Below are 46057 nucleotides of genomic sequence, written 5' to 3'. Positions count from 1 at the left end.
AAGCACCAAATTACTGAGGAGCCGTGTGAAGGGAAACTTTCATGCACGGTTTTGAAGACCAACGGGGTTGGTGACAACCTCGTTGAGTTTAATACAAGAGCTTTAGTTGGAGTAATCCAGCAATGGTAAGTTGGCTCATTGATTAAAGAATCTCAGTCCCTTTAGGGACTGAGAGTGTCAAATATCCGTTATCCAGATTCCTTGTAGAGACGTAGCACTGCTACGTCTCTACATTGGGTTATTTTGGATTTCGTCTAACTTGGCACGCACTGCCTGGATATCCTGCCACATCAACCATTTCGGCGCACCTTGTTCCTTGGAAGGGTTACGCAGCAAGTAAGAAGGATGAAAAATTGGCATACATAAACGCCCTTGCCACTCCAACCACTGCCCGCGAATTTTCGTAATCCCCCGCTTATCGCCAGTGATACTTTTGACAGCAGTTGCACCTGTTAACAGAATTATTTTGGGGTCAACTAGGCGAATTTGTTCTAATAAGTAGGGTAGACAAGCCGCCACTTCTACAGGAGTGGGAACTCTATTTTCTGGTGGGCGACATTTGTTGATATTGGTAATGTATACATCCTGCTCGGTAGTCAGATTCACAGATGCCAGAATTTTCTCCAACAACTGCCCCGATCTACCCACAAATGGTAAACCCGTTTCATCTTCATTTTGACCTGGCGCTTCCCCTATAACCATAATTGGGGCTTTGAGATTGCCGCGTCCGACAACAGCATGAGTCCGAGTGTCTCCCAATGGACAACGGTGGCAGCGATCGCAATCCTGTGTCAATTCCGTTATGCCAGAATAAGTTCCCGGAGCGATCGCAATTTTCGCGTCTGTGGGAATCAGTTCACGTTGGTTAAAGGTTGAGTCGTCGAAGAGGCTGAGTTGGTTTTGGCTGCTCATGAAAATCAAGATTTTGGCATCAGCGCCAGCTGTCTTATCTGAGTTAAATACCGCTCAGGTTGGAGATATATCAGAGTAAATAGACTTTTGCTGAATACTGATAATTTATACAAATCTGATTGTATCAGTTAATTTGAGACAAAATTCAGTCATCATAAAAGCAGTGCCGTCCTAAGATGCTGGGGGAAACCATGTCACATACCCCACTTTTCGCCGATCGCACCCATGCGGGTGAGGAGTTGGCGCGAGTGATTCATGATGTTTTGACTCAGCAAACTATTGATTCTGGGGTAAAGCCTGTACCAATTGTTTATGCTTTGCCAAGAGGTGGTGTACCAGTTGCAGCACCAATAGCACGTCTTTTGGATTGTCCACTGACAATTATTGTGGCGAAAAAGATTAGCTATCCAGAAAACCCAGAGTTAGCAATTGGTGCAGTCACTACTTCGGGAAATGTTCTTTGGACTGATCAAAAGCTATTTCGGCCTAAAAATGAGGCGCGATCGCGGGAAGTGGCTTTAAATAAAGCGCTTGACCAAGCTAAGTCTCTTGAGGCTCAATTAATTCCTGCTTGTCCACAGTTGAATGCAAAGGATGCGACGCTGATCTTAGTTGATGATGGCATTGCTACAGGTATGACAATAGCGGTAGCGGCAACTGCCATGAAAGCGCTTTCTCCAGCCGCAGTTTGGCTATGTACTCCAGTAGCGCCACAAAAATTGCTACCTTGGTTAGAGCAGTGGGGCGATCGCACAATTGTTCTGCAAACACCGGAACCCTTCCGCAGTGTCAGTAATTTTTACCGGGAATTTCCCCAAGTAGATACATTAGAAGTTCTCGTATATCTCCAGCAGCAAAAGACAATTGGGGGAATTGACAATAAATAACACGATTTGCCGACAAGCGAGCCTGTCTTTAGACCTGAGTAGAGGCAAATGGCAGTTTTAACTGCCTTGAATATTTAGCCGTGGTGTGGGTCTTCAATATATTTTTTGATAATTTCACTACTAACATTTCCGGCGCTGCTAACAAAATAACTTCTAGACCATAAGCTAGGCAACTTAAGCAACTCAGGGAACTCTTTTCTTAAATAGTAACTCGAACGACCTTTGAAAGCCTTTACAACTAAATGCGGAGCATCAGTAGGCGTAACACCTATAAATAGGTGAATGTGATCTGATGCTACTTCTAAGGCTAGAATATCCCAGCCTTTCTCATTTGCCAGGCAGTAGAATATTTCTTTGGCTCGTCTAGCAATATCACCAATCAATACTTTTTTACGACGCTTCGGACACCAAACATAATGTAGGTTAAGCAAATACTTATGATGATTCCCACTTTTATACTCAGATAATTTCAACATAATATTGTGTTGTTTTCTTTGCAAATATCAACATTTTTCTATTCTAATATGGTATTGTTGATATAACAATAGAAAACGACACATAGGTTTAAGTGTTTGGTTGCCAACAAGTATTAATAAATCCAGACAAAGGTCTTGAAGCTATTCTAGAATTTGTATGTCGAGAATCAGCGAAATTGAGTAACTGTGGAACATATTACGCAAGGCAACTGTATTTTAAGACGGGTAAAATACCTAGTAAATTTGATTTGCATAAGTTACTAAAAAGTAACCCACATTTTCAAGCGATGTACTCTCACGTTGCCCAACAATGTTTAACAACTGTCGCCGAGCCTTTTAAGTCTTATCTAGGATTGTTAAAAGCAGTAAGCGCTGGTTCTATAGACCAACGTCCAAGACTTCCAAGCTATCGCAAGGGTGGTTTAGCTTTGGCTACTTTGCCTCGTGCTGACGTGAAATTAAAAAATGGTTTATTGCGCTTCCCCCTCGGTAGCAAAGTTAAGATATGGTTTGGGTTAGATGCGTTTTATTTGCCAATGCCATCAAACTTAAAATTTTCAGATATTAGAGAAATACGTATATTGCCTCGCAATCAATGCTTTTACGCTGAGTTTGTTTATAAAATGCTTGATACTCAGAAACCAATAGTCAATAAGGACAATGTTTTAGGTATCGACCCCGGTATTAATAATTGGCTAACTTGCGTCTCGAACGTAGGAACTAGTTTTATTATTGATGGCAAGCATTTGAAGTCACTGAACCAAAACTACAATAGGCGGATATCAACATTCAAAGAAAATAAGCCCCAAGGTTTTTGGTCTAAACAACTAGCACATATAACCGAAAAACGAAATCGCCAAGTGCGCGACGGTGTAAACAAGGCAGCCCGTAAAGTGATTAAGCATTGTCTAGAAAATCAAATTGGCACACTAGTTTTTGGATGGAACAAAGGACAGAGGCAAGAAATAAATCTCGGTGCTAAAACTAATCAGAAATTTGTACAAATTCCTACAGCTAGACTCAAAGACAGGATTGCTCAATTGTGTGATTATTATAGGATTAATTTTGTAGATACAGAAGAAAGCTACACATCCAGGTCTTCGTTTTTAGATGGTGATTTGCTACCTACGATCGGTGCGAAACCCGTTCGCGCTTGCGTCTCCGAAGGAGAAGGGTGGCAGCCATCTGGAAAAAGAGTTAATCGTGGATTATATCGAACAGCCAAAGGCTATAAAATCAACGCTGATTGTCATGGTGCGGCGAACATTATCCGCAAAGTAGCGATGAAATTAGGACTAGTTCTTAATGGAATCAGTAGGGTGTCTTTGTCAGCACCATTGAAACTTCGTTTGTGGAGTCTTCAAGAATCCCTGTCCCTTTAGGGCTGGGAGTGTCAATTGTGCGAATAATTTTAAATTTGGAATTATTTCCCTATCTTACTTTTTAACTATTTGGAGATGTTTCCTGCTGGTATTGCATAGCTTTAGCATAATCACCCAAGGCGTAGCAAGCAGCTTTCAGACGAGCTAGAGCTTCTTGTTCACTACGGCGGTCTTTCATATTCCTAGCTAACAGCAAACGTTCTTCATAATATGTAATTGCTTTGTTATAGTCACCCAAAGCTTCACAAGCAACTCCTAAACTACCTAAAGACTGTTCCTGGCTACGCTTGTCTTGAGTTTCTTTGGCTAATTGTAACCGATCTTCATAATACTTAATGGCTTTGGCATAATCACCTAAGGCATAACAAGCATTACCCAAATTTTTTAGCACCTGAGAAGCACTGCGAACATTTTTTAAAGAGCGTGATAGTACTACACACTGCTCATAATAAGCGATCGCTTTTGGATAATTGTCCAAAGCATACCAAGCATTACCCAAATTCTTGAGTACCTGTTCCTCGCCCCAATTATCTTTGAGTTCCCGCACAATTTCTAGGCTTTGCTGCTGATACTCAATTGCCTGTGTAAAGTTGCCTAAAGCTTTATACACTAATCCCAAATTATTCAGTGCTGCAACTTGACTGCGTTTGTCTTGCAATTGCTGGGTTATTTTCAAACACTTTTCTAGAAACTCAACTGCTTTTTGATGGTCATTCAGGTGACGGTAAGCATTGCCTAAATGGGAAAGTGCTTGCATCTGCAATGCTAAATCTGAAGTGTGTTCACTCAAAGACAAACACTGTTGGGAGTAGGAGATAGCACCTTTGTAGTCTCCAGCGCTATAAGTTACCAATCCTAAAAAAGAAAGTACCTGTGCCTGCTTTTGCAAATCCCCAACTGCCTGAAACAGCCCCAAGGATTGTTGCAAAGACTTCATCGCCACTATTAATTCACCAGCTTGCTGCTGTTGAATTCCTTGCCGTAGTAGCTTAGATGCTTCCGATAAATTGTCGTCATTTTCCTGTGGAGGTAGTATTTCTCCTTGCCAACCAGAGTCAAAATCATGGGTAATTGTATTATGCTTCACTGGTTTTAGGTATGTTATGGGTCATTCTAGGGGAACTGTATTTTTCGAGATGTTATTTATTCCATTCGCCTTTAGACATCAACTGCTTCCTGTGAAGTCTGGTGTTAAATCTAGTATTCCCATAACCAGAATGTATCTTTCATCAGGCTGGTTTACCACAGCATAGGTTTAGCAGGAGTTAATCACCTATTTAGAGGAATTTTTGGATTCCAGACTTGTTGAAATTCCCACTTTGGAAATTATCAACAACAGACCTCTCGCAGATATTCCCAGCACAGCATGGTTTGTTCTTGTCCTTCAACAATAGACTTCTTGCATAAATCAAAAAATGAACCCCACCCCGCCTTTGACTTACGTCAAATTCTCCCCTAAGAGCCTGCTCTTAGAGGGGCTGGGGGTGGGGTGTTAGGGACTTTTCCAAGAGGTCTAATGATGTCGGAAACGAGTTCAAACAAGAGTGTTTACCTATGGAAATTCCAAGAGCGATCGCATTTCAGGGCTATTTCGTTCTAGAGATAAGTGTTTGCTGGAGTCAAGATAAGTAATATTAATACTTAATCCCCCCTTTCCTCCTGAAATAGCGGGGCTATGTCCCCTATTTCTGAGAGTACTTGGAAGGATATTCAAGAGATAAATGTCAGTAATCTACAAGTATTAATTATTTATTCAATTTAAACGCACCTGCTAAAAGTTAGGTATTGCTTAAACCAACAGGTACAGAGACATTTGCTACAGAGCGATTATTTAGGATAGGCTGGCGGGTTTTTAAGTCAAATTTGAAGCCATGTGGCAAAATATGCAGCTTTGCTCCGCAAATCGCCAAAGACTCATCCTTCAAAATTTCGTCCAAATTGTTATACGTAACTTCTGAATCATCAACAATTGTGACAGCACCTTCACCAATTACTTCAATTTGGTTATCTGTCACTACCATAGCGGTATTCTCGTCAATACCAAATCCCAAAACAGCAGGTTCTAGTATTAAAGCTGAAATTAAGCGTCCCAAACGTCCACGCTGGGAAAAATGCTGGTCAATTACCACCCCTGGTAAAAATCCCATACCTGGTCCCATTTCGACAGTTTCAATCCGAGGATGTGTCTGCGAATCACCTTCCACGATCATTTTATCTGGCATCACGGCAGCACCCGCGCTTGTGCCTCCGATAACTATACCTTCAGCGAAGCGTTTGTGAATAGCTGCATCAATTTCGGTATCCTTGAGGATGCTGGTAATACGAGCTTGGTCTCCTCCAGTAAAAAATACTCCAGTTGCTTTATTAATTGCTTCCAATGCGGTAGATGAAGATGCATCTTCACGGGTTTCTGTATCCAGAATCCGAACATTCTCGGCTCCCAGGCGCTCAAATACTCTTATATAATTTTCTCCCACTTCTTTTGGTAATTCTGTGGCCGCCGTGATAATTACAATGCATGCCTTCGTTCCCCCAGCGCGTCGCATAAAGTCCCGCAAAATTATGCAATCTCCCTCCTTGTCTTCAGCTCCTCCAATAATTACCAGCTGCCGTTTGGGATTACTTTCCACCATGATGTCTCCTGATTTGAGTTAATAAATTTCACTAAACCATGACAATTACAACTATCAAATCATCCCTTTGGTAGATTACTTGATTGAAGGTAGGATTAAAGTTGGTTTGCGATCGCCATCAAACCAAAAGATTTTTCCGAAAAATTACAGAAAAAACTATCCTCAAAATTAATTTACCCATACTTAATAAAATCCACAGCGTCAACTACCTCTAGAGATATTTTCTAGAGGCATTATTGACTATCTTGGTAATTGCCGATTGGAAATTTATCCGGCGATCGCAAGTAATTGGTATAAACTGTAGCTGGCTGTAATTAGATGTCTAGTGACAATTCCTAATGAATGCGACTTCTGTAAAGCAAGTTAGTTAAGAAAAAACGTGCTTGTTCTAGTGGGAGATGCCTGGGTTTGCCTTGGTAGACAATTTGATACTCATTTATGTCTGGCCCATCACCATGCCCAGAGATCAGCTTTAGGTGAAAAGCTTCCTCAGCAAGTTCTCGAATTTCGTCTCTTAGAGCAGCTTCTGTGCTATTCATACTTTGCTGTCTTTTCAATCAATACCCTAGATTCACTTATACATATTATTTGGTAAGTGTTGCACCTTTCAAAGGTTATATCTTTGACTAATCATGAGGATGAATTGACTGTTATTTATTCTTTGCTAAAGAAGGAAAGTTTAATTATGCCTTGAGATAGTTGAAAATATTTACTAATAGAGTTAGTCTGGGTTCGTAATTAGAGCAATGCCTTTGCGATCACTCTCCAAAATTAATCTAAATCAATCTACAATCAATAAGTCTGAGTAACTATAACTCAGCATTTAAATTTCAGGGTGTTTAGCCAAAGGTTCGTAATCAATGGTTCTGCAAAAAAGCAGTGATTTAGTCCGCATTAATGCTAGAAGAACGGATGTATTCGATATTTTCAACTTCAAGCATTATATTGGGCCTAACCCTTATTTAGATACAGGGGCGCTAGTATTTGACTTGGCTCTAGTTGACTCTAGAAAGCCTTTGCCCATTGAAGATTATATTGCAAGCATTGGCGTAGGAGCGGAGCGGCTTGTCCAGAGACATGGCTATGCAGACTTGGCCAGCCAAACCTACGAATCTCATGCCCATCTATTTGCCCAAGTTGTATCCGAAGTCGCAAAGCTGGATATGGATTTGCACCTTAACCATTGGAGTGTCAAGCCATATCCAAATTGCACGCGGATTAGTGTCCAATCACTACATGAACGCACAACTAAAGAGGTAGTTTATTTTGTTTGGGATTGGTTTGAAGCCATTACCCAAGACGAAGACTTTAACTTTGATGAGCGGTTAGTAAAGCTGCAAAATAAATTCCGCGCATCTGTCTATGGTGGTCCGACAGTTTACGCCCTATTGCGAACAGCCTACGAGAAAGGTATTCCTGCCTTTTATTTGTGGGAAGAAGGATTGATGCAATACGGTTTGGGAAAAAAACACGTCCGGGGAGTAGCAACAACATTTAACTGTGATAGCCATCTAGATTCGGAGTTCACCACCCGTAAAGATGACTGCAAGGCATTTTTGAAAACCTTGGGTTTCCCAGTGCCTGAAGGTGATATCGTCTTTTCCGAAAAGGAAGCCTTAGCCGCAGCCAGAGAAATTGGCTACCCAGTGGCAGTTAAGCCAGTGGTAGGTCACAAAGGAATTGGGGTCACGGCTGACGTGCAGGACTCAAAAGAACTGGTATCTGCTTATAATAGGGCACTGACAGCGATTCCCGAAGATCAGCTAACCCGGATAATTGTTGAGAAAAGTATTTCTGGATCAGATTTTCGCTTATTGTGTGTTAATGGTAGATTTGTTGCTGCCACAGAACGCCGTCCAGCATCGGTTGTTGGTGATGGCTACTTAACACTTGCAGAGTTAATCCGCCTAGAGAATCGCAAACCTGCACGTTTAGACACGCCAACCTCGCCGATGAGTAAAATTCAGATAGATGAAGCGATGCAACTCTACCTAGAGGAACAGCGCTTATCATTAGACAGTGTGATTGAGAAGGAACGCACTGTTTATCTGCGTAAAGTCGCCAATCTTTCAGCCGGAGGTATAAGCATTGATGCAACCCCGACAGTTCATGATGACAATATTATCTTGGCGCAAGATATTGCCCAACATTTCCAGCTGACTTGCCTTGGGATTGATGTGATTACCAAAAGTCTTTCAGAATCTTGGAAGTCTAGTAATTTTGCTATCCTAGAAATCAATGCTGCACCAGGCGTTTTAATGCATCTTAAACCTTCTGTTGGTGAAAGCGTTGATGTACCTTCTCATATTATAGAAACCTTTTTTGAGTCGGGTACAGATGGCAGAATACCGATTATTACTTTTAATAAAATCTCAGTTGAAGAACTGCAAGCAACGATTGACCATATCCATTTGCAACATCCCAACTGGACAATAGGTGCTATTTGTCGTGATGCAGTTTTTGTGAATCGCTCGAAAAAAGTATTAAGCAAAAATTACAACAGCAACGTCCAAACTTTGCTGCGTCATCCCAAACTTGATTTGCTGATTGCCGAGTATGCGGAAGACATCCTAAATGAAGAGGGTATGTTTTACCAGAGTAGTAATATCGTAGTTTTGGATAATCCCACCGAAACTGAGATGATGCTGGTGCGGGATGTCTTCGATGGTTCGACTGTGGTGATTAGAAAAGGCAATGACATTTCTATTCGTCGCCAAGGCTTGATTGAAGATTATACTTTGGCTGAAGATGAACCATTTACACGGGTTTATTTGAAAGAAACTGGAGCGATTTTGTGAGCTAAGTAAAAAAAGCTACACACGGTAGGGGCAATTCATGTAGCTTTAGCTGACCGCAGGGTATTGCCCCTACCTATCAAGATACCGATTGACTGCTATTGTTACCATTGTTTGATTTATTAAAGTTATAAAAAAACAAGCTAAAGCGAATCATCGTAGAGAAGACGGTTGAAACAGGAATGCTCATAGCTTTAGTGCTAGGAAGTGTCAAAAAATCTGGTAATGTGATGCATATTGCTTTTGATGACTGATAACATTGATTGCTATCTTCAACCAATCGATATAAGTCTGTTCTCTTCGGATCACCAACTCCAGCACCAGCCTTTGCATCACCTGCTCACGGTTGGCAGACTCATCATTGAGTGATGGCAAATCGATGGTTTCACATTCAGCAAGCTTTTTGCTTCGAGCCGCGACTTGTTGCTCTAGTAGGTGAATGGTGGTTTCATTCGACAACTGATCTGCAAAATGCAATTGGAGTAGCAAAGGTTCTCGGATAGTCGTTAAGGGCTGATGAGTTCCAAGCCATCGGGCGAATTCGGCTTTCCCTGGCTCCGTCACATTGTAGACTTTGCGGTTGGGGCGATCGCGCCCAATCTCAATCCTACAGGTAATCCAGCCTTGCTCAACTAGCTTATCAAGAGTTCTGTAAATTTGTGCCTGGTCTGCTGGCCACAAATGGGCAATACATTGATCAAAGCAGCTCGTTTTCAGGTCGTAGCCCGTCATTTCTTGCTGCTGAAGAAGACCTAGAATTACGTATGCTAGGGACATGAAGACTGTTTTTCCATAATTGACATTTTCTCGATCGCTTCTACACTATGTACTTCTTATAAGTTTATGCTAATATATGAGTAATCCAATATAAGATATAACGGTTATAAAAAGATATGTTGATTATAATGCTTCTTAGCAAGGAAACCAAATACATGAACTGAGGTTGGGCAAATGGCTAATAGTGCTATTTGTACAAGACAGTCAGGAAGTGGCGATGTAATCTTGAGTGTCGCTCCCGTACCCTTATGGGGAAGCAAGCTATGTGGAGTATCTTGTTGGCGCAGCCTCTCGTAGAGAACAGAAGGGAAATGATAAAGTTTTGAGCAGAGCGCCAAGTCTTCTAGCGAGCATCTACGCCACCATTGGATATGCTATTTATCGCTAGCGGATCACTCAATAAACCAGTTATTCGCTACAGTTTATTGGTGATGAATACCGACGCAGAAATTATTTAAGCGATCGAAGACTATTGTAATGAGAGGATGGATAACATTGACTTCTAACATACTTTTACAAAGAATACGTCAACATCAATATCTGCGTGATTTACGAAACAAATTACTCCACCTTCACAAGATGTTGCTGGAGACAGAACGCGTTGCCTACGAACAGGTTAGTGGACGAGTATCAAGCGGAGAACTACTTCAGCTTGTCATCGCTCATGAACAATTTGCTTGGCTACATCGCATTTCTGAGGTGGTTGTGCAAGTTGATGAAATGCTCGAAGCAGATGAACCGATATTGCTGGACGATTTCCAAAAGTTGATTGCTGATGTCCGCACGCTGATTATACCGTTAGAGACGGGTAATACCTTCGAGAGAAAGTATTACAACGCTCTCCAGCGCGAACCTGGTGCGGTGTTGGCACATGCGGAGATATCAAAATTTCTCACATCTGAGGTTTAAGGATCAATACGCTTGGTGTTAGTGATATTTTGCCCCGAAAGATCCCCCAACCCCCCTTAAAAAGGGGGACTAATTCCCTCCTTTTTAAGGGGGGTTAGGGAGGATCAAGCCTTTTAAGCCAAGCGTATTGGTTTAAAGGGAACTTAGAGCGATTTTGAATTGCTCACCCGACAATAACGAACTATTGGCTGTAGTCTACGCATTTGAAAGCTGCTGTAATACCTGACTTTTCACGGTAAGTTCTCTTGTATCAGATAAGGTGGTCATGAATAAATAATATACAAGAGAAGCTTTGCTCCGGCATAGCCCAACCCAGGCATCGCTAGCCACCCTGATCACAATGACTACTGTAATATTTGTACATGGCACTGGCATTAGAGAACCAGAATACAACGAAACTTTTCAGATAATTGAGCAAAAGATTCACGCCCAACGTCCTGACATCCAAGTTACTCGCTGCCTTTGGGGTGCATTAGGTGCAAGGTTCAATGATAATCGGGCATCAGTACCCTTGAAAGATGCGACACTGGCTTTATTTCAAGGAGAAGAAGACGCAGATATTATACTAGCCTGAACAATTTGGCATTCCTCTACAAATCACAGGGAAGGTACAGCGATGCCGAACCTTTGTACATCGAAGCTTTGGCGATGACAAAACGCCTGCTGGGGGATGAACACCCAGATGTGGCAAGTAGCCTGAACAATTTGGCAGCACTCTACGATTCACAGGGAAGGTACAGCGATGCCGAACCTTTCTACATCCAAGCTGTGGCGATCGCTGAAAAACAGTTGGGAGCAAATCATCCCAATACAATAACCTTCCGTAAAAATCTGGAATACTTGCGGCGGAATGATCAGCCTTGATTCAGGAGAATGGTTGCTTTTGTCTCCCGTTGGTTTCAGTAATTTAGGTAATCTGCACCGGCTGCATTACCCGCTTGGGATTTAAATCTTAGTCTAATAAGTAGGCAACATAATTAATTACACAATGTCATTGCGATCGCACCAAACCAAAATAATGCGATCGCAGCCCTTGCGATCGCTTTGCTCTGCTCGGAATTACTGTAAATATTTTTGTTTATCTACTTAATGAGCCTCTGAACTCCGTTAACGAGGCTTTTATCTCCGTTAACGAGGCTTTTATCTCCGTTAACGAGTATTTTATCTCCGTCAACGAGTATTTTATCTCCGTCAACGAGTATTTTATCTCCGTCAACGAGGCTTTTATCTCCGTCAACGAGTATTTTATCTCCGTCAACGAGTATTTTATCTCCGTCAACGAGTATTTTATCTCCGTTAACGAGTATTTTATCTCCGTTAACGAGTATTTTATCTCCGTTAACGAGTATTTTATCTCCGTTAACGAGTCTTGGATATTATGTCCGGTTGATTAGTGAGTATTTTATTATTAAAAATAGATAGAGCGATCGCCTCAAATTTGCGACCGCTATAATATCATCTGCGGTTAAACACAAGTCAATTGCGATCGGAGTGTGGCAATCTCAAACCTTACCATTGCGATCGCCACACCTGCCCAGGAGATTTATTTCCCCCGTCTCTGTTGTTTCACTGCATAGCCGTAGGGCAAAGGCCAGTTTGGTTCCTCATCCAAATGGTAACGCGCACGAATCGACCAATATGGATCGCGGAGCATTTCTCGACCGATGAGAACTAAATCTGCACACCCACGAGTAATTATTTGGTTGGCATACTCAGCCTCAGTTATCATCCCCACAGCCCCAGTCCTAATCCCAGCCTCCTCTCGGATTTTGGCAGCAAAAGGCACCTGATAACCTGTCTGCACGGGAATCCTGGCATGAGGTACTAAGCCTCCGGTGGAAACATCGATCAAATCAACGCCTAATAGCTTTAGTTCGCCAGACAATATGACTGACTGCTTGAGATCCCAACCTCCCTCTACCCAGTCGGTAGCAGAGATACGCACAAAAAGCGGCATCCCGCTTGGTAAAATCTCTCGCATTCTTTTTGTCACCTCCAGCAATAAACGCATTCGGTTTTCCAACGAACCACCGTAACGATCTGTTCGTTGATTACTTAGCGGCGAAAGAAAAGAATGCAGTAGGTATCCATGAGCCGAGTGGATTTCGATAATCTGAAAGCCCGCTTGAACGGCACGCCCGGCTGTGGCAACGAAGGCTTGAATCACCTCTTCAATCCCATCCTCATCCAGGGGTATGGGAACGGGGCCGCCCTCTTGAAACGGAATTGGGCTTGGCCCGACTACAGGCCAAGCCCCTTGTTCAGGTGTCAGAGGTGTACCACCCAGCCAGGGAAGATTGCAGCTCGCCTTCCGGCCAGCATGGGCTAATTGAATCCCGGCGATCGCACCCTGTTGGCCAAGGAAGCGGACAATCCTAGCTAGTGGTTCAATGTGTTCATCATCCCAAAGACCAAGATCGCCGGGGGTGATTCGTCCTTGGGGTGTGACGGCTGTCGCTTCGACTACAATCAGGCGAGTACCTCCAACAGCCCGACTCCCCAAATGGACGAAGTGCCAATCGTTTGCGAATCCATTCTCTGCGGAGTATTGACACATTGGGGACATCACTATGCGATCGGGCAGAGTGATATCTCGAATTGTCAGTGGACTAAACAAGTCTACTTCCGGTACATCCGAATCGTGCAGACTTGTTGAGTGACAACCAGGAGAATCTATAAATTCTAATTCCGTCTGGGCTGGGGATGATGGCAAAGTTGTTAATTTCTCTGTAGTCATGCTGTTACTTTTCCGTGCTTTGTGGATTAACACCCAGTATCCGAGTTAGCTCGTCAAAATCGATTTTAGATAAAGAGTTTCAGATATTGGGTGTCTGATTTTTTGTCGCTTCCCAAACGATTTTTAACTAATCCCCATAATTCACCATCCCTCTATAGAGTGGAGAATTACGGCGAACAAAGAAACCTCACCCTGGTTCTGCTACGCAAAACCTGTCCCTCTCCTTATTAAGGTGTACACACAAATTGAATTACCCCCCTTAATCCCACCTTTCTAAGGTGGGAAACAGGAAATTTAGTTCCCTCCCCTTTGCAAGGGGAGGGTTAGGGTGGGGTAAAACCTTGGTTAATCAGCTATTTCAGACTTGTGTGTACACCGTAGCCCTCTGAAAAAGAAGAATAAGTTGCATATCGCCTGACTATAGCCCTGCAAACCACTCATAGCCACGATCCTCCCAATAGCCTTTAATCGGTAACAAATTGCTGACGAATGTAATTTGAGTTACCCACTTGCTTTGCTTATAGCCCAGTTTAATTGGAGATGCTAGGCGGATGGGCGCACCATTATCAGCCGATAAAGGTTGTCCATTCTTTTGATAAGCCATCAGAGTTTGGGGATGTACAACAGAGGCAATATCCCAGCTTTCATAGTAGCCATCAGCAGATTTGAAGTAGACATAGCGGACGTTTGACTTCGGCTGTACCAGGGCTACTAAGTCTCGTAATCGCACACCTCCCCATTGAACGATCGCAGCCCAGCCTTCAACACAGACATGGCGAATTACCGTTGAAGTCAAGGGAAGTTTTTGAATATCTGCCATGCTCAATTGCATCGTCTTACTAACTTCACCATCAATCGTCAAGCGAAACTGCGCCGGATCAATTTGCGGGGTGAAGTCAAAGGTATTAATCAGCAATTTGTCTGCTTCTATGGCACTGACAGGAAATTCTGGTATGGGTTTTTGACTTAGCAAGAGTGCTTCAAGACGTTCGTTTAGTGGCTCAGATATTTGCCGCACATTATCTGAGAACAAATTTGTCCCACAGCCACCTAAAAGAAAACCTACCCCTGAAAGTCCAGATAGTTGCAGTAACCGACGACGGGATAGGGTGCGTTTGGGAAGAATCAGACTCATATTACCTCTACACGAACATAGACTTAATTAGACGGATGCTTCCTACCTTCAGCGCAAGTAAGGAATGAGTAATTGTAAACAGTATGACAGTGGGAACAGTGATAAAGTGAACAGTGCGTAAATTTTGCCAATTACCAAACAGCCCAGAAAGCCAATGTAGTTGAGCAGGTTTGTACATTGATAGACCACTCAAGATTGCCAGCAGTAGCACTGGAATGATCGCAGTATAAACTACTCGATGCCATGCGTAATTCTTGCGCTTGGGGTTCTGGCTAACTTGCAATGCTTTTAAGTCACCGCGATCGGCAAAGCGACGCTGCCAACGACGAGTTACAAAAATATAAACTCCATACCAAAGTAAGTTCAGCGAAAACAGCCACATAGCAGTAAAATGCCAGTTTCTGCCACCCCCTAGCCAACCTCCTAGCAACAGAAAATCGGGAAAATGCCAACCTGCACGCCCTCCAAATACCGGATTAGCATTATAGATTTGTAGTCCGCTACCGATCATCAAGATCAGACTGATGATATTAATCCAGTGAAAGGTCTTTGATAGAAAAGTCTGACTTGGTGTTGAGCGACCTTTGCGTTTTGATGAAGTCATACCAATTTTGGATTTTAGATTTTGGATTTTTATATTGTTCCCTGTTAGACTTTCGGATTGGGTATTCTAATCCAAAATCTAAGATTGGCACGTCTCACAGAGATTGAGTGGGAAAGAACGGAGCCAGCCAAAGTTGTATCTGGACATCCCAACCGAGAAGAATAGCAATTGCTGTGGAGACGATCGCTACGCCACCAATTCGCTGCAACATTGCACTATGGGAGCGGAGATTCAGGATTCGTTTGCTAAGTACTCGCCCACCATAGGCGATCGCCAAGAGAGGCAAACCTGCTCCGATTCCATAAGCAACAAGTAGCCAAAATGCACCTGCGACTTGATGATTAACTGCTGCTAGTACTAAAATTCCCCCCAAAACCGGACCAGCACAGGGAGTCCATAAAAGCCCCAACTGAGTCCCTAGCCAAAACTCTCCCATGAGTCCGATTCGTGGACGTTGTTTAGTCCACTTGCCAACTGGAATGTAAGTAAATATTCGGTAACTCCAGGTGGGAAAAATCGCGAGTAATCCTAAAAATAAAAGGAGTGCGATCGCAAAGTTACGTAATAAATTAGCCAAGCCTGTAAACCAGCTTGCTGTTACACCTAGTAAACTACCTGCCAGTGCAAAACCAGTGATTAATCCCCCTAACAGTGCTACTGGTCCGTAAGTATGCGATTGGAGCGATCGGCCTAATAGCACAGGCAAAATCGGTAAAACACAGGGTGAAAGCACATTCAGAACTCCTCCCAGAAACGCCAGACTGATTGATAGAGTAGAAGTCGTCATAATTCTTCTACCCCAATAGCTGGCGGATAGTTTGCTCTATTTTTTCATATTCCCCTTCACCAATATGGTCATATTGCAATAAGCCCTGGCGATCGGCCAAAAACATATGAGGCCAATACTGATTGTCGTAAGCCTTCCAAGTTTTATATTCGTTATCAACCGGAACCGGATAAGTAATTTTGTGTTGCTGTAATGCCTTTTTTATGTTGTTTGGATCTCGCTCAAAGGCAAACTCTGGTGTGTGGATGCCAATCACCTTGAGTCCCTGAGACTCATACTGCCGATGCCATTTAGTGATGTAGGGCAGGGTACGCTGGCAGTTAATACAAGCAAAAGTCCAAAACTGGATTAGGACAACACTACCTTTGAGGTCAGCGATCGACAAAGGTGTAGAGTTAAGCCACTGACTGATACCCTGAAACTCTGGTAAACTCTTGCCTGCTGGAGGTTTCGCTGCAATAGTTTCTGAGCCTTGCGTATTGTTAGGATTTTCAGAAGAGGCATTCACTTTTCTGAAGTTGGAAAATGTTGTGGCTGCACCAATTCCGACAACCCCTAACCCAAGGTAAAAAAGTAATTGACGCCGGCGAAGCAGGTTGTGATTCATTAGAATTTCTCCTGTTGAGGTTAAAGCGCCAAAGTATAGGGATTGGAATCAGGTTTTTTCTGGAACCAGTCCCTAGTACTCAGTAGAAGAAAAGTGAGATGCAAAGCTAGTTGTGACTAGGGTTTGGTGGAAGCGGGCGATTGCTTCATAGCACCACCGGCTTTATCTTTGCCCATCGCACCACCGGCTTTATCTTTGCCCATCGCACCACCGGCTTTATCTTTGCCCATCGCACCACCGGCTTTATCTTTGCCCATCGCATCGCCGGCTTTATCTTTGCTCATCGCAGGAGTGGCTTCAGGAGCAACTTGATTGTTGGTTGCAGGAGTGCCAGAGCAAGCAGTGAGACTGGTAGTTAAAATCAGACCAGCAATTAAAGAAAGTGTTTTCCAGTTCATAGTCTTCTTTCGTCCTTTGGATTGTTTTTTTTGTATTGATTCAGAGGAAACTAAGCTACAGGCAGATTCATCAACGCTATTGAGGTCAAGAGGATGCCTTCTTGGAGAAGACTCTATCAGACTTTTGCTACTGCGTAGCTTGCCGATCGCATTTACGTTGCAATGAAATAACCCCTTTGCTTCTAACACAACTTTGAATAATAGTAGTAATAGCGATCGCAACTCTTGTTAACCGTTATTTTTGATACTCCTGATGTTTGAGTTATCTCGAACATCCAAAGTATCTCTGTTAGGACTGAAGCTGATCTGAAACTAAGCCATGATTTTCATAAACTTATCCCTTGAGAAAATTCAGTTGATTCTCAGCATTTTCTCAGACAATCATGGTAGCTCAAAGCCACAACCTAATTTAGGTATTCTCCCAGCAAAACCTGACTTTTCTTAGTACAGAACACCAGAAAAAGGGTATAGAATAGACCTCTTGCAAAACTCCCTAACACCCCACCCCCAACCCCTCCCCGCAAGCGGGGAGGGGAGACAAAGCGTAGCTTTGGCGGGGTGGGGTTCTTATTTTTGATTTATGCAAGAGGTCTAATTTAATCATTTGTAGGTTGGGTAGAACGAACGCGAACAGCGTCCCGTAGGGAAGTGAAACCCAACATCAGGTCTGAATATTTCCGAACCCCTTTTAGGGTGACATATACTTAGTGAATAACTTATGCGCTTTGAATGCTTCTGATACTAATCTATGGGTGACAGAGGAACAAAGCGGCTTTTAAGCAACTGTTGGGAATATTTCAGCAAATCTGATTATCAATAGACATCTCCAGAAATTAAATATGCGTTACCCAGAAGCCTTGTAGAGACCTAGCACTGCTACGTCTCTACTTTTTTTTCGGAGATGTCTAATGTCAGTGCTAACTAGCAATTAGGGTGAGTAACTATTACCCACCCTAGTACTCTAACTTGCTACTGCCTCAGCAGGGGCTACTTCAACAGCAGCTACAGGTAAGTAAACACTAACTTTTTTACGTGTCTTGCCCTTTCTCTCAAACGTTACAACACCGTCGATTAAGGCAAACAGAGTATCATCGCTACCAATACCGACATTGTTACCAGGGTGAAATTTGGTACCGCGCTGACGCACGAGAATGTTTCCTGCACGTACAACTTGACCGCCATAACGCTTGACACCCAAACGTTGGGCATTAGAATCACGACCGTTGCGTGTACTACCTGTTCCTTTCTTATGAGCCATGATTTCCTCTTGTGTATCTACTTTTTTTATTATTCAGCTGCGGTTTCAACTTCTTCGGCAGAAGCGTCATCTACAACGGGCATTTCTTCCTCCGTTGGTCCTTGGGCAGCAAACACTGCACCGTTAAGGGTGATAGTGTCAATCATAAGTCTGGTAATTTCCTGACGATGCCCCCGTTTTTTGCGGGTTTTCTTTTTGGGCTTCATTTTGTATACCAGAACTTTACGACCTCTGTAATGTCGCATTACAGTCCCTTCTACAGTCGCACCTGTGACTAATGGCTGTCCAATAGTGACTTCGCCATCGTGCTGCACCAATAACACGGAGTCTATTGTAACTTTTTCATCTGGTTCGTTCGTAAGCAGTTCAATGTCGTAAAACCGCCCTGGCTCTACTCGTATTTGTTTGCCGCCAGTTTCAATAATTGCGTAGGTCATGGAATTGTCCTTGAGGTTGCCGTACAGGTAGCTAGTTTTTGTCTCGTGTAGAGACGCTTTTACCAGCTTTTGTAATATGTCTACCTGATCCGAGCAGGAATTAGACAGACAATCTAACATACTATTTTATTAATAGGTGTCAAGTCAAGCTCTAACAGGATTTTTAGATTTGGCATTGGCATCTGGTCAGCCTGAAGATGAAAAATTAGCTAATTTACTACTTTGCGATCGCACATTTTCCACTATCGCCAAGGAATTAGCCAACAGTCCTTATGGCAATCATCCACCAGCACGAATGTAAATTGTATTTACAAGTCAGAATAAATACTTTTTAACTAAAAATTGCTACTATCTAAGGGCTGAATTTTACAAAATAGTAATAGCACTATTAGGCTACAAGTTATATTTTCTTATCAAAATCAACACATTTTTCCTCTTTGTTTTAAGATGAAACTTATAGATGCTTAATCTAGAAATTATTTAGAGAAGTTAGTGAATCCCCAGGAGTTAATTTACCACATTCAAACCTGATATTTCAAACAGGAGATGGATTGTCATGACACAGGAAAATGCTGCTCGACTTTTTCAAGCCGTAAAACAAGATCAAGCATTACAGGAAAGACTCAAAGTAACAGCTGATCCAGAAGCCTTCATCAAGATTGCTCAAGAGCGTGGCTATGATTTCACTGTCAAAGAATTGGACAGTGAGATCAGCAAATTGTCTGAAGAAGATTTAGCCACCATTGTCAATCCAGGATGGGGAACTAGACGCCACATTAATCCTAGATAATTCCTGCTCTAGGAAACCGAAAGTATAGGAACAACTGAATTGACAAGTTTTGCTCCTAAAGGGATATGATCGCATGATCTCCTTTAGGGGCATTCCTATTAAACGCAAGGCTATAACCAATCCTCGGTTATCTTTGTGCTGTGGAAGTATCTATGCAATATCTGAAGAAAGTTAACTCATGAGTTAGGATGAGTATATTTTAATCAGGTGATATGAAAAGAATAGAAGTTGAGCAAAGAACTATTTTAATTGGTTTGGCAGGTAGCCACGGCTATGGTTTAAATCGTCCTGATTCAGATTTTGATTATCGGGGAGTATTTATCGCACCCAAAAGGTACTACTTGGGATTTGATCGGATAGAACAAAAAGATGATGGTTGGGATGAACCAGGAATATTTCCATTCGTGGATGGCAACAAAGACACAGTTATATATGAACTAAGAAAAATCCTCCATTTATTAGCGGGCGCGAATCCCAATGTTTTAGAATTGCTCTGGTTAAATAAGTATCCTTTTTTAAGCTCAATCGGACAGCATTTAATTAATCATAAACAGTTATTTCTGAGCAAGAAGGTAAAACATACTTACACTGGTTATGCCTTTGCCCAAATCAAAAAGATGGAAACTCATCGTAAATGGTTGTTAAAGCCACCACAAAAAAAACCAATACCATCTGACTTCGCCATAGAAGACGAAGCACCCCTGGGCAAAGATGAGCTAAATGCTTTTCTGGAATATCTTTATAACTTAATCAGAGGACGGATTGAGTTTTTGGAAGAAGCGGAACAATTATACCAATTGCTGACGGCAGATATTGATTTTAAAGGAGTCTTAAAACAATATACTTTACCCGATGAAACTTTGGAATATACCCAAAATTTAACCAATAGCCGTAAAGATTTTATCCGCCTGCTTCAGAAAAGCCAAAGCTATCAAATAGCTTTAAGAGAATGGAAGGCTTACTTATCTTGGCAGGAGAATAGAAATCCGGCTAGGGCAGAAATGGAAAGAAAGTCGGGTTTTGATCTTAAACATGGAATGCACTGCATTAGATTGTTACGCAGTGGAGTAGAAATATTGCGGCAAGGTAAAGTGATTGTAGATAGGAGAATAGCTGGCGATGTTGAGGATTTAAAAGCTATTTTAAAGGGTGAGTATTCTTACGAGCAGGTGATGAAAATGGCAGAAGATTTGGTTGCCGAAATGGAAATTGTTTACGAACAATCTGCGCTACCTCACAAACCTGATTTGGAGCAAATTAATGAGTTATGTATGGAATTGGTGGAAATGCAGAATTGGTAAATGAAAAAGGAGAGACGCGATTAATCGCGTCTGTACATGAGTTAGGAGTTTATAATTAATTTCTCACTTCTTTACTCATAACTCATAACTAATTTTATAGAGTGTACATTAAGTCAGCAAAGCCATAGAGGCTGATGATAAGCAATAGTGATGCTGTTAGTTGGGTAATTCGCTTCTGGGGTGAGGGCGCGATCGCTTCCCGCACTAAGATAGAAATAGATGCCCCAACTACTAAGCTCAAGCCTAAAATTAAATATGGTCTGTCGGGTAAAATACTGGCTATTGCCAGCATTGCGATCGCTAATAAGAGCATCAATAATTCTACAAATCTGGGCGGGTTATATTGACTAGATAGAATAAAGCTGTTGAACCAAAAAGACCAAAATCTCATAATCACTTTTGAGTGCTAAATGTTGAGTTAGACTCTGCCAATTTTAGATTTTGAATTGAAGGAAAAATCCAAAATCCAAAATCTAAAATCCAAAATTAATTAACCCCTAGCCCCTAATTTTTGACCTGTGCCGTTTTTTTGTGCAGTATCACTTTCTGGGAGTTCGACGCCAAAGACGCGGCTAAAAGCTTTGGCGACTTTGTAGCCAGAATCAATCGATTCTAAAGGATCTTTCCGCAGTCTGTGACGCAAACATAGCGTAATTACGCGCTGGATATCATCAATTGTAACTTCAGTGCGTCCTTCATAAGCTGTTAAGGCTTTGGCGGCGCGGTTACTAACAATGTCACCCCGCAAACCATCTACATCCAGTTCTGAGCAGACTTCAGAAATTTTTACCCGCAAATCATAATCAATTTTCACTTCTGGCAAAAGCTGTTGAGCATTGACAATTTGCTCTTGTAATGCTTCTTGCTCGGTTTTGTACTTTTCGAGAAATACTGGAGGATTTTGGTCAAAATCTGCCCGTTGTTCCACGATTTGCACCCGCAAGACTGGTTCTTTTACTGTGTGAATTTCTGCGTGCATCCCAAAGCGATCAAGCAGTTGGGGGCGTAGTTCGCCTTCTTCTGGATTTCCAGAACCCACAAGAACAAAACGCGCTGGGTGACGGATAGAAATACCTTCTCGTTCTACAGTGTTCCATCCACTGGCAGCTGAGTCGAGTAGCACGTCTACGAGGTGGTCATCTAGCAAGTTGACTTCATCCACATAGAGAATGCCTCGGTTAGCCTTGGCCAGCAGTCCCGGTTCAAAGGCTTTGACACCTTCAGATAAAGCTTTCTCAATGTCGATTGTCCCACAAACTCGGTCTTCTGTAGCTCCTAGCGGTAGGTCTACCATTTGGACTTTTTTCTGAGTTACAGGAATTTGGGCCCCTTGTTCTAACAGTTGGCGAACTTCATCGCTCATCAAGTCGGGGTCGCTAGGATCACTACTGAAGGGATCATTGGCAACCACAGAAATTTCTGGCAGCAGATCAGTCAGCGCCCGGATAGTTGTGGATTTCCCGGTGCCGCGATCGCCCATGATCATTACACCACCAATTTTGGGGTCAATCACGTTCAATAGCAGCGCCAGTTTCATTTCTTCCTGGCCCACAATTGCCGTAAAAGGAAATACTACGCGACGCGCACTTGCCGTGGATTGAGCAGTTGAACTCACTAAATTACCTTAACAATATTTTTCTTATTACAGTTTTCTATTGTGACACAGATAGGGTGTGGAATAGTTTAGTAAATTTAAAGGTATTATTTAGCACATAATTTTATGTATACATACTAACTTAATTTTTGTATTGGAAAGCGATTATCTTCCTTATAGAAAACTAGTAATAGGAAGATTAACTGATGGTATTATTCTAAATAATCCTAAGAGATTTTATGAAAAATTAAAATACATATAAAGGTATGAAAGAAAAATATAGAGATGAGAAAAAAGCCTTTTCACTTAGAGTTTTAGACCTTTTCGCCGGTTGTGGAGGGTTATCTTTAGGCTTTCAAAATGTTGGATTTAATATTGTAGCGGCATTTGATAATTGGAAACCAGCTATAGATGTTTATCAAAAAAACTTTAGCCATGAAATTTTTGATTACGATCTTAGAAATTTAAGAAGAAACTATCAAATTTTTAGCGAAATGCGTCCTGAAATTATTATTGGTGGACCTCCATGCCAAGACTTTTCTAGTGCTGGTAAACGTGATGAAGATTTAGGAAGAGGGGATTTAAGTATTGTATTTTCTGAGATAGTTACAAGTGTTCTTCCTCAGTGGTTTGTCATAGAAAACGTAGAACTATTTCGTAAAACCAATAAATATAAAGAGGTTAGACAAATGTTGAAAGCTGCTGGATATGGTTTAAGCGAAATAATTTTGGATGCTAGTCTGTGCGGTGTACCTCAAAAGCGAAAAAGATTTTTTTGCTTTGGAGAGTTACAAGGAAAAGACGAAAGTCTAGAACCTTACCTGAAAAAAAGGTTAGCAGATAAACCAATGACCATTAGAGATTATCTAGAAAATAAATTAGGAATTCAATATTACTACAGACATCCAAGAAGTTACCAAAGAAGAGGAATTTTTAGTATTGATGAACCCAGCCCAACAGTAAGAGGAGTTAATCGCCCTATTCCTAAAACCTATAAAAAACACCCTAAAGATCCAGTTTCAGTTACAGAAAACTTGCGCCCATTGACTACAATTGAAAGAAGCTACTTGCAGACTTTCCCAGAAAGATTTATTTTTGAAGGCACAAAAACAGACCTGGAACAGATGATCGGAAACGCTGTCCCAGTCAAGCTTGCAGAATATGTTGCTCAAAGTATCCTTGAATATATGAAAGATAATTTCAAGAGTCTATTGGGCACTAATAACCACTAACTGCGTCAAGCATCTTATAACTTTGCTAGGTCTGCTTTAGTTTTTATGGTGCAAAAGTTCCATAAGCAGGGAACGAACAACTACCAGCTGATTAATCCTGTAGTCAGCATAAATACTTGTAGACTATATGGTTAATAGATTCAATTATAAAAGCAAGCAATAAGGTGTGTGGGTAGCTAATGCATCATTCAAATCTATGAAATTATCTTTTATTGTTCAAAGTTGGCGGCGTAGATGTACAGCAGCTTGTCGTCAGACATCGCTCAAGTATCTTTTTCCAATTCTCATTTTAATATCTTTTGTTACGGTATTGCTGGTAGACAGTTTCACCCCTGCGATCGCACAGTTACCCCGTCAGGAAATTCGCGGGGTTTGGATGACCACCAATGATTTTGACACCCTCAAGGATCGCGCTAAAGTCCAGGATGCGGTGAGTCAACTGCGGCAGATGAACTTCAATACAATCTATCCTGTGGTGTGGAATTCTGGCTATGTGATGTATCCCAGTGCGATCGCACAACGAGCAGGTATTCAACCTTTTGTCTACAAAGGTTTAGATGGACATGATATTCTCGCAGACCTCATTAACCAAGCCCATCGCAAAGGATTGCTAGTAATTCCTTGGTTTGAGTTTGGTTTCATGACTCCCCCAACCTCAGAACTGGCACTGAATTATCCAGATTGGTTTACACAAAAGCGGGATGGTAGCCAAACTTCGATTAGTGCAGGGGGTGAGGTGATGTGGCTGAATCCGTTCCATCCCCAAGTGCAACAGTTCATTACCAATCTTGTGCTAGAAACTGTCACCCAATATGATGCCGATGGCATTCAGTTTGACGACCACATGAGTTTGCCCTACGAATTTGGCTACGATCAATATACAGTTGCCTTGTACACCCAAGAAACCAATAATGCTCCCCCAACTAATCCCCAAGATGTGGCATGGGTACAGTGGCGGGCAGATAAAATTACGGCCTTCATGGTACAACTTAACCAAGCTGTGAAGCAGAGAAAACCCCAGGCGATTTTCTCCGTTGCTCCCAATTACTATGATTTAGCTTACAAGTTTCACCTGCAAGATTGGTTGAGTTGGATGCGGCAAAATATTGTAGACGAGTTAATTGTGCAAATTTATCGTCCGAATCTGCAAAGTTTTGTGGCAAATATTTCTCGCCCAGAAATTCAAGAAGCACAACAAATAATTCCAACTGCAATTGGCATTATGGCAGGGTTACGAAATAATCCAGTTCCCATCCAGCAAATTAAGTCTCAGGTGCGGGCTGTCCAAGAACGTCGTCTAGGTGTAACCTTCTTTTATTATGAAAGTCTTTGGAACGATGCTTTAGAACCCTTGAATGAGCGACAGGCTGGATTTGAAAATCTCTTTCCATCTCCCGCACTCCGCGCCAGAAGTGAATAACTTTTCTCTTTCAGATGATGTTACTGTACTAGAAATTAAGGTTTTTATGGCTAATAGTGGTGCGATCGCTTGTTGTCCTGAAAGGCTCAGATTTCTAACTTATCCAAAGAAGCCGGGGTGCGATCGGCTTCCTAAAGTATCTTTTAATACATTTAATCATAAATAAATATCGTGATGATTAGTTAGACATTGCTCTCAATTTGGGAATACTGACAATTAGGGTAATGGATTGCTGCAATCCCTTGAGGAAGACATAGTTCCAGCCTCTCCCCTAAAGCACAGTCTTTCCAGGATTTTACTGATTATGAAAACCGTTGAAGTTACCTACGCAGGTTTGATCAAAGTTGAAAGAGGTGAGGCTCCCAAAGAGCTATACTCCCACCAGAACGAAGCAATCAAGGCGCTGAATGAAACCAATAAAAGTGCCTTTGAAGGCTTGCTAGTTCTACCCACTGGTGGCGGAAAAACTTTGACAGCAGTTCACTGGCTACTACGTAATTTTATTAACAACAAGAAAAAGGTTCTGTGGATTGCTCATCGCCATGAACTACTTGACCAAGCACTTGAGACACTTCGATTTAGTGCCTATTTATCATTGTTGAGTAATGTATCAGAATTTAGATACCGCATTATCTCAGGTCATCCTAAACATGATATTCCTATAAATATTGAAAAGACTGATGACATTATCATTGCCAGTAAAGATAGTCTAAACAGTGGACTTGATCACTTGTTGAAAAACTGGGTCGGTCATTTAGACGAAGTTCTTTTGGTAGTGGATGAAGCGCATCATGCAACAGCTAAGACCTATCGTAAGCTAATTAATGCTATCAAGGATAATCTACAGAAGCGAGGTCATAAAAACGGCTTTAAAATGCTGGGGTTAACAGCTACCCCCTTCAGAACAGATGAGAGTGAGAAGAATTTGCTAAAGTTAGTTTTTCCTGATGACATTATCTTTGTAGAACACCTGAGAAAGCTAATCGCCAAGGGAATCCTTGCTGAACCAATATTTGAAAACCTAGAAACGAAGATAAAAATCAAGCAAAAATTGACAGCACAAGAAATCAAGGCAATTGAAAATTTTGACAGGCTCCCACAAGATATAGCTAAAAGAATTGCTTTAGATAGGGAACGGAACAATCAAATTGTTGCTCACTATATTAAGAATCGAGAGAAATATAAACCTCTTTTAGTATTTGCTATCGATGTTATACACGCAGTTGCATTGAACGAAGTTTTTAACAACTATAAAGGAATTAATTCTGATTTTATTGTAGCAGCAGTTAAAGATTTAGCTACAGGTGCTACAGTTGCGACAAAAGACAATAAAGAAAAGATACAAAAATTTAGAAATGGAGAGCTTGAAGTATTGATCAATGTAGAAATATTAACTGAGGGAATAGATTTACCTAACGTACAAACTGTTTTTCTCACACGCCCTACTACATCCACAATACTAATGACACAGATGATTGGTCGGGCTTTGCGTGGGCAAAAAGCAGGTGGTACAGAAAAAGCTTATGTGGTCAGCTTTATTGATGACTGGGAAAACAAAATTAACTGGGTGAACCCAAAACAACTTCATTGGGTAGAAGGTCCACCAGAAGATTTTATTGACCCGATACTTCCATCAGGTAATAGAACTGCTCGCCTCATATCTATTGAGATGATTGAAGAATTCGCTCGGATCATGGATGATTCAATTGATACTACTTCTGTGGAACTACTAAAGTTTTTAAAGAGAGTTCCTCTTGGAATTTATCGTTTTTCCATTCTCGAACCGTCTGAAGGATATGAGTCTAAGGCTACCAACTATGATGTATTGTTATATGACGACACAGAAGAGGCATACGACAACTTTGTACATGATTTGAAAATTATATTTCAAAGAATTGATTTACAAGATAGGGAAATATTGACCGAAGCAGAACTTGAAAAGCTTTTGCAAACTGCAAAGCAAAGTTATTTTCCTGACTATCAAACTTTACTTGGTTACAGAGATGAAGATGTAGAAAACATCTTGCGTTTCTATGCTCAGAATGAAGAAAGACCAGATTTTCTAGCCTTCAGCGAGAGGAGAAAGTGTGATTTATCTATCGTCGCAAGACATATCTACGACAATTCATTAGGCGGTAGAGCCAAGTCTGACTACATGGATTCTCTTTGGAATGATAAAAAGTCTTTTTGGCAAGTTTTATTTAGTGACGAAAAGCTATATTTCAGGAAGCAGTTGGACATTGAAGCTCTTAAGATTGAAGGGCTATACCCTAATGCTGTAGTATCAATACCAACTTTAATTCCTGACACTGTACCAATAGAGAAGTTAACTCTATATGAAATCAAAGAGCGAGATATTCTTGAATACAGAAAAATTAAAAATGCTGTATTCGCCAAGTACACAGATGTAAAAGGGTTTATAACTTGTGCAATCAGTGGAGTCAAGACTCAGATGCGGAGAGATTTTCAAATTGATCATATTAAACCTATGTCTCAGGGTGGTTTAACTACCCTAGATAATCTGCAAGTACTGACACGTAAAGCCCATGTAGAGAAAACCCGTAGAGAGAATACAAGACGATAGTATTTGAGGGATATATCTGTATACGTAGGTAATCTAAATTTTTCTGGTTTGGCACGTTTAAAATGTATGGTGTCACTCAAAAGAGACTTATGACCCTAACCCTGAACTTGCCACCAGAATTAGAACAGTATCTTACAAAACAAGCTAAACAGCAAGGGCTTTCTGTGGAAACATATACTTTGCAGATTTTGCAAAAATACATTTTGCCGAAAGTGAAACAGTCTAAGTTAGTCAATGCGCTTCAGTCTTGGATTGATGAAGGTGACGCTGATGAGCAGCAAGAAACAGGAGAGTACTTAATTCATGCCTTAAAGGATATCTGAAAAGTTAGTTAAGAGCGTTCCCTAAAGTATGATCTAAAATTTATTTAATTCATTAAAGCCTTAACTTATGCTTATTACCGAACTCATACCACTACTTAAAGAATTATCCGACACTGATAAACTCTTACTAATACATTTTCTGGCAACCGAATTGTTGAAGGAATCAAGTTTAGTCCCATTGGATGCTCAAGACAAAGTAGCAAGTCTTGGCTTATATGATTCTTTTGAAGCTGCTGCTGTTTTAGCGAAGGCATTAGCAGAAGAAAAAGCCGCAACAAATGGTTGATAAAGTTAGATTTGCATTTACTGAGGTAAATCCAGAACTCGGTGCATTAAGTACCCTGCCTTATCTACCGCTAATTCTCACTTATCAGAATCGTTCTGTAAGTGTATCAGGCTTACTAGATACTGGTTCTAGTGTCAACATATTGCCCTACGAAATCGGGTTAAGGTTGGGAGCAGTTTGAGAACGTCAAAGGCTCTGAAATTAGCCCTAAAATAGCCTGATAGAAATAGTGAAACCCAAAATTATATTAGGTTAACGTTGGGTTTCACTGCATTCAACTAGCTTGATTCGGCGGTATTTGTTCCGGTGGCGTTTCTGCCGGGGGAGCGAGTACCGCATCTGGAGAAATTTCTTCTACAGAAATCGGTTGCTTGTCCTCAGTTTCAGCATCTGCTTGCGCTGCTTTCACCAATTCAGGAGATGGGGGATGTGGTGGAATCGCTTCCAGTACAGTCTTGATTTTTGCTTCGGTGTTGGTAGTAACTGTCTCCTCTGCTGGTTGTTCCGGTATGACAGTAGTTTTGTCAATAATCTCAACAGCAGGTTTCTCAGTCAGAACAGAGGCAATGTCTTCAGGTTTGGGGGTTGTGGGTGTCTTTTTACTCACAGTCTGTTGCACCTTGTCTTTCACGCCACCGAAGGTGCTACCAAGACCTTTTTGCAACTGGCCCAGCCGTTCCTGAAGGGACAACTTATTCACCTGTTGCTGAATGCCAGTTTTCACCGTCTCAGGACTGGGTATTTGGGTTTGTTGTACCTGCGGGGTCAGTTGCCGACGTAATGATAGAGTTTGCCAGCCAAACCAGACCAAAAGAGCCACACTAGCCACATGACCCAGCAACAAACCCCCAGTAATACGTGGTGCAAACACCCATAAGACTAAGGCGTAGAACAATCCTACACCACTCCAGATAAAGTCATTCTTGCGGTGGATTTCTGGGAAAAAGAAAGCTGCTATGTAAATGACTAAACTACCAAGACCGACCACCAAAGCTAGGACATATGCCAGCATTATTTGGTTACTCCTTACTACGTCCTTTGATTATTTCAATTTTGCAAGTTAATTGTTGATTTAGATACAATTTAAAATTAATTATCCCTGTTAATTAGGGATTTTTGTCGTTTATATCAAGTCTTAAGGTCTTCTTTAGGGGAGAAGGGAAAATCTCGGACTACCCTTATAGGTAAAAGGATCTGCAAGAGTTAGCCAGAAATTTTTTATGACACTACAAAGCTTTGGTGTGATTGGATTAGCCGTTATGGGTGAGAACATCGCTCTCAACGTGGAGCGCAATGGCTTCCCAATTGCAGTTTACAACCGCTCCCGAGAAAAAACGGATGCGTTTATGGCGCAGCGTGCGCCAGGAAGGAACGTCAAAGCCGCCTTTACGCTGGAAGAATTCGTTGCCTTATTGGAACGTCCCCGCAAAATTCTAGTAATGGTGCAAGCTGGGAAGCCAGTTGATGCGGTGATTGCTCAACTCAAACCCTTGTTAGAGGAAGGCGATATCATTATCGACGGTGGCAACTCTTGGTTTGAAGATACAGAACGACGCACTCAGGAATTAGAACCGGCTGGGCTTCGGTATCTTGGTATGGGTGTCAGTGGCGGTGAAGAAGGGGCGCTGAATGGCCCATCTCTGATGCCTGGAGGTACAACAAGCTCTTACGAGTTTCTATCGCCAATTTTCAACAAAATTGCTGCCCAAGTCGATGATGGCCCTTGTGTAACCTACATTGGCCCTGGTGGTTCTGGCCACTATGTCAAAATGGTACACAACGGCATTGAGTATGGCGATATGCAGCTAATTGCTGAAGCCTACGACTTGCTGAAAAATGTCGCTGGATTAGACCATAATCAGCTACATGAGGTGTTTGCTGAATGGAACACCACCGATGAACTCGATTCATTTTTGATTGAGATTACGAAGAATATCTTCCCATATCTTGACCCAGAAACAAATCAACCCCTGGTGGATTTGATTGTTGACGCAGCAGGTCAAAAGGGAACTGGACGCTGGACTGTACAAACTGCATTGGAATTGGGAGTTGCTATTCCCACAATTACAGCAGCAGTTAATGCCCGGATTATATCTTCGATTAAAGAGGAGCGGGTAGCAGCATCTAAAGTCCTCACAGGCCCCAGTGGCAAGTATGACGGGCAAACCAAGGACTTTATCAATAAAGTTCGTGATGCTCTCTATTGCTCAAAAATCTGTTCTTATGCTCAAGGGATGGCGTTGCTATCCACAGCTTCAAAAACATATAACTGGAATTTGGATCTGGGCGAAATGGCGCGGATTTGGAAAGGTGGTTGTATTATTCGCGCTCGCTTTTTGAATAAAATTAAAAAGGCTTTTAGCGAAAATCCAGCTTTGCCTAACTTGCTGTTAGCTCCCGAATTTAAGCAGACAATTCTCGACAGACAGACTGCTTGGCGGGAAGTGATTGCGACAGCTGCAACAGTAGGAATTCCAGTACCCGCATTTAGCGCATCCTTGGATTATTTTGACAGCTATCGCCGCGATCGCTTGCCTCAAAATCTAACTCAAGCACAACGCGACTACTTCGGCGCACATACTTACCTGCGTCTTGATAAGCCCGGAAGTTTCCACACTGAATGGGTACCCATTGCTGAAGCCAAGAAGTAAGCTTTCGCACATCTAAATTCTCAATTATTTTATTTGCAGGTGACTCTAGATATTAGAGTCACTTTTTTTGTCAAAACTACAAAGACACTTAGTAGTTCCTTTGAACTATCAGGTGTGAATAAAAACGGAGATGATAAATTCCCTACAAAAGTTAAAACCCTTATCAAATTCGAGTCGATGTCAGTCAAAAAATGAGCGAACAGACGGTAATTAGGCGACTACGGCAACGTGCGAATCAAGAGCGATTTAGCAAGTAATCATTAGTTAAGTATTTAGAATCAATTTGATGTTCCCGTGGAAGATAAATCGCAACCTGAATTCCTATATTATGCAAATAACGACACATTAGCGGCCCGACTTCAGCCCAATTTAAGTTGCCTAAACCACAACCCAAAGCTGGCATTGCCAAAGACTGAATACCAATATCATGACAATTCTTTTTAACCCAGTCTAAGCCACCTTCAATGTCTTCTATACGAGAGTTTTCTCGCCATTGTCTTTTAGTAGCAAACGACAAGAACCACTTTACAGCATTGGAGGACACAAGCGGAAGACTAAGATCAGCTAGTTCTTGATCTAAAGAAGCTTCCCGTTTATAGAGATAGGGTTTTGTGGCAGTAAGCTGTTGATTCCGGCAAGCATCTTGATAAACTACATATACGTCAGGAAACTGATATTTTGCCCGTGATGCTAATCCTTTGCCCATTATGCCTTGAAGATTAACACTAATCGTCAGCGTTTGCATATTTGAAAAAAACATATCCCCATCAATCAAGGAAATATTAGTCCCGATACGGGCAGCAGATTTGGGTTGGAAAAACATATTTGGTTCAGGAACAACAGGTATTTTAGCCGAACCTATAATTGTTTCGACTCGCTCTTTAGCCTTATAGTCTACGACAAAAACTGAATGAACAAGTTCTGGGCTGATTTGCTCAGGAACCAAGCACTCAGCCATTATTTTTCGTTTAGAACCATCAAGATCATTCCACCACTCATTTTGAATAATTTTCCATTGTTTCTGAAGTATTTCTCTTCCTTCTTTAATAGCAAAAAACTTAGTTGGATCATTGGCAGCATTTCCATCTGTAATTAGTCCTCCTGCTGCTTCAAGTACATCCGGTTTGACTCCAACAACAGCAATATCTCTTTTGTCCTTTTCATGAACCACCCGATACATCATTGGGTTACGTGGCTGAAAGTATAAGTTAGCGTACTCCCACAAACTACTCCTTGCAGGCGTAGACTTGTCTTTACGCTTGCTAATAATCCCACTATCGTAGATTGGTGTATATGAAACACCTAACTCCTCAACTGCTTTGTGGGATAGAATACCTCTTTGAAGTATTGAGGGCAGATTTTCAATGTGTGTGATGTAATAGAGGCTTTTGATATCTGGTTTTCTCATTGATTTGGCGTGTTATTCTTCCCAAGGTATTTGGCTTTTAATTCTTCTAATTCTTCATCTATTTTGCTTTTACTATAAGGCTGAGATATTGGATTTGGTGGCTGTATTTTATTTGGTTGAGGTTTGCTGCTACCCAAAAATTGGGTTTTCATTTCCTCTAATTCTTTCTCAACTTGACTAGGAGATTTCGATACAAAAGTGGGTGGAAAATTGGGTGGTGATTGAGGGATAGCTTTTGCTGATATTGCTGGCGTGGCTGCTACTTGTGACTGTTTATTTAAGTCTTTGAGAACTTCATCTACTGTTTGATAACGCCGAATCGGGATACTTTCTAGCATTTTGTTGAGAATGTGACTTAACTGATTACTAATAGGAGTTTGCAAATATTGCTGCCAAACCCATATACCGTTGTTGGTATCATAGGAATCGAAGGGCGATCGCACAGTTAATAAATTAATACAAGTCGCACCCAAACTATAAATATCGCTGGCAAAAACAGCCCTACCTCTCATTTGCTCAGGTGCAACATATTCTGGACTACCAATACTAGTACCAGTTTGATTTAAGGCGGCGCTTGTGGCAGATTTAGCAGCCCCAAAATCTACTAAAACTAATTTACTATCGCTGCTACGTAAAATAATATTTTCTGGCTTAATATCGCGGTGAATTACGTGTCTGGCGTGACAAAATTGTAATACTGATAATAAATCATTTAGTAATTGCCAGATTTGCGTTTCACTAAAAGCCCCTTGATGTGCTAATTCCTGCGCTAAGTTTTGCCCGTCGATAAATTCTTGGACAAGATACTGCCGATCTTCTTGGGTAAAATATGCCAGTAGTTCGGGAATTTGGGGATGTTTGCCCAATTGATCTAACTGCACCGCTTCTTGGTTAAATAACTCTACGGCTTTTGCCAGAGTGTTAGTACCTTGGGCTTGGGGATAAAATTGCTTAATTACGCAGCGTGGTTTTGAGGGTTTATCCTCATCCACAGCTAAGAAGGTTTTGCCAAAACCACCTTGTCCGATTGGTTTGATCGCACGGTAACGTTCTTTGAGGAGTAACTTGGAACCGCAAGTCTGGCAAAACTTGAGATCATCAGGATTTTTAGGCTTGGGACAATGGGGATTAAGGCAGTAGCTCATACAGGCGATCGCTCTTATATATTTCTATTTTCTCCTGTCTCAGGCAAAAGGGTATTTCGATTCGCCAATTATCAGAAAGGCTAGCTGAAAACGCTGGAGAAATTTACCCATAATCAAGAGCGATCGCTCATAGTTTAACGATTAAGCGATCGCACTACGTAGCAGCTTACCGTACAGCATCCATAACTGGATGAAAGTAGAAGGCGAACCCCAACACTGTATAGGTAGCTAATAACAAAGTGCCTTCGAGCCAATTCGATCTACCATCGGAACTAATACTGTTTGCAATCAACACTGACACAACCACCGCGACTAATTCAAAGGGTTTAAAATCCAAATCCATTGGTTGTCCTAATATCCGCCCTGCTATAACTAAGACGGGCGCGACAAATAGTGCAATCTGCATACTTGATCCCACAGCTACCGAAAGGGAAAGATCCATCTTATCTTTCATCGCCACGGTGACTGCTGTGGCGTGTTCAGCCGCGTTACCGATGATGGGAACCAAAATCACCCCTGTAAACAGCGCTGTCAAACCTAGCTGAGATGTGGCTACCTCCAGAGAATCAACTAGCATTTCTGACTCAATTGCCACTAGTAAGGTACATCCTAGCAGCACGCCAATCCACAACGCCATATTGGGTTTAGCATGAGAGATTTCCTCTCCTTCGATCTCCGCTACACCCACATCATATAAATAGGAGTGGGTTTTCATCGAAAATAGCAGCGTTAGCCCATAAACTAAGATTAATACTACGGCAACAGCAATAGAAAAATTTTGCAGTGTTTGTTCGTTAATTCCTTGAGAGGTGTAATTCATCGCCGTTGGCATCAAAAGGGCAACCACCGCCAAATTCATCGAAGCAGCATTCACCCGCGCCACAATTGGCTGAAATATCTGCTCTTTGTAGCGTAGTCCTCCCAAAAACATGGAAAAACCCATCACCAGTAGTAAGTTGCTAATAATCGATCCCGTGATACTAGCTTTGACTACATCTATTAACCCAGCGTTCAGCGCTATTAGGGCGATGATTAGTTCTGTCGCATTACCAAAGGTGGCGTTTAACAAGCCCCCCAATGATGGCCCGACTACGATAGCAATTTCTTCGGTGGCTGTACCCATCCAAGCTGCTAAGGGCAAAATTGCTAATCCAGCTGTAATGAAAACGATCAATTCTCCCCACTCCAGAAAGTGGGCTGCGAGTGAAACCGGGATAAACAGTAGTAAAACGAGAAGAATAATATTTTTAGTTGACATTTGTTGTCTTGAGTTGAGGGTATCTGATCGGAGAGTTGTAGGGGCAATTCATGTAGCTTTAGCTTTCCGCAGGGTATTGCCCCTACAACTCAGCACTGATTACTCCCATAGGATACTCTCAACCGTCTGTAGACTAATTCAGAAATTTTACTGTTTTCAGTTCAACTGCTGCGGATATGTGTAAAATAAGATTGCGATATAATGAGTTTTTGTAATCTTTTGTTGCAAAAGTATGAATTTGAGCCAAAACTTTACACCAGAAATGGGGTTTAATTAATTAAAAGACAATTAAAATTTTGATTGGCGCCCAAGAAGAGAAAACCCCTAACTAAGGCTTTGGTCAATGGCTAATTACTTTGAGCCTTCAGGGAAAGGGCTGTGCAATAACGCAGATTTCCCCCTACAATCAAACCGCTTTGTCAAAAATTTGGTTAGATTCCATAGTTGTTGTTTATAACGGATTTTGTGTGAAAACCATTGTAGAAAGGTTTACATACAACGTTTTCGGTGCAACTGCAAGTTTTTTGTTTTTGGATAAATATACATGACTTCTGCTGCCCAAATGCCAGCTAGCTCTGGCTCAACGTTAACATTAGATTCAGATCCCCATAACACCAAAGAAACCGATCCCTTGAGAAAGGCTAATGGTGTTTATGTGACGGTGCATGGTCATTTTTACCAGCCACCAAGGGAAAACCCTTATCTGGACGCAATTGAACGCCAACCAAGCGCTGCGCCGTTCCATGACTGGAATGAGCGGATTCATTGGGAATGCTATCGCCCGAATGCCTTTGCCAGAGTCTTAAATGACCAAGGCGAAGTGGTGGAGATCGTCAACAATTATGAGTATTTTAGTTTTAATATTGGGGCAACGCTGATGTCGTGGCTAGAACGCTACGATGTGGAGGTTTATCAGCGAATTTTAGAGGCGGATAGGAAAAGTAGCGATCGCTTGCATGGTCACGGGAATGCGATCGCGCAAGTATACAATCACATTATCATGCCTCTGGCGAACGAACGCGATAAATATACCCAAATTCGCTGGGGTATAGAAGATTTCCGCTCCCGCTTTGGACGCGATCCCGAAGGTATGTGGCTAGCGGAAACTGCTGTAGACTACGCCACCCTAGAAGCTCTTGTTGCTGAAGGTATTCGCTTCATTATCCTTGCACCCTCTCAAGCACTACGTTGTCGTCCCCTGCCCACTCCAGATCATTCCCATCCTGAATGGATCGAAGTCGGTGGTGGTCAGATAGATTCTACCCGTCCCTATCGTTGTTATTTGAAAGATAGTCAAGAGTCAAAGGAAACAAATGACCAAGGACAAATGACAAATGACAAACCCTATATTGATATCTTCTTCTACGATGGACCGATATCGCGGGACATGGGTTTTAGTGATGTCGTTTATAATTCCAGTCACTTTGCCGGACGTATCGGTTCAGCAGTGCGTGGGGATCATCGTCCAGCCCAGTTGATTTCTGTGGCGACAGATGGGGAAACCTTTGGACACCACAAAAAGGGAACTGAGAAAACTTTAGCCTACGCCTTTACTAAAGAGTTTCCCCAACAGGGTTGGAAGGTGACGAACTTCGCCCACTACCTCAGCTTAAATTCTCCCGATTGGGAAGTGGAATTGAAATCAGTCACAGCCTGGAGTTGCGCCCACGGTGTCGGCAGATGGGAAGATGATTGTGGTTGCGGTGGCGAAGGCGGTGTTTGGCATCAGAAATGGCGTCGTCCTTTGCGGAATGCTTTAAATTGGCTGCGGGATCAGCTAACTGAGGTATATGAAGAATATGGTGGGCAGTTATTTCGTGATCCCTGGCTAGCAAGAGATGAATATATCCAAGTAATGCGCGATCGCTCTGCTGCCAATGTTAACCGTTTTCTCTCCCGTCATCAAACTCACAAACTAACAGCTGCCGAACAAGTAGACGCTTTACGCCTATTGGAAATGCAGCGTCACGCTTTGTTGATGTTCACTAGTTGCGGTTGGTTTTTTGAAGAAATTTCCCGTCCAGAGGGGACGCAAATTTTGCGCTATGCCGCCCGTGCTTTGGAATTGGCTGGGGATGTAGCAGGTGTGCAGTTAGAAAAAGGCTTCGTCAAACGTCTTGGTTTAGCCCCCAGTAATGTAGATCAGTTCAAACACGGTGGCGAAATTTATCGGCAACTAGTGCTAACTGCCCAACTTGGCTTTAAGCAAGTAGCAGCCCATTACGCCATTACTTCCCTGTTTAGTAATCAGAAACCAGCAGAGACGCACAATTCTTTGTCGAAAAAAGATGCTGCTGACAAACAGTCTCAGCATTACCAGAAGCGGGTTTATTGCTACGCCGCCAATGAGTTAGATTACCAACTGCAACGGATGGGATCGCTAACTCTGGCTGTGGGAAATTTAAAGCTGGTATCAGAGATTACTTGGGAAAGCGAGCATTTGGTATTTGCGGTTCTGCATTTGGGAGGCTGGGATTTCCACTGCTGCATTCAACAATTTACTGGGCGGCGTAACTACAGCCAATTAAAAGAAAAGCTGTTTGGAGGATTGCAACAAGCTAGTGCGGCTCATTCTATCTTGGTGATGACACAGCTATTTGGGGAAGAAGCTTTCAGCTTGCAAAATCTATTTGCTGAAGAACGCCATCGGATTATGGGGCTGCTTAGTCAGGAAACATTGACACGTTTAGGACAGTTGTATACCCAAGCGTACCGCGATAATTATGGTGTGCTGATGGCGTTTCATCGAGACGAACTAGCAGTACCACAAGAATTGCAGGTTGCAGCAGATATTGCTTTAGGGCATCGCTGTTTGATGACATTGCGATCGCTTCAGCAAGATATTGCTGATCCCCAAAAGAGTTGGAATCACATCTTAGAATTAGAGGCGATCGCTACGGAAGCAAAACATCTGCGTTGTCATCTGAATATTCCCGACGGGAAGCAGATGTTAGAACAATTAATTGCGCGATCGCTCTGGCAATTATTGCACGATGCCAATGGTAGTTTTAATGCAGATATCCAACTATTGGAACGGTTGATTGATGTCGGGGATCAACTAAATATTGACATTTCCCTACAGCGATCGCAAGAACTATACTTTAGTTGTCTGCAAAGTCAGATAGCGCCGGTGTGTGTGACTAACTTTGCGAATCAGGCAGATAATCAGTGTCTTCAGTTGCTCAAGTTGGGCAAAAAGTTAGCCGTTGATGTCAGCATGATTTCAAATCAGTTGGGATAAGAGTTAAAAGGGCGGTTAGAAAGGGCGTCTATACAGACAAAACTCACCTCCGTGGGTTTCAAATCCTCAATTTTTCATGCTTTCCGCGGAGGCGGACGAGAGTTTGTGTAGCCGCGAATTCTATTCGCCTTGGCTTTTATGAATTACCCCCCTTATAAAGGGGGGAAATAAGAAATCTGGTTCCCTCCCCTTTACAAGGGGAGGGTTAGGGAGGGGTCATATTTACGCCTAAACCCAGGTGATTACACTGTTTCAGACTTCTGCGTACACCGTAGCCTAAAAGGAGAGAGACTTTGAATTTTCCCCCTTAGAGCGTCTGGAAGGGGGTTAGGGGTTAGGTCTGTATTGCATCCACACGAAAAACGTTATAAATCAAAATGGCGCCGGAAGCGGGGATCAATATTGTCTGTTTTCTGCTGATTGCAGCTTAAACACAGAGTTTGTAAATTACTGATATCATTTTGACCGCCACGGGAAAGTGGAATGATATGATCAATGCTGAGGTTAATTTCTACAGTAGTTTTACCGCAACTTTGGCATTGGTATTTGTCACGTTGAAAAACATATTTCTTTACTTCCGGCGGGATACGAATGCGGGGAGTTTTGCTCATTTGGTTTCTAGTTGCTAAGAAATCCTGACAAACTCGGTACATCTACCCAACTTGCTTTTTTATGAGATTCATGAGATAAATCCATCAACAACTGAGAATAAATTCCTTCTCGCAGCGATGGTGTAATTTCCTGATTACGGTTAATTCCTTGCAGCCATTGGTCTACTACGCGGATAAATGCACAAATGCGCCCATCAGTATAATTTTTCGGAAAAATTAACCGATTTGGTATTTCTATTTCCGTCAGAGGTTTACCTGACTGGGAACCCCAAACACGAAAACCATGTATATAATCTTTTTGATTTTCACTGCCCACTATTAATGTACCGCGATCGCCATATACTTCTACCCAATGGGTTCTTGCTGCATGAACAACCGCACTTATAGAAAGTTGGCAAGGTGTACCATCTGCTAATTCCAGCGTTAATATACAATTGTCATCGCTATCCACTGGCTTGGATTCCCCACTAACAGGGTCAACTCGTGTGGGAATAGCAGTAGTTAAATGGGCGGTTAATCGGCGGACTGGCCCGAATAACCAGTAAATATAATCGAAAGCGTGGGAACCCAAAGAACCTAATGCACCGCCTCCTCTATCCTTGTCAGAATACCAATTCCAAGGGCGTGAACTATCAGCACGAGAAGAACCTAACCAATCAATTTTAATTAGGCGCAGCTTACCCACATAATCTTCTGACAATAATTCAGCAAACAACTGCCATGCTGGTACAAACCGAAATTCAAAATCTACAGTTGCAATCACGCCTTTGGCTTTAGCTAACTGATAAAGTTCTTTAGCCTCAACTGCATTTAAAGTTGTCGGTTTTTCTAGTAATAAATGTTTCCCAGCTTGCAGTACGGTTTTTGCCATTTCATAGTGCAGAAATGGCGGTGTTGAAATGCTGACTGCTTGCACTTCTGGTAATCCCACAATATTTGTAAGTGAATCGTCAGCGTAGGGAATATTATGGGCTTCTGCTATGGCTTTAGCTTTATTTATATCTCGGTGATAAACAGCAACTACCTCAGTTTGAGGATGTGCTTCGAATCCAGGAATGTGGACTTTTTGACCAAATCCAGTCCCGGCGATCGCAATTCCAATCATATCATTGTTTACTCCCATATTTATACAAGTTACTATTTACTTAATAATATCATTTCATCTATCATATCTAATATATCCGAGTCTTTATTTGTATCAAACTTCCTAGCGAATAATTTTTTTGATTGCCTGATTTTTTCAAAATCCTAATCATTTTTTATCGCAAAACTCTAATGGTCAAAGGGTAACGATAATGCTGACCCTTGTAAGCTTTAATAGCAGCAAAAGTCACTACAAATGATTGGACTATTAGGACTAATAGAATTAATGACATGAACACAATTAATAAAGTATCTATAATTATTTTTACTTGATAAACTGAACGATGAATAGTTGCTGCCAAGCTAAAACTAGTTAATACTACAAAGAAGGAGATTACCATGAAAATTAAAGTATATAATGTCCAAGTAATTTGAAAATTCAAGGATTCCTTTCCTTGAAAATCAATCCAAGGATATTGTGCTTTTTTAAATCGCCAAATCATCAGAGGAGCTAAAAGATTTAAAGGTAAATATAAAGGGATACCAATAAATACCAAAAGAAACAATAATATCCATCCTAACAAAGCCGAGAAATGACACAACATCGCCCAGATACGCATTTGTGGTTTAGGTTTTTTTTTCATGGCTTTTTATATGTAAATGGATTTAATAAATAATGCTCCACTGTAATTATCTATAAAAAAGCCAAACAAGAGCTTAAAATCTAAGTATTTCTCGATCATAATTTTCGGGGATTGGTTCTATTTCCCAGACTATGCCTTCTCCTGGCAGCAGCGCAACTTCTATGTCGTAAGCTAAGACTAAGGGATTTTCAATATGCTAGTTAAAATAATTGTAATTGCGATCGCACTAATGTTAGTGGGTACGGAAAATCGGGAAGCCCTTGCAGACTTGCAATCTTCTACTCAGGATAGCGCTGGTGGTATTGTGACACCAGAGGCTACAATCCAGATAAAGGGAGGGTATGCCAAATATGGTGATTATGTACGAGCGATTTCAGTAGATACCCAGGTGATGGAATTTTCTCAGAAAGTTGTCAAAGATATCCAGATTCGTTTTATTAATCAAAAAGGCGAATGGCGCGATGACAAAGGTCAACCGATTAAAGGGCGTACTCAGAAAGATTTTATCATGGGTCTGCTGAGACTCAAACCTGGACAGGTATTTCGTAAAGATTTACTTGAAGCAGATTTGCAACGATTGAGAAGATTAGAGTCATTTGATCAAGTCAATGTTTACCCTGAAGAAGATGTTTCTAGCGTTAATATCATCTATCAAATCAAAGAGCGTAGCTTCCCTTCTCTACTCTTAGGAGGCGGTAATAACGATGATGTTGGGCTATACGGTCGAGTAGGTTATAAAGATGCAAATGTGAGTGGTTTTAACGATAAATTAGATACACTTGTGCAGATAAGCACTAAAGATGTCCAGTTTAATGGTCAATTCACTAGCCCTTATCGTCGTGAAGAACCAAACCGCTTAGGCTATAGCATTAGAGCTTTTCGTCGTCGAGATATATCGGGAACCTTCAACGAAGATATCAGATTAGCTAACGGCGACAGAGTACGGGAGGGAAGATTTGGCGGTTCTGTGGGAGTTTTAGGAGCTTTTGATGATTGGGATACATCAGTGGCACTCAACTATACCAGAATTAGCCTACGCGATCACGAATATAACGTTGCACAGGTCGATAGCTTTGGGAGTCCCCTATCTGTAAGCGGTACTGGCATTGATGATCTATTTACAATATCATTTGCTGTATCCAAAGATCAACGCGATCGCCGAGACAATCCCACTCAAGGATCAATCCTCACCCTCAGCACAGAACAAGCGATTCCCATTGGACTGGGCAATATTTCCAGCAACCGCCTACGGGGAGACTATATTAAGTATTTCCCAGTCAGTTGGATAGGTAAGGGTAGACCAACTGATAATCCAGAAATGTTGGCGATTAATTTACAAATTGGTACAACTATTGGGGACTTTCCACCAGCTGATGCCTTTAATATTGGCGGACTAGATTCTGTCAGGGGTTACGGATATGGTAAAGTTGCCAGTGGTCGGAGTTATGGTTTAGCTTCGGTAGAATATCGGTTCCCAATTTTTCAGTCAATCGGAGGAGTTTTCTTTACTGACTTCGCCTCAGATTTCGGGTCTAGCGACACCGTGCTAGGAGAACCAGGAGTGCTGCGAGACAAACCTGGAAGTGGCTTTGGTTACGGCTTAGGATTGCGAGTCAAGTCACCCTTTGGGCTGATTCGAGGCGACTTCGGAATTAGCGACCAAGGAGAAGTTAGATTTGAAGTTACTACAGGTCAGCGATTTTAATCCCAATTGTTGCGCGGAGAGGTAGGTGTACAAAATCCACAGCCCTAAAAAAGCGCCTCTATCTCAACCCCAGCAAGCATTTCACCCCACTAACCGCCCAATTGTCATCCGCGCAATCTCTGAAATGCTTACAAAAATTGGGTTTTAGCCTTCAATTTTTCCCGACACTCTTCCCAAACGAATTCTCTAATGCTATGATTACTCTTGAAACGCGCAACCGCACCTTGAAAACTAAATATAGGTGGGCTTTCAGGCTCCCGCGATTGCAATCCATCAAAATCCCTATTAGGGATTGAGACTAACTATATGACTAATTCTAATAGTAACTTACTAAATTGCAATCCATCAAAATCCCTATTAGGGATTGAGACTAGCCGACAAAAAACCAGCGTGTGGTTTAGCTTAAATTGCAATCCATCAAAATCCCTATTAGGGATTGAGACAATATATATGGTAAACTAAATACAGTTTACTTGGTAATTGCAATCCATCAAAATCCCTATTAGGGATTGAGACCAGTTAATCTCCCAGCTTTATGTAAGCCTTTTTAAATTGCAATCCATCAAAATCCCTATTAGGGATTGAGACTTGCAATAACTGCCTCGCCTGCGCTGGGTGTATTGGAATTGCAATCCATCAAAATCCCTATTAGGGATTGAAACTAATTTATACTCGTGCCATTCCATTACTGCCCAGAATTGCAATCCATCAAAATCCCTATTAGGGATTGAAACGCCGCTCTTGCTCCCATTGCTTTGGCTGCTGATTGCAATCCATCAAAATCCCTATTAGAGATTGAAACGGTTTGTATCACACTACATTGCAATCAATCAAAATTCCTATTTTTGAATTTTGAATTGTTATTTAGTCAGTCTTGGGAACCATTTCGAGGGAACAGGTAGGCGATCGCAGCGTAACCCGAAAGACTGACTAAACTAACCAAAAAAACAGCCAGAATAAAAGTAGACATAATGTTATACTATATGCATTTCCAAAATCTCGACATCCATCAAAAAACAAGATTTTGGATACTTTCAACTTAGCAATTGGGTATGACACAGCCGTGACTAGCTTGTGTCAATCCCTTGTATCTCAAAGGTTTTGACTCAATTCAAGCCAAAGGCACAAAAAACCGAAACGTACTACCAACTCCCAATTCGCTTTCTACCTGAATCTGACCGCCTTGTAGTTCAATCAAACGATGGGAAATAGTTAAGCCAATACCAGTGCCTCCCGAATGGCGATCGCGCGATTGATCAGCTCGCCAGAAACGCTCAAACACATGGGGCAAATTTTCTGGAGCAATACCAATACCTGTATCTATAACCGCAATCCAGAGAAGAGAAGCTTCAGTCCCAACATCAATCGTAATTGAACCTTCATTAGTATAATGCACTGCATTACCTAGCAGATTAACCAACACCTGTTCTGTGCGGTCAATATCTGCCAATACAGAAGGTAGCACAGATGGACATCGTAAGAGCAGAACTGGCCCATCTTCTAACAGTTGGTCAGTAAATTTCTCCACTAATGACTCTAACAACGGACGCAGATTTACCCGTTGGATATTAATTGGCAGATAACCAGCTTCCGCTTTAGACAGTTCTTGTAAATCGTTCACCAACCGCTCTAAACGCCTAGTTTCTCTAGCTAAACGCCGATAAATTTCAGGAGACGCTTCAATTTCCCCATCAGCCAGTTCTTCCAAGTAACCGCGCACCACTGTTAACGGTGTTCGTAGCTCATGTGTCATGTCTCCAATCACTTCTCGCCGCCGCGCTTCCACCCCTTCTAAACTAGCTGCCATCCGGTTAAAACTAGTACTCAGTCCACTGAGTTCGGGAATGTCAGACACAGGTAATCGCGCATCCATCTGACCAGCAGCGAATTTTTGGGTGATTTGTTCCATCTCCGTCAATCGCTGCATAATCCGTGTGGACACCCAGTAACTCAATCCTCCGGCGGCGGTGGTACCGACTAAGACTGACCAAATAGTGCTTCGCTGCCAAGCAAGTTCAAATCCTGCAACCAATTCAGTACGGACATCGATTAAGTCGAACCCCTGATTTTCTAATCGTTCCAAATGCAAGACGAAGAAGCGAGGAGAAGAGATTTTGCTGATGCTTACCAGACTAGCTACCCCTACGAGCATTACTACTAAGTGGGAGAAAAATAGGCGCCCTCTCAGCCCCATCTTCATAACATTTATGCTACCAGAGAATCTTCAAATTTATAGCCAACCCCAACAACAGTTTTAATAAAAGTCGGATTTGCCGGATCAGGCTCAATCTTTTTTCGCAACCGAGCTACATGAGTATCCACCACTCGTTCATCGCCAAAAAAGTTATCTCCCCAAAGTTTATCAATTAGTTGAGTGCGGTTCCAAACTCGACCAGGATTGCTGACAAAGGTGGTTAGCAAATTAAATTCTAGGGTAGTTAAATCCAAAATTTCAACTTCCTGAGAATTCAGCTGACGACTAGCAGTGCGCTGATCTACATCGACAATAAAGTGTTGGGTACGATTGACTTGATTTTGTCCCCCTTGGCGGAGACTACGCCGCAATAGTGCCCGTACCCTAGCTACCAACTCTCTGGGGCTAAAGGGTTTTACCATGTAATCATCAGCACCAGTAGAAAGACCAATGACGCGATCGATTTCCTCACCCTTAGCCGTGAGCATCAAAATGTAAGGATCTTTTGCACCTGGTTTCTGGCGAATTCTAGCACAAACTTCTAACCCATCCAAACCAGGAATCATTAAATCTAGGATGATTAAATCAGGTGATTGCTCCTGAAACATCCGCAAAGCATTCATCCCATCGCGGCTAGTGCGACAAAAAAATCCTTCTTTTTCTAAAGAGAGTTCGATTAAATGAGCAATTTCTGGTTCATCTTCAACTATTAAAATATCCATTTCAATTAAGACCGAACAAAATACGCAAATTAAAGGTTTGAATTTGACGACGTGCGATAACTATAGCCAAGATGAGAATCTTTTTGAATGTGTGCTTTAATACTATCAAGGTCAATGAAGCAGTCAGCAACATCAATCAAGCTTTCACTAGTGGACGTTTGCAGACTGACCACTTCCACTCGAACTCCCATTCTACTGACAGCATTCACAGCATAGGCTAAATCGCCATCCCCACTGACTAAAACCGCAGTATCATAATAAGGAGCTAAAGTGATCATATCTACAGCAATTTCTACGTTCAGATTTGATTTTTTGAAATTCTCTGGTGGCAGAACAAGCTCTTTTGCTACGACACGATAACCATTACGACGCATCCACAATAGAAAACCCTGTTGTTTTTCATTGCTGATATCAACCCCAGTATAGAAGAAAGCACGTAACAGTCTTGAACCATTGGTTAAATGACAAAGCAATTTAACATAGTCAATTTCTATGCCGAGTTGTAAAGCTGTATGAAATAGGTTTAAGCCATCAATAAAAATAGCAACTCGACCACGATTGAACCTATTGAAAATCGAACTATCAGATGCAGTATCTTGCATCTTTTTAGTATCTTTACCTTTGACACCAGTATCGCTCAAATTTTGCCCTTGCCAATGCGGTTTAGTTTTGAGTACTTTAGTTTCCTTAAATTCATTTCTATGTTTGCTAAAATTAGTTATAATCATTGATACCTCTGATTTTAAAACTGGAAAGAGTTTTTGGTAAATTGTCTATAGTATAGTCTGTGCTAATTTATAACACTAGCAGGTAATGGTCTTAAATCACGACACGCAGATAAATTTCACTGGCGCTCAATAGGATTCAAAGTAGACAGCCAAAGGGTTTTTCGCGTTTGACGAAATATTGCCTCTGCCCACAAATATGTTAATCTTTACCCACCGAGACAGAAAGAGTTTGGATAAAGTAAATCTTTTTGTAAGGGTAGGGTGAATAATCCGCGAAGGTCATCTATGTATTTTTATTTTATCGCAGGCTAAGAGGTTGTTTGAAAAGTGATATGTTGTGATTTTAATCGAATTGTTACCCCCCTTAATCCCCCCTTGTAAAGGGGGGAAACAAGAAAAATTT

General features: G+C 41.8%; 45 protein-coding genes and 1 CRISPR repeat array. Of the genes, 19 read left to right on the top strand and 26 right to left on the bottom strand.

What is annotated here, in order from left to right; all coding sequences use genetic code 11:
- Nucleotides 1–228: 228 nt before the first annotated feature.
- Nucleotides 229–912: a uracil-DNA glycosylase gene (locus V7K15_RS17875; protein ID WP_334907237.1), complete on the bottom strand. Its 684-nt coding sequence runs from the start codon at nt 910–912 to the stop codon at nt 229–231.
- 191 nt (nt 913–1103) lie between these two features.
- Here V7K15_RS17875 and V7K15_RS17870 point away from each other — a divergent pair, with 191 nt between their 5' ends.
- A complete protein-coding gene (locus V7K15_RS17870; protein WP_334907235.1) occupies nt 1104–1799 on the top strand; it encodes a phosphoribosyltransferase in 696 nt (231 codons plus the stop codon).
- Between the two features lie 74 nt (nt 1800–1873).
- Here the strand turns inward: V7K15_RS17870 and tnpA are convergent, their stop codons facing one another.
- A complete protein-coding gene (gene tnpA, locus V7K15_RS17865; RefSeq protein WP_334907233.1) occupies nt 1874–2275 on the bottom strand; it encodes an IS200/IS605 family transposase in 402 nt (133 codons plus the stop codon).
- Nucleotides 2276–2367: 92 nt separating this feature from the next.
- Between tnpA and V7K15_RS17860 the strand changes: the two genes are divergently transcribed.
- Nucleotides 2368–3657, top strand: a complete 1290-nt coding sequence (locus V7K15_RS17860) for an RNA-guided endonuclease InsQ/TnpB family protein (RefSeq protein ID WP_334907231.1) — start codon at nt 2368–2370, stop codon at nt 3655–3657.
- Between the two features lie 61 nt (nt 3658–3718).
- Here V7K15_RS17860 and V7K15_RS17855 read toward each other — a convergent pair whose 3' ends face one another.
- The 3 genes from V7K15_RS17855 to V7K15_RS17845 all read right to left on the bottom strand — a co-directional run bounded on the left by V7K15_RS17855 (nt 3719) and on the right by V7K15_RS17845 (nt 6829).
- Nucleotides 3719–4744, bottom strand: coding sequence for a tetratricopeptide repeat protein (locus V7K15_RS17855; RefSeq protein WP_334907229.1), 1026 nt, complete (start codon nt 4742–4744; stop codon nt 3719–3721).
- A gap of 691 nt (nt 4745–5435) precedes the next feature.
- Nucleotides 5436–6290 carry a cyanophycinase gene (locus V7K15_RS17850; RefSeq protein WP_334907227.1) on the bottom strand — a complete coding sequence of 285 codons (855 nt, stop codon included), beginning with the start codon at nt 6288–6290 and terminating at the stop codon, nt 5436–5438.
- 335 nt (nt 6291–6625) lie between these two features.
- Nucleotides 6626–6829: a hypothetical protein gene (locus tag V7K15_RS17845; RefSeq protein ID WP_334907224.1), complete on the bottom strand. Its 204-nt coding sequence runs from the start codon at nt 6827–6829 to the stop codon at nt 6626–6628.
- Between the two features lie 321 nt (nt 6830–7150).
- Here V7K15_RS17845 and V7K15_RS17840 point away from each other — a divergent pair, with 321 nt between their 5' ends.
- Nucleotides 7151–9088 (top strand): ATP-binding protein, encoded by a 1938-nt coding sequence (locus V7K15_RS17840; RefSeq protein WP_334907222.1) that lies wholly within the window; start codon nt 7151–7153, stop codon nt 9086–9088.
- 207 nt (nt 9089–9295) lie between these two features.
- Here V7K15_RS17840 and V7K15_RS17835 read toward each other — a convergent pair whose 3' ends face one another.
- Nucleotides 9296–9862, bottom strand: a complete 567-nt coding sequence (locus tag V7K15_RS17835) for a PadR family transcriptional regulator (RefSeq protein ID WP_334907220.1) — start codon at nt 9860–9862, stop codon at nt 9296–9298.
- 477 nt (nt 9863–10339) lie between these two features.
- Between V7K15_RS17835 and V7K15_RS17830 the strand changes: the two genes are divergently transcribed.
- The 3 genes from V7K15_RS17830 to V7K15_RS17825 all read left to right on the top strand — a co-directional run bounded on the left by V7K15_RS17830 (nt 10340) and on the right by V7K15_RS17825 (nt 11635).
- Nucleotides 10340–10771 (top strand): hypothetical protein, encoded by a 432-nt coding sequence (locus tag V7K15_RS17830; RefSeq protein WP_442949691.1) that lies wholly within the window; start codon nt 10340–10342, stop codon nt 10769–10771.
- 340 nt (nt 10772–11111) lie between these two features.
- The gene (locus V7K15_RS30025) at nt 11112–11345 is read left to right on the top strand and encodes a hypothetical protein (RefSeq protein WP_442949690.1); all 234 of its coding nucleotides are present in this window, start codon (nt 11112–11114) and stop codon (nt 11343–11345) included.
- 5 nt (nt 11346–11350) lie between these two features.
- On the top strand, nt 11351–11635 hold the full coding sequence (locus tag V7K15_RS17825) for a tetratricopeptide repeat protein (protein WP_442949689.1): 285 nt from the start codon (nt 11351–11353) through the stop codon (nt 11633–11635).
- Between the two features lie 679 nt (nt 11636–12314).
- Here the strand turns inward: V7K15_RS17825 and V7K15_RS17820 are convergent.
- The 8 genes from V7K15_RS17820 to rplU all read right to left on the bottom strand — a co-directional run bounded on the left by V7K15_RS17820 (nt 12315) and on the right by rplU (nt 18734).
- Entirely contained in the window at nt 12315–13508 is a 1194-nt protein-coding gene (locus tag V7K15_RS17820; RefSeq protein WP_334907216.1) for an NADH:flavin oxidoreductase/NADH oxidase, read from the bottom strand.
- 418 nt (nt 13509–13926) lie between these two features.
- Nucleotides 13927–14643, bottom strand: coding sequence for a molybdopterin-dependent oxidoreductase (locus V7K15_RS17815; protein ID WP_334907214.1), 717 nt, complete (start codon nt 14641–14643; stop codon nt 13927–13929).
- A 7-nt stretch (nt 14644–14650) separates the two neighbouring features.
- Nucleotides 14651–15247 (bottom strand): cytochrome b/b6 domain-containing protein, encoded by a 597-nt coding sequence (locus tag V7K15_RS17810; protein WP_334907212.1) that lies wholly within the window; start codon nt 15245–15247, stop codon nt 14651–14653.
- A gap of 94 nt (nt 15248–15341) precedes the next feature.
- Nucleotides 15342–16034 (bottom strand): cytochrome c biogenesis CcdA family protein, encoded by a 693-nt coding sequence (locus V7K15_RS17805; protein ID WP_334907210.1) that lies wholly within the window; start codon nt 16032–16034, stop codon nt 15342–15344.
- A gap of 7 nt (nt 16035–16041) precedes the next feature.
- Nucleotides 16042–16641 (bottom strand): thioredoxin family protein, encoded by a 600-nt coding sequence (locus V7K15_RS17800; RefSeq protein ID WP_334907208.1) that lies wholly within the window; start codon nt 16639–16641, stop codon nt 16042–16044.
- Between the two features lie 116 nt (nt 16642–16757).
- A complete protein-coding gene (locus V7K15_RS17795) occupies nt 16758–17039 on the bottom strand; it encodes a hypothetical protein (protein WP_334907206.1) in 282 nt (93 codons plus the stop codon).
- 961 nt (nt 17040–18000) lie between these two features.
- Entirely contained in the window at nt 18001–18297 is a 297-nt protein-coding gene (gene rpmA, locus V7K15_RS17790) for a 50S ribosomal protein L27 (RefSeq protein WP_334907204.1), read from the bottom strand.
- Between the two features lie 29 nt (nt 18298–18326).
- Complete coding sequence (rplU, locus tag V7K15_RS17785) at nt 18327–18734, bottom strand: 50S ribosomal protein L21 (RefSeq protein WP_334907241.1); 408 nt, start codon at nt 18732–18734, stop codon at nt 18327–18329.
- Nucleotides 18735–18870: 136 nt separating this feature from the next.
- Between rplU and V7K15_RS17780 the strand changes: the two genes are divergently transcribed.
- From V7K15_RS17780 to V7K15_RS17770, 3 genes are all read left to right on the top strand, one after another.
- Nucleotides 18871–19035, top strand: coding sequence for a hypothetical protein (locus V7K15_RS17780; RefSeq protein WP_334907202.1), 165 nt, complete (start codon nt 18871–18873; stop codon nt 19033–19035).
- A gap of 255 nt (nt 19036–19290) precedes the next feature.
- A complete protein-coding gene (locus tag V7K15_RS17775; RefSeq protein WP_334907200.1) occupies nt 19291–19524 on the top strand; it encodes a Nif11-like leader peptide family natural product precursor in 234 nt (77 codons plus the stop codon).
- Between the two features lie 212 nt (nt 19525–19736).
- Nucleotides 19737–20825 (top strand): nucleotidyltransferase domain-containing protein, encoded by a 1089-nt coding sequence (locus V7K15_RS17770; RefSeq protein WP_334907198.1) that lies wholly within the window; start codon nt 19737–19739, stop codon nt 20823–20825.
- A gap of 94 nt (nt 20826–20919) precedes the next feature.
- Here V7K15_RS17770 and V7K15_RS17765 read toward each other — a convergent pair whose 3' ends face one another.
- Both V7K15_RS17765 and bchI read right to left on the bottom strand, forming a co-directional pair.
- Nucleotides 20920–21216 (bottom strand): hypothetical protein, encoded by a 297-nt coding sequence (locus V7K15_RS17765; RefSeq protein WP_292790064.1) that lies wholly within the window; start codon nt 21214–21216, stop codon nt 20920–20922.
- A gap of 99 nt (nt 21217–21315) precedes the next feature.
- Nucleotides 21316–22440, bottom strand: a complete 1125-nt coding sequence (bchI, locus tag V7K15_RS17760; RefSeq protein ID WP_334907195.1) for a magnesium chelatase ATPase subunit I — start codon at nt 22438–22440, stop codon at nt 21316–21318.
- A 245-nt stretch (nt 22441–22685) separates the two neighbouring features.
- Between bchI and V7K15_RS17755 the strand changes: the two genes are divergently transcribed.
- The 7 genes from V7K15_RS17755 (at nt 22686) to V7K15_RS17725 (ending at nt 28445) form a co-directional block, all read left to right on the top strand.
- Complete coding sequence (locus V7K15_RS17755) at nt 22686–23651, top strand: DNA cytosine methyltransferase (protein ID WP_334907194.1); 966 nt, start codon at nt 22686–22688, stop codon at nt 23649–23651.
- A gap of 196 nt (nt 23652–23847) precedes the next feature.
- Nucleotides 23848–25071, top strand: coding sequence for a glycoside hydrolase family 10 protein (locus V7K15_RS17750; RefSeq protein ID WP_334907193.1), 1224 nt, complete (start codon nt 23848–23850; stop codon nt 25069–25071).
- A complete protein-coding gene (locus V7K15_RS17745; protein WP_334907192.1) occupies nt 25064–25237 on the top strand; it encodes a hypothetical protein in 174 nt (57 codons plus the stop codon). The genes V7K15_RS17750 and V7K15_RS17745 overlap by 8 nt, the downstream gene beginning before the upstream one ends.
- 138 nt (nt 25238–25375) lie before the next feature.
- Complete coding sequence (locus V7K15_RS17740; protein ID WP_334907191.1) at nt 25376–27655, top strand: DEAD/DEAH box helicase family protein; 2280 nt, start codon at nt 25376–25378, stop codon at nt 27653–27655.
- Nucleotides 27656–27744: 89 nt separating this feature from the next.
- A complete protein-coding gene (locus tag V7K15_RS17735) occupies nt 27745–27978 on the top strand; it encodes a hypothetical protein (RefSeq protein ID WP_334907189.1) in 234 nt (77 codons plus the stop codon).
- Nucleotides 27979–28045: 67 nt separating this feature from the next.
- Nucleotides 28046–28264, top strand: coding sequence for a hypothetical protein (locus V7K15_RS17730; RefSeq protein ID WP_334907186.1), 219 nt, complete (start codon nt 28046–28048; stop codon nt 28262–28264).
- Complete coding sequence (locus V7K15_RS17725) at nt 28257–28445, top strand: hypothetical protein (RefSeq protein ID WP_334907184.1); 189 nt, start codon at nt 28257–28259, stop codon at nt 28443–28445. The genes V7K15_RS17730 and V7K15_RS17725 overlap by 8 nt, the downstream gene beginning before the upstream one ends.
- Nucleotides 28446–28538: 93 nt before the next feature.
- Here V7K15_RS17725 and V7K15_RS17720 read toward each other — a convergent pair whose 3' ends face one another.
- Nucleotides 28539–29276 (bottom strand): Ycf66 family protein, encoded by a 738-nt coding sequence (locus V7K15_RS17720; RefSeq protein WP_334907182.1) that lies wholly within the window; start codon nt 29274–29276, stop codon nt 28539–28541.
- A 208-nt stretch (nt 29277–29484) separates the two neighbouring features.
- Between V7K15_RS17720 and gndA the strand changes: the two genes are divergently transcribed.
- On the top strand, nt 29485–30915 hold the full coding sequence (gene gndA / locus V7K15_RS17715) for an NADP-dependent phosphogluconate dehydrogenase (protein WP_334907180.1): 1431 nt from the start codon (nt 29485–29487) through the stop codon (nt 30913–30915).
- 235 nt (nt 30916–31150) lie between these two features.
- On the opposite strand, the gene V7K15_RS17710 is transcribed toward gndA, so the two are convergent.
- The 3 genes from V7K15_RS17710 to cax form a co-directional block, all read right to left on the bottom strand.
- Complete coding sequence (locus tag V7K15_RS17710; protein ID WP_334907178.1) at nt 31151–32323, bottom strand: DarT ssDNA thymidine ADP-ribosyltransferase family protein; 1173 nt, start codon at nt 32321–32323, stop codon at nt 31151–31153.
- On the bottom strand, nt 32320–33468 hold the full coding sequence (locus tag V7K15_RS17705; protein WP_334907176.1) for a serine/threonine-protein kinase: 1149 nt from the start codon (nt 33466–33468) through the stop codon (nt 32320–32322). The genes V7K15_RS17710 and V7K15_RS17705 overlap by 4 nt, the downstream gene beginning before the upstream one ends.
- 166 nt (nt 33469–33634) lie before the next feature.
- A complete protein-coding gene (cax, locus tag V7K15_RS17700; RefSeq protein ID WP_334907239.1) occupies nt 33635–34774 on the bottom strand; it encodes a calcium/proton exchanger in 1140 nt (379 codons plus the stop codon).
- A gap of 496 nt (nt 34775–35270) precedes the next feature.
- Here cax and V7K15_RS17695 point away from each other — a divergent pair, with 496 nt between their 5' ends.
- Entirely contained in the window at nt 35271–37967 is a 2697-nt protein-coding gene (locus tag V7K15_RS17695; protein ID WP_334907174.1) for a DUF3536 domain-containing protein, read from the top strand.
- Between the two features lie 365 nt (nt 37968–38332).
- On the opposite strand, the gene V7K15_RS17690 is transcribed toward V7K15_RS17695, so the two are convergent.
- The 3 genes from V7K15_RS17690 to V7K15_RS17680 form a co-directional block, all read right to left on the bottom strand.
- On the bottom strand, nt 38333–38578 hold the full coding sequence (locus V7K15_RS17690) for an HNH endonuclease (protein WP_334907172.1): 246 nt from the start codon (nt 38576–38578) through the stop codon (nt 38333–38335).
- 7 nt (nt 38579–38585) lie between these two features.
- A complete protein-coding gene (locus V7K15_RS17685; protein ID WP_442949688.1) occupies nt 38586–39701 on the bottom strand; it encodes a Gfo/Idh/MocA family protein in 1116 nt (371 codons plus the stop codon).
- 136 nt (nt 39702–39837) lie between these two features.
- Entirely contained in the window at nt 39838–40305 is a 468-nt protein-coding gene (locus tag V7K15_RS17680; protein WP_334907170.1) for a DUF4870 domain-containing protein, read from the bottom strand.
- A gap of 193 nt (nt 40306–40498) precedes the next feature.
- Between V7K15_RS17680 and V7K15_RS17675 the strand changes: the two genes are divergently transcribed.
- Nucleotides 40499–42010 (top strand): BamA/TamA family outer membrane protein, encoded by a 1512-nt coding sequence (locus V7K15_RS17675; protein ID WP_334907167.1) that lies wholly within the window; start codon nt 40499–40501, stop codon nt 42008–42010.
- A gap of 261 nt (nt 42011–42271) precedes the next feature.
- Nucleotides 42272–42812: a CRISPR direct-repeat array (repeat unit 38 nt; unit sequence AATTGCAATCCATCAAAATCCCTATTAGGGATTGAGAC).
- Nucleotides 42813–43121: 309 nt separating this feature from the next.
- On the opposite strand, the gene V7K15_RS17670 is transcribed toward V7K15_RS17675, so the two are convergent.
- Genes V7K15_RS17670 through V7K15_RS17660 form a run of 3 tightly spaced genes read right to left on the bottom strand, consistent with a single transcriptional unit; the run spans nt 43122 to nt 45654 of the window.
- Nucleotides 43122–44210 carry a sensor histidine kinase gene (locus tag V7K15_RS17670; protein ID WP_334907165.1) on the bottom strand — a complete coding sequence of 363 codons (1089 nt, stop codon included), beginning with the start codon at nt 44208–44210 and terminating at the stop codon, nt 43122–43124.
- Nucleotides 44211–44215: 5 nt separating this feature from the next.
- Nucleotides 44216–44926 carry a response regulator transcription factor gene (locus V7K15_RS17665; protein ID WP_334907163.1) on the bottom strand — a complete coding sequence of 237 codons (711 nt, stop codon included), beginning with the start codon at nt 44924–44926 and terminating at the stop codon, nt 44216–44218.
- A gap of 29 nt (nt 44927–44955) precedes the next feature.
- Complete coding sequence (locus tag V7K15_RS17660) at nt 44956–45654, bottom strand: LabA-like NYN domain-containing protein (RefSeq protein ID WP_334907161.1); 699 nt, start codon at nt 45652–45654, stop codon at nt 44956–44958.
- Between the last annotated feature and the right edge of the window lie 403 nt (nt 45655–46057).

Origin of the sequence: Nostoc sp. (genome assembly GCF_036919815.1) — a bacterium.
Lineage (GTDB): Bacteria > Cyanobacteriota > Cyanobacteriia > Cyanobacteriales > Nostocaceae > Nostoc.
The sequence above is the reverse complement of the archived record's forward strand: the minus strand, read 5'-3'. Positions and strand labels throughout refer to the sequence as shown.

Bases quoted from the DNA above. Each gene is read 5' to 3' on its own strand.
- V7K15_RS17875 (WP_334907237.1), bottom strand. From the start codon at position 912: ATGAGCAGCCAAAACCAACTCAGCCTCTTCGACGACTCAACCTTTAAC.
- V7K15_RS17870 (WP_334907235.1), top strand. From the start codon at position 1,104: ATGTCACATACCCCACTTTTCGCCGATCGCACCCATGCGGGTGAGGAG.
- tnpA (WP_334907233.1), bottom strand. From the start codon at position 2,275: ATGTTGAAATTATCTGAGTATAAAAGTGGGAATCATCATAAGTATTTG.
- V7K15_RS17850 (WP_334907227.1), bottom strand. From the start codon at position 6,290: ATGGTGGAAAGTAATCCCAAACGGCAGCTGGTAATTATTGGAGGAGCT.
- V7K15_RS17845 (WP_334907224.1), bottom strand. From the start codon at position 6,829: ATGAATAGCACAGAAGCTGCTCTAAGAGACGAAATTCGAGAACTTGCT.
- V7K15_RS17840 (WP_334907222.1), top strand. From the start codon at position 7,151: ATGGTTCTGCAAAAAAGCAGTGATTTAGTCCGCATTAATGCTAGAAGA.
- V7K15_RS17835 (WP_334907220.1), bottom strand. From the start codon at position 9,862: ATGTCCCTAGCATACGTAATTCTAGGTCTTCTTCAGCAGCAAGAAATG.
- V7K15_RS17830 (WP_442949691.1), top strand. From the start codon at position 10,340: ATGAGAGGATGGATAACATTGACTTCTAACATACTTTTACAAAGAATA.
- V7K15_RS30025 (WP_442949690.1), top strand. From the start codon at position 11,112: ATGACTACTGTAATATTTGTACATGGCACTGGCATTAGAGAACCAGAA.
- V7K15_RS17820 (WP_334907216.1), bottom strand. From the start codon at position 13,508: ATGACTACAGAGAAATTAACAACTTTGCCATCATCCCCAGCCCAGACG.
- V7K15_RS17815 (WP_334907214.1), bottom strand. From the start codon at position 14,643: ATGAGTCTGATTCTTCCCAAACGCACCCTATCCCGTCGTCGGTTACTG.
- V7K15_RS17810 (WP_334907212.1), bottom strand. From the start codon at position 15,247: ATGACTTCATCAAAACGCAAAGGTCGCTCAACACCAAGTCAGACTTTT.
- V7K15_RS17805 (WP_334907210.1), bottom strand. From the start codon at position 16,034: ATGACGACTTCTACTCTATCAATCAGTCTGGCGTTTCTGGGAGGAGTT.
- V7K15_RS17800 (WP_334907208.1), bottom strand. From the start codon at position 16,641: ATGAATCACAACCTGCTTCGCCGGCGTCAATTACTTTTTTACCTTGGG.
- V7K15_RS17795 (WP_334907206.1), bottom strand. From the start codon at position 17,039: ATGAACTGGAAAACACTTTCTTTAATTGCTGGTCTGATTTTAACTACC.
- rpmA (WP_334907204.1), bottom strand. From the start codon at position 18,297: ATGGCTCATAAGAAAGGAACAGGTAGTACACGCAACGGTCGTGATTCT.
- rplU (WP_334907241.1), bottom strand. From the start codon at position 18,734: ATGACCTACGCAATTATTGAAACTGGCGGCAAACAAATACGAGTAGAG.
- V7K15_RS17775 (WP_334907200.1), top strand. From the start codon at position 19,291: ATGACACAGGAAAATGCTGCTCGACTTTTTCAAGCCGTAAAACAAGAT.
- V7K15_RS17770 (WP_334907198.1), top strand. From the start codon at position 19,737: ATGAAAAGAATAGAAGTTGAGCAAAGAACTATTTTAATTGGTTTGGCA.
- V7K15_RS17765 (WP_292790064.1), bottom strand. From the start codon at position 21,216: ATGAGATTTTGGTCTTTTTGGTTCAACAGCTTTATTCTATCTAGTCAA.
- V7K15_RS17755 (WP_334907194.1), top strand. From the start codon at position 22,686: ATGAAAGAAAAATATAGAGATGAGAAAAAAGCCTTTTCACTTAGAGTT.
- V7K15_RS17750 (WP_334907193.1), top strand. From the start codon at position 23,848: ATGAAATTATCTTTTATTGTTCAAAGTTGGCGGCGTAGATGTACAGCA.
- V7K15_RS17740 (WP_334907191.1), top strand. From the start codon at position 25,376: ATGAAAACCGTTGAAGTTACCTACGCAGGTTTGATCAAAGTTGAAAGA.
- V7K15_RS17735 (WP_334907189.1), top strand. From the start codon at position 27,745: ATGACCCTAACCCTGAACTTGCCACCAGAATTAGAACAGTATCTTACA.
- V7K15_RS17730 (WP_334907186.1), top strand. From the start codon at position 28,046: ATGCTTATTACCGAACTCATACCACTACTTAAAGAATTATCCGACACT.
- V7K15_RS17725 (WP_334907184.1), top strand. From the start codon at position 28,257: ATGGTTGATAAAGTTAGATTTGCATTTACTGAGGTAAATCCAGAACTC.
- V7K15_RS17720 (WP_334907182.1), bottom strand. From the start codon at position 29,276: ATGCTGGCATATGTCCTAGCTTTGGTGGTCGGTCTTGGTAGTTTAGTC.
- gndA (WP_334907180.1), top strand. From the start codon at position 29,485: ATGACACTACAAAGCTTTGGTGTGATTGGATTAGCCGTTATGGGTGAG.
- V7K15_RS17710 (WP_334907178.1), bottom strand. From the start codon at position 32,323: ATGAGAAAACCAGATATCAAAAGCCTCTATTACATCACACACATTGAA.
- V7K15_RS17705 (WP_334907176.1), bottom strand. From the start codon at position 33,468: ATGAGCTACTGCCTTAATCCCCATTGTCCCAAGCCTAAAAATCCTGAT.
- V7K15_RS17695 (WP_334907174.1), top strand. From the start codon at position 35,271: ATGACTTCTGCTGCCCAAATGCCAGCTAGCTCTGGCTCAACGTTAACA.
- V7K15_RS17690 (WP_334907172.1), bottom strand. From the start codon at position 38,578: ATGAGCAAAACTCCCCGCATTCGTATCCCGCCGGAAGTAAAGAAATAT.
- V7K15_RS17685 (WP_442949688.1), bottom strand. From the start codon at position 39,701: ATGGGAGTAAACAATGATATGATTGGAATTGCGATCGCCGGGACTGGA.
- V7K15_RS17680 (WP_334907170.1), bottom strand. From the start codon at position 40,305: ATGAAAAAAAAACCTAAACCACAAATGCGTATCTGGGCGATGTTGTGT.
- V7K15_RS17675 (WP_334907167.1), top strand. From the start codon at position 40,499: ATGCTAGTTAAAATAATTGTAATTGCGATCGCACTAATGTTAGTGGGT.
- V7K15_RS17670 (WP_334907165.1), bottom strand. From the start codon at position 44,210: ATGAAGATGGGGCTGAGAGGGCGCCTATTTTTCTCCCACTTAGTAGTA.
- V7K15_RS17665 (WP_334907163.1), bottom strand. From the start codon at position 44,926: ATGGATATTTTAATAGTTGAAGATGAACCAGAAATTGCTCATTTAATC.
- V7K15_RS17660 (WP_334907161.1), bottom strand. From the start codon at position 45,654: ATGATTATAACTAATTTTAGCAAACATAGAAATGAATTTAAGGAAACT.